Source organism: Thauera aromatica, from assembly GCF_023093595.1.
GTDB lineage: Bacteria > Pseudomonadota > Gammaproteobacteria > Burkholderiales > Rhodocyclaceae > Thauera > Thauera aromatica_A.
The window spans coordinates 1-55,666 of the sequence record NZ_JALLIK010000090.1; the positions used below are offsets into that span (position 1 = coordinate 1).

Here is a 55,666-nt window from a genome sequence, read left to right on the forward strand (position 1 = left end):
TTATGGTCGGTGCCGCGCATCGGAACAATTGGAGTGGTAATGCAGATCGTATTATAACGTCCGGGAAAGCCTCGCCGTTGCTCGGATCTGGCTAAATCAACAGCCTGCTAGTTGCTGGAGCATTCCATATCCTCGCTGATGCGGCACTTTTAGTTGTGCTCTGCTCGGAACATCTCCATGGCCGTTGCCAACGCCGAGGACTGGCCTTGATTCAAAGCGCATCGAGACAAGTCCAAGTAAATGTCGAACGAAGCCCTTCCCTGGTCATACTTGATCTCAACGCGTGCTCCGTAGAAAAAGCCAAGCACATCGTCCACAACCGTCTCATGGAGTCGTTGCCGATCCGTTGCTTGCTTCAGTTCCACCGCATCCAGGCGGAACAAGTGCTCCATGTCGCCAGAGTGAGAGACGCGGTTGATGGCTGCCAAAATGAAGCTGTCCAGCACACCCTGAAGGTATGCACGATCAGAAGATTTCATGACTTATCCCAAATAGAAGGTGGGCTATCCGCCTAAGCTTGCTTCATTTCAACTTTAAGCATTCCACAAAACATTTGCAATGGTTCTGTATGAGGCATATATCTGCCTACGCATCGTTCCCATTAGCACAATTCCCTAATTCGGTAAAGCGCGCCGCGCCGCCTCTCGAATGGATACCGGACCGGCCCGTGGCAGAATCGTCGGTTGTGGGCCGCAATGAGGCACAGATTGAAGCAAGCGGCCAGTTCAGGCGTGACTACAAGCGCGCAGCCAAGGGACAACATCGCGCAACGCCCGACGCCGAGACCTTGCAACTCGTCCGGCTTGGCTCGCATGGCGAGCTTGGCTTGCAGCATTTACAGCTCAGGCGTGCGGCCGGGCCTCGATGGCGAGCTTGGCGATGTAGCCCGAGCGGGTTTCGCCCGCCGCATGGGCGTGCGCATCGAGCCGGGCCAGCACGCGGCGCGGCAGGGTGATGTTCACCCGCTCGGCCTTGTCGTCGAGGATGGCGGGGTCGACTTCGGCCACGGCCCAGATCCATCCATCGAATTCGGGGTTGGCGCGGTGCGCCGCGATGGAGGTCGGCGCCGGAATGTCGCCGCCGTCGTCCATCACCGCCTCGATCCACGCCGCAATGGCTTCCTTGGCGTTGTCGATGGCTTCGTCGATGCCGCTGTCGGCCGCCGAAAAGCAGCCCGGCAGGTCGGGCACCACCACGCCCCAGGCGTGCGTCTCGTCGCCCGGCTCGATTGCAATCGGGTATTTCATCGTCGTCTCCTTTACTTGACCCCGGTCAGCTCCTCATGCCCGCGCGCGACCACGATTCCGGCTACAAGCTGCTGTTTTCCGACCCGCTGATGGTGCGCGACCTGGTGCGCGGCTTCGTCGATGATCCGTGGCTGCAGCGGCTCGACTTTTCCACGCTGGAGCCGGTCAAGGGCCACTACGTGAGCGAGGACATGCGCCAGCGCGCCGACGACGTGGTGTGGCGGGTGAAGAGCGGCGAGGGCTGGGTGTATCTGTACCTGCTGATCGAGTTCCAGCACGCCATTGACCGCTTCATGGCGCTGCGCATGTTGGTGTATGTGGGGCTGCTGTATCAGGACCTGATCCGCCAGAAGCAGTTCGCCCCGGGCGGACAGCTGCCGCCGGTGCTGCCGATCGTGCTCTACAACGGCGAGCGGCGCTGGCGCGCACCGACCACGCTGGCGGCGTTGCTGCCGCCGCTGCCGGCATTCCTGAAGCCGTTGCAGCCGCAGATGCGCTACGTGCTGATCGACGAGGGCGCCTACCCGGACGAAACCCTGCGCGGCCTGCCGCAAAACCTCGCCGCCGCGATCTTCCAGGCCGAACGCCTGCAGACGCCCGCGGCGATCCAGGACTTCGTCGCCCGCCTGGAGGTCGAAACCCGCGCCCCGGCCTTCGCCCGCGTGCGCCGCATCGTCGCCATCTGGCTGCGTGCGGTCCTCAGGCATAATCGCACCTACGCCATCGATCTGCCCGAACTGGACGATCTGCAGGAGCTGAACACCATGCTGTCGCAACGCATCGAAAAATGGGCCAAGGACTACCTCGCTGCGGGTGAGCAGAAGGGGCGGGTGGAAGGGCTGCAGCAAGGCGTCCTCCGCGGAGAGGCCCGCGTGCTGGCGCGCCAGCTGACCCGCCGTTTCGGCGAGTTGCCCGGCTGGGTGGAAGCACGCCTCAACGCGGCAACCGAGGCGCAGCTCGAAGCCTGGTCCGACGCCGTGCTCGACGCCCGCAGCCTGGACGAGGTGTTCGCCGAGCCGCAGGGGCGACCCGCCGGGTCGCCCCCACCGGCCAGCCATTGAAGGGGATCGGGATCGGGGTCAAATGCCGCCTTGCTGAGAAGGCGGCGCTTTGTCGCGACTGTGGGGCTGGGGCGTTCTCGAAAACCGTTCTCGCTTGAACCTACGCAGAACGGCGAGTTTCGAGAAGGTCAGGCCGCTTGAAGTACCCGCATTTCGACGTGCAAACCAGCCGCGGCAGCCATGTTCACCAAGGCATCGAGGCCGAACAGGTTGATCTTCCCGCGCATCAGGTCGGAGATGCGCGGCTGCGTGACACCGAACAGCTTGGCCGCCTGCGACTGGCTCATTTCGGTGCGGGTGATGTGATCCTTGAGCGCCATCATCAGTTCGGACCGCAGCTTCATGTTCTCCGCCTCGGCCGGCGCGTCCTCGATGGCGTCCCAAACGCTGGCGTATCGTTGCTCGCTCATTGTCCTAGCTCCTTCACCAAGTCGCGGTAACGCTTCGCGGCGAGATCCACGTCGGCCTTGCTGGTCTTCTCCGTCTTCTTCTGGAAGCAGTGAAGCACATACACGGCGTCGGTGAACTTCGCCACATAGATGATCCGGAACGCGCCGCTCGCGTCCCGAATCCGAATCTCCCGAACGCCCTGGCCTACGGTGCTCATCGGCTTCCAGTCGTCGGGCTCGCGACCCCTCTGCACCTGGTCGATCTGGAGGCCGGCCTCGCGTCGCACGGCCAGTGGAAAGGCGCGCAGGTCATCGAGGGAGCTTCCCATGAACTCGACAGGCTTGGGATCAGTCATGTTGCAACCATACAAAATTTTGTATGCTCTGACAAGCGGGCGGGCCAGGCAACCGGCTTAGCGTACGATTTTTCCGTTTTCTGAGGCGCTCCCACGCAGCGCGCTGCGACTTCCTCTTGGGTCAGGTCCGCCTGCTTGCGGGCCTGCAGCAGTTCGTTGTGTGCAGCGTACTCTTCTTCCAATCCATCCCACGCGGCCTTGAATCCTGGCCGTTGCATGGCACGGGCAAGTTCCGCCTTGGTGTCCAGGCGAACCGGCTTGAATTGCTCGCTATGCATGTTCCTGATTAGCAATGAATCTCAGTCACGCGAATCAAGCGCTGGGGTTGCGGGGTGCAGGTGGCGGCGGCTCCCACGGATTAATGATGGTCACTCCCGTTGGCTTGAAATCGGCCGCGTTGCGCGTGACTACCGCCATGCCGTGCACCAGTGCCGTCGCCGCAATGAGCGCGTCACGCTCGCCGCGCTTGTCTGGTACGTGCAGCCGGGCGCAGCGCTGCGCCACAGCGGTATCGATAGACAATGTGCGCCCGGAGAACTCGGGTAATACGTGCTGCTCCAGCCACGAGCGCAGCATGGCCCCCTGGGTAGCGTCCTTGCGTTCAATTGACAGAACACCGAGCTCCAGCTCCATGATGGCGATGGCCGATACGAAGAGGTCGGCGGCATCGACGCTTTCCGTCCATGCCGCCACATTCCCATCGGCCTTGCCAAGCCGTACCTTGCGCAGTTCCGACAGCACATTGGTATCGAGCACGTACATCATGAGAGATCAGCCGGCCGGGCTCCAATGGTTACGCGCGGCGGCTCGAACTCGATGTCCGCAACGCCCGGCATCGCCAGCGCATCGGCAATGTTGCGCCGCTGCTTCGTCAGCCGCTGATAGTCCTCGAAGCTCAGCAGCACGTGTGCAGGCTTGCCGCGATCCGTGATGAACACCGGGCCGCTCTTGGTGGCCTTCTTTGCTCGCGTCACGTCCTGGTTCAGCTCCCGACTGGATAGGGTTGTGATGGTCATAGGGCACCTCCTACGTCAATTTAATGTAGTCACGTTACTACATAATCAATTGAAAGGCCAGCGACTGGCCAAGCTGGATCAGCTACGGCTCATCCTCGGCCGACTTAACGCAGCCACCGAAGCGCCGCCCGGAGCCCGGTCTGCCGCCGCGCCGCCCCGTCCGGCCGTGGAAAGCTTAGAATGGCCGCCCGCCACGCGTTGGGAATAACGGGTGGTTTGTGTATGGGGCCGCGCTGCAGGGCGGGTGGAGACGAGGACGATGGTCGACGAGCAGGACAAGTACAACCGGGTGGACAACCCGATCGAAGTCGAACAGCTGCTGGGGGCGCTGAGCGACGCCGACGGCGCCTGGATTCGCCTCGAGCGCGATGACGCCGAGCCGCAGCCGGTGCTGGTGGCCGAGCAGCGTCCGGGCGAGGTGCTGGTGCTCGATATCGGCGCGGTGCGCGAGATCGCCGGCGAGCTGCGCCGCGGACAGGCGTTTCGCGTGCTGGGGCGGGCCGGCGAACGCCTGCTGCGCACCGAACCGATCGTGGCCGAGGCGGTGCGCGAGGAAGGGGGACGGGTGTATTGCGACTGCCCCTATCCGGTGACGCTGGGGGTGCTGCAGCGGCGCGAGGCGTTTCGCGCGCGCCTGCGTCCGGGCATGGAGGTCGGCGTGGTCGTGCGCAGCGCCGATGCCGCCGGCAGTATTCATGGCGACCTGCGCGACCTGTCGCTGGGCGGTTGCCAGGCGGCGCTGCCGCTGTCGTCCGGCACCCGCCTGCGCGATGCGCCGCTGCCGCTGGAGGTGGAGTTGTGCTTTCCCAACGGCGTGCGCTTCATCATCGCCGCACAGGCGACCCGCTTCAACACCGATATCCGCCGCCACGCGATGTTCGTCGGCTTCCGCTTCGAGGCCCCGAGCGCCGAGCAGGAGCGCCTGCTGTGGCAGTTCGTGCGCGAGATCGAGCGCGAAGTGGCGCGCCTGGACGGCACCTTGGCCGGCACTGTGCAGCCGTCGCCGCTGCTTACTCCGTCGCCCGGGGCCGAGCAGCCGGTGGGCTGGCGCGCGGCGCTGGTGCACCCGACGCCGATGGCGCGGCGGCTGGCGCGTGTCGCCGGCTACCTCGATGCCCAGGCGCTGGAGCTGCAGCACGGCGGCGACGTGGACCCGGCGCAGCTGTCGCGCCATGCCGATCTGCTGCTGACGCTGCTCGACGAAGACCGCGAAGCGGTGCTGTTCGCCACCCGCTGCATGCACCGCGAGCCGATGCCGGTGCGCCACGGGCTGGCGGTGGCGGCGCACCTGGTGGACCTGATGGGCGGTCCGCGGGTGACGCCCGCGCTGCGCAAGGCGGTGGCGGCGGCGGCGATGGTCCATGACCTGGGCAAGGTGCTGCTGCCGGCCGAGCTGATGGCTGCGACTACGCTCGATGCGCCGGCGCGCGCACGCCTGGCCGAGCATGTCGGCTTGCTGGTCGAGCGTCTGGCGCGCTGCCGCTGGTTGGCACCGAGCGTGGTGATGGCAGTGGTCGGCCAGATCAACGAACGCCTGGACGGCAGCGGCTACCCCGACGGCACCCACGCCGATGCGCTCGGCGAGCTCGCGCGCGCGGCAGCGGTGGTGGATGCGGTCGAGGCTATGCGCCGCGCCCGCGCCGACCGCCCGCCGCTGTCGCTGGCGGAAATCTATCGCACCCTGCTGCGCTCCGATTCGCCTTTCGATCCCAACTGGGTGCGGCGCCACCTGCGCCATTTTGGTGCGTTGCCGGTGGGGGCGCTGGTGCGTTACGAGGGCGACCGTCTGGCCTGGGTGCAGCGCCTCGACGAGAACCGCCGCCCGGTCCAGGTGGAGCTGACCGATCGCATCGCCGCCCCCGAGACCCTGACCGGAGAGATCCTGCGCGGACCGGCGCTGGCGCGCTTGGGCGCGGTGGTCGAGGAGTGCCCGGTCGACGCCTGAAGCGGCGTCTCAAGTCCGCGTCCCGGTCGCCGATAAACCAAACAGCAGCGTGTGCCGGCGGTTTCTCCGCCGAGTGCACGCCGCCGCGCCCTGTCACACTGACCGTTGGCGTGGCAGTTGAAGAATCGACGATCGATTGACGGGAGGCAGGACATGGCCAGCATCAGCGCCCTGGGCATCGGCTCGGGGCTGGACCTGAACGGGTTGCTCGACCAGCTCAATTCGGCCGAGCGTGGCAAGCTCGCGCCGATCACGCAGCAAAAAAAGGCGGTGCAGGCACGGATTTCGGCCTACGGGCGCATGCAGAGCGCGCTGGCGAGCTTTCGCGATGCCGCGACCAAGCTCGCCGATCCGGCGCATTTCCGCCAGGTGTCGAGTACGGTGTCGGGGAGTGCGGTCACAGCGACGGCCTCGGTCGACGCGGTGGCCGGGGTCTACGACGTCGAGGTGACTCACCTGGCGCGTGCGCAGAGCCTGGCGACGGCGGGTTTTGCCACCAGCGACACCGACCTCGGCGCCGGTACGCTGACGATCGACGTGGGTGAGGGCGGCAGCGCGCAAACGCTGGACATCGCGCTGACCGCGAACAGTAGCTCGTTGGCCGACATCCGCGATGCGATCAACGCCAAAAATGCCGGAGTGACGGCTTCGCTGGTCAACGATGGCAGTGCCGAGCCCTGGCGGCTGGTGCTGAGCACCACGGCGACCGGAACGGCTGCGGCGGTGAATGTGGTGACCTTCGCCCATGACGGCGACGACGTCGCGCTGGAAACGAAGTTCGCCTTCGACGCAGCGACTTACGATCCGCTCAACCCGCCTGCCGGTGCGGCTAGTGAAACGGTGGTGGCGCGCAATGCGTCGTTCAAGGTCAATGGCGTGGGCATCACCAGCGGCAGCAACCGCGTGGAAAACGCGATTCAGGGCGTCACCCTGAGTCTGGCCGAAGAGGGAACGTCCACGGTGACCGTCAGCCGCAATGAAAAGGGCGTCAAGGACGGGGTGGATAATTTCGTCAAGGCCTACAACAGCCTGCATTCGGCCTTGCGCGACCTGAGCAGCTACGATGCCGAAAGCGGTTCTGCCGGCATTCTGCTCGGCGACAGCACACTGCGCTCGGTGCAGTCGCAGCTGCGCCGCGAGATCACCGCGATGGGCGGGGCGGGCGACGTGCGCATGCTGTCGGATCTGGGCATCCGCGTCCAGCTCGATGGCTCGTTGAAGGCCGAAGGCACCACGCTCGCCGACAAGATCGCCGCCGACCCCGCTTCGGTGTCGGCCTTTTTTGCCGGCACCGAAGCCGACGCGTCCACCGGGCTGGCCGCGCGCCTGGAAGCGCGGATCAAGCCGATGCTCGACAGCGGCGGCCTGTTCGACAACGCCACCAAGGCGCAGAAGGCCCAGGCGAAGTCCCTCGACCAGCGCTATACGCGCATGGAAGCGAGCATCGAGACCACGATCGCACGCTACCGCGAGCAGTTCAGCCAGCTCGACAGCATGGTGGCGAGCATGAACCAGACCAGCGGCTATCTGACCCAGCAGTTCGAAAACCTCAGCGCGCTGTTCGACCATTCGAAGAAGTGAGTCGGCGGCCTCGCGCCTGACAGAGAGACGGCCGGCAATGGTGCGGTAGCTTCGTACGTTGCCGGGCGCATGACAAGAAGACAGGAGTGTCATCGTGAATGTTCGCCATGGAGCCCGCGCCTACGCGCGGATGGGCATCGAAAGCGGAGTGATGTCGGCCAGCCCGCACAAGCTGATCATGATGTTGTTCGACGGCGGCATCGGCTTCATCCGTGCCGCCCGCCTGCACATGCAGGGGGGGAAGGTGGCGGCCAAGGGCGAAGCGATCTCGAAGGCGATCGACGTCGTCGGCGGGCTGTCGAGCGCGCTCGACCATGAGCGCGGCGGCGAACTCGCCGGGCGGCTGGAAGCGCTGTACGACTACATTTCCGACCTGCTGCTGAAGGCGAACCTGGAAAACAGCGTGGACCGGCTCGACGAGGCCGAACGCCTGCTCGCCGACATCGCTTCGGCGTGGCGCGAGATCGGCGAACCCGTGGCGGAACACGCCAATGGTTAGCCTGTTCGAGGGCGGCGCACTGACGCGCGACCCCCAGCTGGCCCTGCTTGCCGGTTACGAGGCGTTGCTGCGGCGATGCGCGCAGATGCTGGCGGCAGCCCGCTCCGACGACTGGCCGGCGCTGCTCGAGCATGAATCCGCCTACGTCGATGCCGTCGAGCATCTGGGGCGCGTCGAGGCCGGGCTGACGCTCGATGCCACGGAGCAGGAGCGCAAGGCCGAACTGCTCGAGCGCATCCTCGAGCACGACTTCGAGGTCCGCGAGCGCCTGCTCGCCCGCCGTGACGAACTCGGGCGCCTGATCGCGGGGGTCGAGCGCGGCCATGCCGCCCGGCGAGCCTATCGTCGCCAGCTTCCGCCGGTGCTGCCCGACGACGGTGCGGAGTTCATCCCCGGGACGCCGTGAGCGGTATCAACCCGCTGCTCGACACCCTGCTCCATCACGTGCTGGGGAGGCGGGTCGATACGGCGCTTCCTGCCCCGCTCAATCAGGCCGTCGGCCCGCCCGGACCGATCGAGGCGCTGCGCGCGATCCATGGCGATGCCGGCGTCGATGGGCGCAAGGCCGACACTCTGGCGCCCCCCGGGAAGCGTGCCGAAGGCGCCGAAGCCGGCGCCGCCGCGCAGCGCGAAGGCGCCCGTAGCCCGGGTGCGCTGCCGGCTGCGGCGAACGCTTCGGCGCGGGTGCATTTGAGTCCGTCTGCGCGCGCGATCGCCGAGTTGCTGTCCCGCTTTCCCGCCGCGCCTTCGGCGCTGCGCCCCGCGGCTCCGCTGCTGGGTGCCGGCGAAGCCGACCCTGCCGTGCTCGCCGGCCGTTTCGAGCAGGGCGTGCGCGACAGCGGCCTGTTCTACGAAAGTCACCTCGCACGCTGGTACCAAGGGCGCCTGCCGGTCGCGCAGCTGCTGCGCGAACCCCAGATGGGGGGGCGCCCGCCGCCGGCCCCATCGGCGCCCGCGCCCGGCGCCGCTCCGACAGCTCCGACAGCTCCGACAGCTCCGACAGCTCCGGCAACTCCGGCAACTCCGGCAACTCCGGCAACTCCGGCAGCTCCGGCAGCTCCGGCAGCTCCGGCAGCTCCGGTTTCGCCGCTCCCGCCGCCGTCCGCCCCCTCGCCGCCGGCCCCGGATGCGCCATCCATGCCGTTCCCGCCGCCTTCCGCTGGCAGCCGTGGGGAGGCTGCGACTGCCAGCGTCGAGCTGGGACGTGTGCCCTCGGCCGAAGCGCAACCGGGTGAGACGGTTTTGACTTCCTCTAACAAAATTGATAAAAGTCGTAACGTTTTGCAAGTTTATCAGCGGCTATCGCCCCTGCCGCTTGCCTCGTCCGGAGAGGCCGTGCCCGAAGCGGCGAAGGTCGTGCCCGAAGCCGAGCCCGCGTCGTCGCGGGTGGTCGTGGAAGAGGGCTTGCAGGCGCTGGTGCGGCATCAGCTCGAGTTGCTGGCGACGCCGGTGCTGCGCTGGGAAGGCGAGGCCTGGAGCGGATTGTTCGTCGTCCTCGCGTTGGCGCTGCCGCAGCTCGAAGGGCGCGCCGGGGCGCACGAGGGTGCAGGCGGGCAGGAGGGCGGCGAGGAAGACGAGCAGGAATGGCGCGCCGAACTCGGCCTCGATGTCGCCGGGTTGGGAGCGTTGAGCGTCTCGTTGGCCTTGCGCGAGCGTGCGCTGGCGTTACGTCTGAGCGCAGCCGATGGCGGCGCGCGCGCGCGCCTCGAAGAAGGGCTCGAGGCATTGCGCAGCCGCCTCGAAGCGTTCGGTTTCGACACGCTCGAACTTGCCGTCGATTCCGTGGCCGAAGAAACGGGTGAGGGCCGGGGAGCGGACAGTGATGGGCGCTGAGCAGGGGGGGCGCCGGCAGGCGGTGGCGCTGGCCTATCGTGATGGTGACAGTGCACCGCGGGTGGTGGCGCGCGGTTACGGCGAAATGGCCGAGCGCATCATCGCTGAGGCGCGTCGTTGCGGGGTCCATGTGCATGGTGCGCCCGAGCTGGTCGCGCTGCTGATGCAGATCGATGTGGACGAGACGATTCCGCCGGCCTTCTATCAGGTGGTGGCGGAGCTTCTGGTCTGGGTACGGGAGTTGGCTGCGGTGGATGCGGATGGAGACCCGCAGCCGTCGCAGGCGGCACGGAAAGGATGACCCAGGGCCGGCTTGCGGGCGGCTCCGGCCCCTAGGGGCTCTGCCTAAAATGCAGGAATACAAGCGGAAGCTGTAGTGATAAAGATGAAGAACGAACCGTTTGGAGAGGAAGTCGAGGAGCTCAATCTCCTGTACCTGATGCTTGCCCAGCGCATGCTGACTCAGGATCGGACGAGCGCGAAGTTCCGCTTGAAGATCAACGATGCGGTGGCCGATGTGCTGCTGTCGCTCAAGCCGCGCCAGGTGCGCCAGCTCGCGGTCTGCAATCAGCTCCTGTGCCGGCTGGTGTTCGACGACGCGGAGCGTTTCAAGGCGCTGGTCGAAAACCGCCGGCTGGAGGGGTTGACCGGGCTGCATGCGGCGATCGTGCTTGCTTCGGAAGGCGAGGACGAGGCGCAATGAGCGAAAAGAGCCTGGTTGCCGAGCTGGCCGAGATCAACCTCGCCGTCGAGCTGATTGAGTTGGGCGCGCGGCTGCACGTGCTGGAAGCGGAGACCGCGATCAGCCGCACGCGGCTGATCCGTTTCTACAAGGAAATCCGCGGCGTGTCTCCGCCCAAGGGGATGCTGCCGTTTTCCACCGACTGGTTCGTTACTTGGCAGCCCAACATCCATTCGTCGCTGTTTTACAACACCTACCTGCGCCTGTACGAAGATCCCGGCTGCGAGCGCATGGATGCGTTCGTCAAAGCGTTCCGCCTGTATCGGGAGCTCGTCGACCGCGATGGCGAGCAGGCCGTCCTGGGGCTGACGCGCGCATGGACGCTGGTGCGCTTTTTCGAAAGCGGGATGCTGCAGCGGTCGCGGTGCACGCGCTGCGGCGGAAAGTTCGTCGCCCACGCCCATGCACCGGTGCACGACTACGTCTGCGGCCTGTGCCAGCCGCCGTCGCGCGCCGGCAAGGGCGCGTCTTCGCATGCCGCGGCCAGGCGCTCGGAGCTGCGTACCGCTGGCGCGTGTAGCGGTCCGGCGAGCGGCTGAGCGGCGGTGGGACGCTTTCCTCGCACCACCGGACCGGGTCCGCTGCGCAGGGACGGCGGCAACCGCCGGTCGGCGATAGCGTGGGCGGGCTAAAGTTCCGCCGCCCGCAGCCGATTAAATCGGGAATTCCTTTTCAGATCTTCGTCTCCGGGGCTCCGCAGTGCTGATACCTCTCGGCTATATCGTCGTCATCGCCTCGGTTTTCGGCGGGTTCGTGCTCTCGGGCGGCAGCCTCGGGCCGCTGTTCCAGCCCACGGAAGTGTTGATGATCGTCGGCGCGGGAGTGGGCGCGTTCATCGCCTCGAACAACGGCAAGGCGATCCGCGCCACGTTTCGCAGCTTTTCCACGCTGCGCCGCAGCGCGGGTTACAACAAGGCCATGTACATGGAGCTGATGGCACTCCTGTACCAGCTGCTGAGCAAGATCCGCCGCGAGGGCATGCTCGGCATCGAGCGCGACATCGACAACCCTGCGGAGAGTGCGCTCTTTTCGCAGTATCCGAAGGTGATCGAAGACCCGATGATCCTCGGCTTCCTGACCGACTACCTGCGCCTGATGGTGAGCGGCGGAATGAACCCGCACGAGCTCGACGAGCTGATGCTGCACGAGATCGAGGGCTTCGAGCACGAGGCCCATGTGCCGGCCAGCGCGCTCGCCCGGGTCGGCGACGCGATGCCGGCGTTCGGCATCGTCGCCGCCGTGATGGGGGTGGTGAAAGCCTTGAGCACGGCCGACGCGCCCCCCGACCAGATGGGGCAGATGATCGCCCACGCCTTGGTCGGCACCTTCCTCGGCATCCTCGTCGGCTACGGTTTCATCAGTCCGGTGGCCCACCGCATCGAGCGCCAGGTCGCCGAGGCGGTGAAGATGCTGCAGTGCATCCGGGTGACGCTGCTCGCCAGCCTCAACGGCTATGCGCCGCCGATCGCGGTCGAGTTCGGGCGCAAGACGCTCGATTCGAGCGAGCGCCCCGATTTCGCCGAACTCGAAGCCCACGTGCGGGGCCCGCGGGCCGAGACGGGGAACGCATGAGCGCCCGTGGAGCGGGCGACCAGCGGCCGGTGATCATCGTCCGCCGCAAGAAGGTGGTGCATGGCCACCATGGCGGCAGCTGGAAGATCGCCCTGGCCGACTTCATGACGGCGCTGATGGCCCTGTTCCTGGTGATGTGGATCATCTCCAACGCCGGCCAGAAGGAACGCGATGCGGTGGCGGAGTATTTCCGCACACCCCTGCTGGTGTCGCTGACCGGCGGCGAACGCCAGGGCACGAGCGCGAACGTGATCCCGGGCGGTGGCCCCGATCCCGCGCACGCCGAGGGCGAGCGCCAGCGCATCGACCCGCTGAGCCAGACCCGGCCCACCGAGATCCAGCGGCGCGCGCTGCAGAACCTGCAGCAGCGCATCATCAACGCTGTCGAGGCCAGCCCGCAGCTGCGCGAGCTGCGCATCCAGATGCGCTTCGACGTCACCCGCGAAGGCTTGCGCGTACAGCTTGTCGATACCGACGCGCGGCCGATGTTCGATCTGGCGAGCGAACGCGTCGCCCCCTACATGCGCGATCTGCTGCACCTGCTTGCGCCCCTGCTCAACGAGCTGCCCAACGACCTCAGCATCGGCGGCCATACCGACGGCCTGCAGTACGTCGATGGCGTGCGCGGCGTCGGCAACTGGGAGCTGTCGGCCGGACGTGCGAACGCGACCCGGCGCGAGCTTGTCGCCGGCGGGCTGGACGCCGACAAGCTGCTGCGCGTATCCGGCTTCGCCGACCGCGTGCCGCTGCCGACGACCACGGCGGTCGATCCGGCGAACCGGCGCATCGAGGTGGTGGTGCTGTTCGACGAAGTGGCCGAACGCATCCGCCATCCGGTGGACGCGGTCGATGGCTTCGGCCGCCCGCTCGAAGCGCCGGCCGACGGGGCAGGGGCCGGCGGGGATGCCGGCGCGAGCGGAAAGGCGCCCGGCGCGCCCGCGCACTGAACGGGCGGCGCCGGGGTGATGAGGCATACGGCATTGGACTACGCGACGGGGGGCGGCCATGGACATCAGTGAATTTCTCGATTCCTTCTTCGAAGAGGCGGTCGAACTGCTCGCCGACATGGAGGGGCATCTGCTCGAGCTCGACTGCGATGCGCCCGATGCCGAGCAGCTCAACGCAATCTTCCGTGCGGCGCATTCGATCAAAGGCGGCGCCGGTGCGTTCGGCTTCCAGCGCCTGCAGGAAACCACGCACATTTTCGAGAACCTGCTCGACCATGCCCGGCGCGGAGAACTGACGCTGCGCAAGGACATCGTCGACCTCTTTCTGGAAACCAAGGACATGCTTCAAGATCAGCTGGAAGCCTACCGCAGCGGCGGAGAGCCCGACCAGGCCGCCTTCGAGCGCATCTGCCGCGTCTTGCAGCAGCTGGCGCTGGAGGAAATCGGCAAGGGCGCCGGTGCGTCGGGCAGCACACCGGTGCAGGCGGTCGAGGCGCCGCCGCCCCCTCCGCCGCCACCTGTGGTGGCCGAACCCGTCGCGACCGAACCGGCTGCGGCGGGCGGAGCCGGTGGCCACGGCGAACGCCGCCTGCAGGTGAGCCTGCTCGGCGTGCCCGCCAAGGATCGGGCGCTGCTGCTCGAGGAGCTGGCCCACCTCGGCACGCTGTGCGCGCAGCAGGGGGGCGATGAGCGCTACGACATCGAGCTGCTGACTGCGGTCGATGCGGACGACATCGAGGCGGTGCTGTATTTCATCATCGAGGCCGAACAGCTCCAGATCACGCCGCTGGCCGCCGCGCCGGCGGCTTCTGGCGCACCGCCGGCGCCCGCAGTGACGGCCGCGCCGGCGGCAGCGGTCGTGTCGGCTCCCGCGCCCGCCCCGCCGGCTGCGCCTGCGGCGGCGAAGCCGGCGGCCGAGAAGGCTGCCCCGGCCAAGGTCGCTGCTGCGGCGAAGGGGGGCGGCGAGTCGTCGTCGATCCGGGTGCCGGTGGAGAAAGTCGACCAGATCATCAACCTGGTGGGCGAGCTGATCATCACCCAGTCGATGCTCGAGCAGACCGCGAGCGGACTGGACGACGTCACCCACACCGCGCTGCTCAACGACATGGGAGTGCTGCAGCGCAACGCGCGCGACCTGCAGGAAGCGGTGATGTCGATCCGCATGGTGCCGATGGATTACGTGTTCAGCCGCTATCCGCGCCTGGTGCGCGATCTCGCGGGCAAGCTCGACAAGGACATCGAACTGGTTACCGAGGGCGAGTCGACCGAGCTCGACCGCAGCCTGACCGAGCGCATCATCGATCCGCTCACCCACCTGGTGCGCAACAGCCTGGACCACGGCATCGAGCCGCCGGCGGTGCGCGAGGCCGCGGGCAAGCCGCGCCGCGGCCGGCTGACGCTGTCGGCGCAGCATCAGGGGGGCAACATCCTGATCGAGGTCAGCGACGATGGCGCCGGGCTCAACCGCGACAAGCTGCTGGCGAAGGCGCGCGAGAAGGGGCTCGCGGTGTCGGACTCGATGACCGACGACGAGGTCTGGCAGCTCATTTTCGCTCCCGGCTTCTCCACCGCGGAACAGGTCAGCGACGTCTCCGGGCGCGGCGTGGGCATGGACGTGGTCAAGCGCAACATCCAGAGCATGGGCGGGCGGGTCGAGATTTTCTCGCGCCTGGGCGAAGGCACCACCACCCGTATCGTGCTGCCGCTGACGCTGGCGATCCTCGAGGGGATGTCGATCCGGGTCGGCGAGGAAGTCTTCGTGCTGCCGCTGTCGGCGGTGCTGGAGTCGCTCCAGCCGAAGGCCGAAGACCTGCATTCGATGGGCGGGGACGATGTGGTGCTGAAGGTGCGCGGCGAGTATCTGTCGGTGATCCCGGTGCATGAGGCGCTGGCGGTGGCGGGGGCGTGCACCGACCCGGTCGCCTGCATTGCGGTGATCGTGCAGGCCGAGGGACGGCGCCACGCCCTGCTCGTCGACGAGCTGATCGGCCAGCAGCAGGTCGTGGTGAAGAATCTCGAGACCAATTACCGCAAGGTGCCGGGCGTCTCCGCGGCGACGATCCTCGGCGATGGCCGGGTGGCGCTGATCCTGGACATCGGCGGACTGCACCGCCTGAGCCGGGAAGCGAAGGTGAGCACGGGGGCCGCAGGCGGGGCGAAAGCAGGACGGAAAACTTCGATCAAGGAGGTGGAGACGCTATGAGTCATTACAACGCCGATTCCGCGGCCGGCGGCGCCGAGGCGCAACACCGCGAGTTCCTCGTGTTTTCGCTCGGCGACGAGGAGTACGCCGTCGATATCCTCAAGGTGCAGGAAATCCGCGGCTACGAGAGCGTGACCCGGATCGCCAACGCGCCCGATTTCATCAAGGGGGTCACCAACCTGCGCGGGGTCATCGTGCCGATCGTCGATCTGCGCATCAAGTTCAGGCTCGAGCACACCGGATACGGGCCCGAGACCGTGGTGATCGTGGTCAATGTCGGTGGACGGGTGATCGGGATGGTCGTCGACGGCGTCACCGACGTGATGACGCTGACGCCGGAGCAGATCCGGCCGGCGCCCGAATTCGGCGTCACCCTGTCGTCGGATTTCCTCAGCGGGCTGGGCAGCGTCGATGACCGCATGCTGGTGATCGTCGATATCGAGAAGCTGCTGACGAGCGGCGAGATGGCGCTGGTGGAGGAGGCGCGGGCCTGAGCCTGCGGCAGTACGGCTGCACAACACAAGAAAAGTGCCGGCCCTAGGGCCGGTCACGACAGGACACGAGACCGAGGAGGGAACGCTCGATGCGCAATAACCAGCCCGTTACCCAGAAAGAATACGAGTTGAAGGACGAGCAGATCCTCAACACGCGCACCGACTTGAACGGTGTCATCACCTATGCGAACCGGGCGTTCGTCGAAGCAAGCGGCTTCAGCCACGAGGAACTGATCGGCGCCCCGCACAACATCGTGCGCCACCCCGACATGCCGCCGGAAGCCTTCGCCAACATGTGGCAGACGCTGCAGGCCGGCGAGAGCTGGCACGGCCTGGTCAAGAACCGGCGCAAGAACGGCGACTACTACTGGGTCGATGCGCACGTCACTCCGGTCATGGAAGGGGGCAGCGTGGTCGGCTACGCCTCGGTGCGGCTGAAGGCCGAGCGTGCCGCGATCGAGCGCGCCGAAGCGGCCTACCAGCGCATCCGCGAGGGTAAGGGCGGGGTTGTGCTGGCGCGCGGCCAGATCAAGCGCGGCGGCCTGCTGGGCTGGCTCGGCGGGCTGAACGTGCGCACCATGCGCGCGCGGATGATCGCGATGATGACGATCGCCGCAGGCCTGCTGATCCTGACCGGCGGCCTCGGCCTGTATGCGATGGACAGCGCCGGCCAGCGCGTGCTCGAACTGCGCCGCGACGGTCTGGAAGACATCGCCCGCCTGCAGCAGATCGACCAGCTGATCACCCAGGGCTATCAGTCGGTGACTTCGTCGAACCCGATGACGGTGCTCGAGGGGCGCGAAGAGCGGGCCGGGACGGTCGGCCGCCTGAGCTCGACCATGCTCGAGCTGTGGGAAGCCTATCGCGCCCGCGAGATCAACCATACCGGAATCGCCGGCGAATTCGACCAGAGCTTCAACGGCTATGTGGATGGCCTGCAGGGCATGGCGGATCTGCTCTCCGGCGGGGAACCGTTCGAGGTCTACCAGGCGGTGATGCAGCGCTCGCCCGAACTCCAGGCCACGGGCATCAAGCTGTCGGCGATGGTGTCCTCGCTGGTGGGCGAAAAGCAGGTGCTCGCCGCGGCGCTGGCGACCGAGGCCGAGGACATGCAGGCGAAGATGGCGATGGTGCTGTCGGTCGGCGCCGGCCTGGGCCTGCTGCTGCTGACCCTGGTCGGGGTGATGGTGATCCGCGGCCTGCTGCGCGCGGTGGCCGAACTGCGTGCGTTCGCCCTGCAGATCGCGGCGGGCAACATCGGCATCGATGCGCCCGAGCGGCGCGACGACGAACTCGGCAAGCTGATGCTCTCCTTCGATGTGATGCGGCGCAGCCTCGGCAACATCGTCACCGAGGTCAATGCCGGCATCGCCGTGGTGACGCCGGCCAGCCGGGAGATCGCGGCGAGCAACAACGACCTGTCCTCGCATACCGACCAGCAGGCCGCGGCGCTGCAGGAGACCGCCTCGAGCATGGAGGAAATGACCGCCACCGTGCGTCAGAACACCGAGAACGCCCGCCAGGCGAGCGGACTGACCTCTGATAACGCCAAGCGTGCGCGCACCGCGGGCGAGCACATGCGCGGCGTGGTGGATTCGATGGGGCGGATCACGGCGAGCTCGCGCAAGATGTCGGACATCATCAACGTCATCGATTCGATCGCCTTCCAGACCAACATCCTCGCGCTCAACGCCTCGGTCGAGGCCGCGCGCGCCGGCGAACAGGGGCGCGGTTTCGCCGTCGTCGCCGGCGAGGTGCGCAACCTGGCCGGACGCTCGGCGAATGCGGCGAAGGAGATCCGCGCCCTGATCGACACGTCGTCGGCCGAAATCGAGGGCGGTGCCGAACTCATCCACCAGGCCGAAGCGTCGATCGGCGAAGTCGTGAATGCGACCAGCCGGGTCAACGACATCATGGGCGAGATCACCGCAGCCTCCGAAGAACAGACCAGCGGCATCGGGCAGATCAACCAGGCGATCGTCGAGATGGACAAAGTGACGCAGGAAAACGCCTCGCGCGTGCAAAGCACGGCGCGCGCGGCGGCCTCACTCGAGCACCAGGCCGAACAGCTGACGATCGCGATCGCCGCCTTCCGCCTGCGCGGCGCCGGCGCGGAGCGCGCGGGGCTGCACCATGCCGCGGTCCCGGCGACGCGCGCCGGCGGCACGGCGAAAGCCCGTCCCGCCTTGGCGGGAGGGGAGGCCGAGTCCGGCAATCGGCGCCGTGTGCGTGCCGCTGCCGCCGCGGCCGCGCCCGCGGCGGCACTGGCGGCACCGCTCGGAATGGCCGCCTCTGCCGTTGACGACTGGGAGGAGTTTTGAGCGTCGGCCCCGATTCCAGGAACCGGGCGGACGCTTCGGCGTCCGGCCTTTCCTGCGCGCGCGACCTCGAGTTGACCGGGAGCGACTTCGAGCGCATCCGCACGCTGATCTACGAGCGCGCCGGCATCGTGCTGTCCGAGCACAAGAAAGAAATGGTCTACAGCCGCTTGGCGAAGCGCTTGCGCCACCACGGGCTGCAGCGTTTCAGTGACTACATCGCGCGCCTCGAGCGCCAGCCCCAGGCGCGCGAGTGGGAAGCCTTCACCAACGCGTTGACCACCAACCTGACCGCCTTCTTCCGCGAGGCCCATCATTTTCCCTTGCTCGCCGACCACGTCCGGGAGCGTCGCGGGCCGGTGCGGGTGTGGTGCGCGGCGGCCTCCAGCGGCGAGGAACCGTATTCGATCGCGATGACCCTGGTCGAGGCGCTCGGGGCGCGGGCGAGCGAGGCGCAGGTGATCGCGACCGACATCAACACCGATACGCTCGACAGTGCGCGCGAAGGCATCTACCCGCTGGAGCGGCTCGAGCGCATCGACCCGGAGCGCCTGCGGCGCTTCTTCCAGAAAGGTCGGGGCGCGCGCCAGGGATTTGCCCGGGTGCGTCCCGAAATCGCGGCGATGATCCGTTTCGAGCCGCTCAACCTACTTGCCGAGAAATGGCCGATCGATGGCCCCTTCGATGCGATATTTTGCCGTAACGTCATGATTTATTTCGATACTACGACCCAGGCCCGGATCCTCGAGCGCTTCGCGCCGCTGCTCAAGGCCGACGGCCTGCTGTTCGCCGGGCACTCCGAGAATTTTTCCTACATCACCCAGTCGTTCCGCCTGCGCGGGCAGACGGTGTATGTCCGCGCCGCCGGCGCGCACGCAGCACCCGCCGGCCGCCGCCCCGAAGGTCCGTTCGGGCGTGTCGCCGAAGAAGGATGGGTGTCATGAGCAAGCCGCGTATCAAGGTGCTGTGCGTCGATGATTCGGCGCTGATCCGCAACGTGCTCAGCCGCATCGTCAATGAGCACGACGACATGGAAGTGGTGGCGGTCGCGCCCGACCCGCTGGTGGCGCGCGACCTGATCAAGAAGCACAACCCCGACGTGCTCACCCTCGACGTCGAGATGCCGCGCATGGACGGCCTCGACTTCCTCGAGCGCCTGATGCGGCTGCGGCCGATGCCGGTGCTGATGGTGTCGTCGCTGACCCAGGCCGGCTCCGAAATCACCCTGCGCGCGCTCGAGCTGGGCGCGCTCGATTTCATCGCCAAGCCGAGCACCGATCTGCGCGAAGGGATGCTCGAATACGGCGAGCTGATCGCCGACAAGATCCGCGCTGCCGCCCGCTCGCGGCCGCGCGGGGCGGCGAGCGGCGCGCGGCCGGCGCCGGTGCGCCTGAAGGCGCCGCTGATCTCGAGCGAGAAGCTGATCATCATCGGCGCCTCGACCGGCGGCACCGAGGCCATCCGCGCGGTGCTCGAGCGGCTGCCGCCCAACAGCCCCGCGGTGATGATCGCCCAGCACATGCCGGGGGGGTTCACGCGCTCGTTCGCCGAGCGCCTCGACCGCTTGTGCGAGATCACCGTCAGCGAGGCGAGCGACGGCGAGCGGGTGCTTCCCGGTCACGCCTACATCGCCCCCGGCACCGCCCACCTCGAACTCGCCCGCAGCGGCGCGAACTACATCGCCCGCCTCAGCGACGCCCCGCCGGTCAATCGCCACCGGCCGTCGGTCGATGTCCTGTTCCATTCGGCGGCGGTACACGCCGGGCGCAACGCGGTCGGCGTGCTGCTGACCGGGATGGGCAAGGACGGCGCCGCCGGCCTGCTGGAAATGCGCCACGCCGGCGCGGCCACCGTGGCGCAGGACGAGGCCAGCTCGGTCGTGTTCGGGATGCCACGCGAGGCGATCGCGATCGGCGGGGCCTGCGAAGTGCTCGGTCTCGATGCGATCGCCCCTCGCCTGCTCGAACTCGTCACCCAGGCGGGGCACGTGCAGCGGGTGTGAGCGCCGCTTGTTGTTCACTCATTGGAAGGAAAGGGAAGGTAGATGGCTGACAAGAACATGAGGATTCTGGTGGTGGATGACTTCCCCACCATGCGCCGGATCGTGCGCAGCCTGCTCAAGGAGCTGGGCTACAACAACGTCGATGAGGCCGAAGATGGCCAGGATGCGCTCACCAAGCTGCGCGCCGGCGGTTTCCAGTTCGTCGTTTCGGACTGGAACATGCCCAACCTCGACGGTCTCGAGATGCTGCGTCAGATCCGCGCCGACGGCGCCCTGAAGGCCCTCCCGGTGCTGATGGTCACCGCCGAGGCGCGCAAGGAGAACATCATCGCCGCGGCCCAGGCCGGGGCCAACGGCTACGTCGTGAAGCCTTTCACCGCGGCGACGCTGGAAGAAAAGCTGAACAAGATCTTCGAAAAACTGGGTATGTAACGATTACGGCGGATTCCGTCGGAAGGAGCGATCATGAGCGCAGAGGCGCATTCGACCTCGCCGGGCGGCCACGTCGCCGGGGGCGAGGACCTGATCCTGCGGATCGGCCAGCTCACCCGCATGCTGCGCGACAGCATGCGCGAGCTGGGACTGGACAAGGAAATCGCGCGTGCGGCAGAGGCCATTCCCGACGCCCGCGACCGCCTGAGCTACGTTGCGACGATGACCGAGCAGGCCGCCGAGCGCGCGCTCAACGCCATCGATCGCGCGCAGCCGATCCAGGACGCACTGAGCACGCGGGCGAAGGCGCTCGACGACCGGTGGTCGGAATGGTTCCGGAACCCGGTCGAGCTCGAGCAGGCCCGCGAGCTGGTGCAGGATACCCGCGGCTATCTGGGGGAGGTGCCCGAGCTCACCCAGGCGACCCATCGTGAGTTGCTGGAAATCATGATGGCGCAGGATTTCCAGGATCTCACCGGGCAGGTGATCAAGCGCATGATGGACGTCATCCGCGAGATCGAGCAGCAGCTGCTGCAGGTGCTGATCGACAACGCCCCCGCGGCCCAGCAGGCGAACTTCGCCCGCGCCCCGAAGGAAGGCGTCAATCCCCTGCTCAACGGCCCGCAGATCAAGGTCGAAGGCAATCCGGACGTGGTCGCCAACCAGGACCAGGTCGACGACCTGCTCGAGCAGCTCGGGTTTTGAGTCTGCCCGGGCGGCGTCCGCGGGGCGGGCGCCCGGAGCTGCGGCGCATTCCCTCCGGTGCGCGCCCCCCGTCGCGCGTTTACCCAGGGTCGAACTGGCGGTGAATCCCTCCGCTGTTCGTCGCATCGGCGAGGGCGCAATGTTCGGACAATAGCCGGTTGCGATTTCATTGTCCGGGCGTGTCGATGGCAGACGACGGCAGCGATCAGGAAAAGACCGAACAAGCCACTCCACGGCGCCTGGACAAGGCGCGCGAGGAGGGCCAGGTCGCGCGCTCGCGCGAGCTGGCCACGTTTGCCCTGCTCGCCGGCGGAGTGGGTGGCCTGTGGGTGATGGGCGCGACGCTGTACGAACAGCTCGGGTCGATCATGGAGCGGGCCTTCCTGTTCGAGCGCAGCCACGCCTTCGAACCGCGGTGGATGGTGCTGGCGGGGTTCGAACTGCTGCGCCGGGCCTTGTTCGGGATGATGCCGCTGTTCGCCCTGCTCGCGCTGATCGCGCTGATCGCGCCGGCCCTGCTCGGCGGCTGGTTGGTGTCGGCCAAGGCGCTGGTGCCGCAGTTCTCCAAGCTCGATCCGATCAAGGGCCTCAAACGGGTCTTTTCCACCCAGGCACTGGCCGAGCTGTTCAAGGCGCTCGCCAAGTCGTTTCTCGTCGGCGGGGTCGGCGTGACCTTCCTCGCCTTGCACCTCGACGAATTCCGTGCCTTGGCCCAGATGCCGCTGGCGCGGGCGCTGGCGGGAGCGCTCGAACTCGCGGCGCAGGCTTGCGCCCTGATGGTGCTGACCCTGGTGGTGGTGGTGCTGATCGACGTTCCCTACCAGCTGTGGAGCCATGGTAAGAAGCTGCGCATGACCAAGGACGAAGTCCGCCGCGAGCACAAGGAGTCCGACGGCGACCCGCAGGTCAAGGGGCGGATCCGCATGGTGCAGCAGCAGATGGCGCGGCGGCGCATGATGAGCCAGGTGCCCGGGGCCGACGTGGTGGTGACCAACCCGACCCATTTCGCCGTTGCGTTGCGCTACGACGCCGCACGCATGGCCGCGCCGCGGGTGGTGGCCAAGGGCGCCGACGCGGTGGCGGCGCGCATCCGCACGATCGCCGTCGAGCATGGGGTGCCCCTGCTGGAAGCGCCGGTGCTGGCGCGCGCCCTGCACCGCCACGTCGATCTCGACGCCGAGGTGCCGGCGGCGCTGTATACCGCGGTCGCGGAGCTGCTGGCCTGGGCTTTCGGTCTGCGCCGCGCGCAGCGCGAAGGCGGGATGCCGCCTGCGCCGCCGCTGCTGGTGGTGCCGCCCGAACTGGAAGTGGCCGCGGCGCGAGCGGCCGGAGGTGAAGGGTGAACGGGTTCGGCCAGCGCCTGGCGGCAATGGACTGGCGGGCGCTGATGCGCCTGAACCTGTTCGCCGGTCCGGTACTGATCATCTTGATCCTGTCGATGATGGTCCTGCCGCTGCCGCCGTTCGTGCTCGACCTGCTGTTCACCTTCAACATCGCGCTGTCGCTGATGGTGCTGATGGTGAGCATGTTCGCGCTGAAGCCGCTCGATTTCGCCGCCTTCCCCTCGGTGCTGCTGTTTACCACCTTGCTGCGCCTGTCGCTGAACGTGGCCTCCACCCGGGTCGTGCTCCTCGAAGGGCACAAGGGGGGCGACGCCGCGGGCAAGGTGATCGAGGCCTTCGGCCATTTTCTCGTCGGCGGCAACTTCGCCGTCGGCCTGGTGGTGTTCCTGATCCTGGTGATCATCAACTTCATGGTCATCACCAAGGGTGCGGGGCGGATTGCTGAAGTCAGCGCGCGCTTCACCCTCGATGCGATGCCCGGCAAGCAGATGGCGATCGACGCCGACCTCAACGCCGGCCTGATCGGCGAGGACGAGGCCCGCCGCCGCCGCGCCGAGATCGCGCAGGAGGCGGATTTCTACGGCTCGATGGACGGCGCCAGCAAGTTCGTGCGCGGCGACGCGGTGGCGGGCCTGCTGATCACCGTGGTCAACATTGTCGGCGGGCTGCTGATCGGCGTCCTCCAGCACGACCTCGATTTCGCCACCGCCGCGCACACCTATGTGCTGCTGGCGATCGGCGACGGCTTGGTGGCACAGATCCCGGCGCTGGTGATCTCGACCGCGGCGGGCGTGACCGTATCGCGCGCCAACACCGAGCAGGATGTCGGCCAGCAGATGATCAGCCAGCTGTTCGTCAATCCGCAGGTGCTGCTGCTGTCGGGCGGGGTGCTGGCGCTCCTCGGCCTGATTCCGGGGATGCCGAACCTGGTGTTCCTGCTGTTCGCCGCACTGCTGGCGGGGCTGGGCTGGGCCCTGCTGCACCGGCGCGCGCTCGCGCAGTCGGCACCGGCCGCGGAGGAGACTGCCGCGCCGGTGGCGAGCGAGGCGCCGGAGGCGAGCTGGGAGGACGTCCAGCTGGTCGACACCCTCGGCCTCGAAGTCGGCCACCGCCTGATTCCGCTGGTCGATCATCGCCAGCAGGGCGAACTGCTCGGGCGGATCAAGAGCGTACGCAAGAAGTTCGCCCAGGAACTGGGCTTCCTGCCGCCGGTGGTGCATATCCGCGACAATCTCGAACTCGGTCCGCACACCTACACGATCAGCCTCAAAGGGGCCGAGATCGGCCGTGCCGAAGTGTTCCCCGGCAAGTGGCTGGCGATCGACCCCGGCCAGGTGTCGGGAACGGTGGAAGGCACGGCCACCACCGACCCGGCCTTCGGCCTGCCGGCGGTGTGGATCGACGGCGGGCAGCGCGAGCATGCGCAGGTGTTCGGCTATACCGTGGTCGATGTGAGCACGGTGGTCGCCACCCACCTCAACCATCTGATGCATCTCCATGCCGCGGAGATGCTCGGCCGTGATGAGATGCGCAAGCTGCTCGACCGCCTCGGCGACGACTACAAGCCGCTGGTCGAAGAAGTGGTGCCCAAGCTGGTGCCGCTGACCGCGCTGCAGCGTATCTGCCAGAATCTGCTCGACGAGGAAGTCAGCATCCGCGATCTGGTCAGCATCCTCGACACCCTGGCGGCCGAAGCCGTGCAGCCGCAGGACGTGGAGTCGCTCACCGCGCAGGTGCGGATCGCGCTCGGACGTGCGATCGTGCAGCCCTGGTTCCCGGGGCGGGGCGAGATGCGCGTGATCGGCCTCGACGCGCGCCTGGAGCAGGTGCTGACCCAGGCGCTCGGCGGCAACGGTGCGCTCGAGCCCGGCCTGGCGGAGATCCTGCTCGAACAGACGCGCGAGGCACTGGCCCGCCAGGAAGTTGCCGGCGACCCGCCGGTGATGGTCGTCGCCCATGCGCTGCGCCCGCTGCTGGCGGGCTTCCTGCGCCGACGCCTGCGGCAGCTGGTAGTGTTGTCGCAGGCCGAAATTCCCGATGACCGCATCTTGCGGGTGACTACCGTAGTCGGAGCACGAGGATGAGTGTGAAACGTTTTGTCGGCGCCAACAGCCGTGAGGCGATGCGCCAGGTGCGCGCCGCCCTCGGTGATGACGCCCTGATCCTGTCGAACCGGCAGATCGAGCAAGGGGTGGAGATCATCGCCATCGCCGACCACGCCGCCGCCGCCCTCGGCGCGCGTGCGGTCAACGTTCCGCCGCCGCCGGCAGCGCCTGCGGCTGCCGGCGCGGAAGGGATGCGCGCGGCAGCCGCGCCGAGTGCGCGCGACTCCGCGGCGCCGTCCGTGCCGCCCTTTGCCCGCCCTCCGGCGTCTGCCGCCCCCGCCGCCGCCGAGCACGGACTGCAGACGATGAGCGCGATGAGCGAACGCCTGCTGCGCGAAATGCAGGAGATGCGCAGCCTGCTCGCCAGCACCCGCGGCGACCGCCCGCTGCGTGCCCGCGCATCGACCCTGCCGCTGGTCGAGCTGCTGCGGGGCGCCGGTTTCAGCGCCGCTCTGGCCGAAGAACTCGCCCACGGCGAGCCCGAGGAACTCGAAGCCGGCGCCGACGATGCCCGCCTCGAATGGATCGCGCGCAGTCTGCTCGCGCGCCTGCGCCGGCTCGAAGACGAAACCGCGTTCCCCGGCTCGAGCCGGGTCGTCGCCCTGGTCGGGCCGACCGGTGTCGGCAAGACCACCACCACGGCCAAGCTCGCCGCGCGCCTGGTGATGCGCCACGGCCCGGCCGGCGTGGCCCTGGTCAGCACCGACAGCTTCCGGATCGGGGCCCACGAGCAGCTGCGCATCTACTCCCGGCTGCTCGACGTGCCGATCCACGCACTCGACGCGGGGGCACCGGTCACCGAAGTGCTGACCGGACTGGTCGACCAGCGCCTGGTGCTGATCGATACCGTCGGCACCAGCCAGCGCGACCAGCGCGTCATCGAACAGAGCGCCCGCCTGCAGCAGGCCGGCATCGCGGTGCGCCTGGTGCTGCTGCTCAACGCCGCGGCCCAGCCGGAAACGCTGGAGGAAGTGATCGTGCGCTACCGCGAGGCGGCGCGCGCCGCGGGCGGCACGCTCGACGACTGCATCCTGACCAAACTCGACGAAGCGGGGCGGATCGGGCCGGTGCTCGATGCGCTGATGCGCCACGACCTGCGCCTGCTGTTCGTGTCCAGCGGGCAGCAGGTGCCCGAAGACCTGGCCCTGGCCGACGGCGCCGCGCTTGTGCGCCAGGCGCTGGTCCCCTGCACGGCGAGCGCGGCGCCGGCGGTGCCGGCCTACGAGCCGCCGGCACGCTGGGCGCTCGGCATCCTCGGCCAGGGGCGGCGGGTGAGCGCCATTCTCGGCGCGCTGCGCGAGCGCATCGGGGGGTTCCGCGAACTCGAAGCGGCCTGTGATCTTGCCGGTCTGCCGACGACGGTGCGCGAAGCGCGCCTGCGTCCGCTGTGCGAACAGGCCCTCGAACGGAGCGCGCCGGCCGGCATGCGCTGGATGGCGCGTACGCCGTTGGCCGGCTGCGACTGGGCAATGCCCGATATCGGTGTGGACGGCGAAGGCCACTGGATGGCCGCCGCGCTGCTCCAGCACCACGCCCCGGCGGGCCAGCTCGAGCGCCTGCGCTGGGCGCGGGAGTGCTTCGGAACGAGCGTCCATCTGCTGCCGGCGCTCCCCGACGGGGCCGCCTGGGCCTGGCTCGAGGACGGCGGGCACGAGTGGTCGAGCGCGGTCCGCGGCAGCCAGCGCGTCACCTACGGCGGCGAGCGCCATCCGCTCGCGCAGCTGCGTGCGCTCGCCTCCCCGGGGGGAGAATACCGTGTGCGGATGCGCTCGCGGCCGGTGCGGATGAGCCTCTCCCGGCTCGCCGTCGACGCCGTTCCGGGGGGGAGCCGGGGGGCGGTTGCCCGTCCCGCCTGCGCCTGGTTCGCCGAGCTGCGCGATGCCGACAGCGGCACCGCGCTCGGGCAGCGCTGCTGGATCACGCCCGACGTCGCTGAGGCGGTGGCGCTGCCCCTGCTCGCCGGCCAGCTCGACGGCGAAAGCCTGCCGCGGCTGACCCGTCACGCCTGGCAGCGCCTGCCGCAGCTGTGGCAGGTCGACACCGGGCGCGAGCTGCGCCTGCTGCTCGCCGCCGGGCTGGCGGCGGCGGCGGCCAGCCTGGAAGCGGCCGAAGGGCAATGGGCGATGGACCTGCGCGCCGAACTGCTGGGGCTGGCCGGAGGGCGGCGGCGGCGCACCGCGACCAACCTGCTCGAGGCCCTGCTTTATCTCGCCGCGGCCCGCGACAGCCTGCGCCAGGTCGCGATCGGTGCGCTCGAGGGCGAAGGCGGAGGCGGAGCGTAGCGATGCTGAGCGAAGCCTTGTCTTCACCTGCGCCAACGCCGTCTGCGAGCCCCGACCAGGCCGCCGGGCTGCGGCGCTGGATGGCCGCACTGGCGCCGGCAGGCGCGGGCAGCGGTGCGGAGGCGGATGAGTCTCCACGCTTGCCGCCGGTGGCGGAGCGGACCTCGGCGGCGCCCGCGGGCGAACCCGCACCAGGGTTTCCGCAGGCGTCGGTGGCCGCGCCCGGCTCGCCCACCCCGGCGGTCGCCGCTGCGCTGGAGACGGCGCCCTGTACGCTGATGGTGGTGGGGCTCGGCAGCGACCGTAGCGGGCGCGTGGGCGAAGTGCTGGAGGCGTGGGCGCGGGCGGGCAGCCGCTGGGTCGGCGATCCGGCGCGCTGGCGCATCGTCGCGGTCGATGCCGCCAGCCCCCACCTGGCGCCCTTGTGCGCGCAGCAGTCGCGCTGGGCGTTGTGGGTGGACGCGGATGTGGACGCTTTCCGCCGCGCCTACCGGGTGCTGCTGCAACTGGCCGCCGCGGACGGGCCGCGGCGGCTGCTGGCGCTGCATCCGCCGGGCTGGCCGCGGCGTGGCCTGCTCGCCAACCTGGAGCAGGTCGCGGCGTCCTTCCTCGGCGTCGAGCTGGTGGTGCTGGCCCGATGAAAAGACGGCTCGCGGGCGGCGTGTCGATGCTGTGCGCCGCGGGGGCCGCGCTCGGGGCGGCGGCTGCCGGCAGCTGGGTGGCGAATGCGCCGGGCGTGCCGGTTCCGGTTTCCGAGCGCACCGTGCGCTCGGCGGAGCTGCTGCCGCCACCCGGCGCGGCCGTCGAGGGGCGGCGTGTCGCCTCCGTGCATTGGCAGTATGCGCTGCCGCCGTCGGTCCGGGCGCGCGCCTGGCTGTGCCTCGCCGAGCGCTGCGTTGCGCTGCCCGGCGCACGCGGCACGAGCACGGCCTTTGCCGGTGCGGCGGCCGACAGTGGGTTCCATTTCCGCTTTGCGGCGGCTCCGGGTGCGCCCCAGGGGGTACGTGCGAGCCGCATGCAGGTGATTGTCAACTACCAGTGACGCGGCGGCCGCTCGCGAGGCCGGCCGCCCGACTCGATCCAGAATTCGATCCATGTATACCGCTCAGGGCAAGATCAATCAGGACGCACTGCTGGAGGAATACCTGCCGCTGGTGCGGCGCCAGGCGCTCGCGCTGCAGGTGCGCCTGCCGCCCAGCGTGGAGCTGAACGACCTGATCCAGGCCGGAGTGGTCGGGCTGATCGAGGCCCTCGGGCGCTACGACCCGACCCAGGGGGCGGGTTTCGCCACCTTCGCCAGCCAGCGCATCCGCGGCGCGATGGTCGACGAGCTGCGCAGCCGCGACTGGCTGCCGCGCAGCGTGCGGCGCAGCGCCCGCGCCCTCGACGAGGCGGTGCGGGCGCTCGAGCAGCGCCTCGGGCGCCCGGCGGGGGAGCTGGAAGTGGCGGCGGAGCTGGGGATTGAGCTGGAGACCTACCACCAGCTGCTGAGCGACACCAACAGCGGCCAGCTGCTGCCGCTCGACGAGCTGCTGCAGGCCGGGATGGAGCCGGTCGACGAGCGCAGCGAACTCGATGCGCCTTATTCCGCGCTGCTCGAGCGCGAGCAGCGCGAGCGCCTGATCGAGGCGATCGAGGCCCTGCCCGAGCGCGAGAAGCTGCTGATGGCGCTGTACTACCAGGAAGAGCTGAACCTGAAGGAGATCGGCGCCGTGCTCGGAGTTACCGAGTCGCGGGTGTGCCAGCTCCACAGCCAGGCGCTGGCCCGGCTGCGCGCGCGCCTGCGGTGAACGCGGGGCGCGCAAGGATCGCGCGGCAGCGGAGCCGCAGCGCGATCCTTGCGGCCGCCGGCGCCGCCTCGTTCGACTCTTCCCGCGCCCTTCCGGCTTACTCCAGGCCCTGGCTGGCGAGATATTCCTCGTAGGTCCCGCGGTAGTCGATGATCCGGTGGTCGAGCTTGATCTCGAGGATGCGCGTGGCCAGCGAGCTGACGAATTCGCGGTCGTGGGAGATGAAGATCAGCGTGCCGTTGAACTTGTCGAGGCCGGTGTTGAGCGACTCGATCGATTCCATGTCGAGGTGGTTGGTCGGCTCGTCCATCAGCAGCACGTTCGGGCGCGACAGCATCAGCTTGCCGAACAGCATCCGGCCCTGCTCGCCGCCGGAGATCACCTTCACCGACTTCTTGACCTCGTCGCCCGAGAACAGCAGGCGGCCGAGGGTGCCGCGCAGCAGGGTCTCGTTGTCCTCGCCGGTGGCGGCGGCGGTGATCCGCGAGTAGGGCGCGATCCAGTCGGTGAGGCTGACGTCCGCGGCGAAATCGGCCGAGTGGTCCTGGGCGTAGTAGCCCGGTTTGGCCTTCTCCGCCCATTTCACCGTGCCCTTCTGCGGCTGCAGCTCGCCCACCAGCAATTTGAGCAGCGTGGTCTTGCCGACCCCGTTCTCGCCGATGATGGCGACCTTCTCGCCGGCCTCGATGGCGATCGAGAAGCGGTTGATCAGCGGCTTTTCCATGCCCTCGTAGGCAAAGCTGAGGTTGTCGACTTCGCAGGCGAGGCGGTGCAGCTTGTCCTTCTCGTCGTAGTCGAAACGGATCCACGGGTACTGGCGCGACGAGGGCTTGACGTCCTCGGGCTTGAGCTTGTCGATCAGCTTGAGGCGGCTGGTGGCCTGCTTGGCCTTGGACTTGTTGGCCGAGAAGCGGCGGACGAAGGCCTGCAGTTCCTGGATCTTGTCCTTGGCGCGGGCGTTGGCGGCGGACTGGCGCTCGCGCGCCATCGTCGACGCTTCCATGTAGTCGTCGTAGTTACCGGGGTAGATGGTGATCGTGCCGTAGTCCAGGTCGGCCATGTGGGTGCACACCTGGTTCAGGAAGTGGCGGTCGTGCGAGATGATGACCATCGTGCAGTCGCGGTTGTTGAGCACGTCCTCGAGCCAGCGGATGGTGTTGATGTCGAGGTTGTTGGTCGGCTCGTCGAGCAGCAGGATCTCGGGGTTGGCGAACAGCGCCTGGCACAGCAGCACGCGCAGCTTCCAGCCCGGGGCGACCTCGCTCATCGGGCCGTTGTGCAGCTCGGTGCCGATGCCCACGCCGAGCAGCAGCTCGCCGGCGCGCGCTTCCGCCGTGTAGCCGTCGTACTCGCCGACCTTGCCTTCGAGCTCGGCGGCGTGCATGTAGTCGTCCTCGGTGGCCTCGGGGTTGGCGTAGATCGCGTCGCGCTCCTGGATCGCCGCCCATAGTTCCTCGTGGCCCATCATGACGACGTCGAGCACGCGCATGTCTTCATACGCGAACTGGTCCTGGCGCAGGTAGGCCATGCGCTCGTGCGGGTCCTTGGAGACGTTGCCGGCGGAAGGCTCGAGCGCACCGCACAGGATCTTCATGAAGGTCGACTTGCCGGCGCCGTTGGCGCCGATCAGGCCGTAACGGTTGCCGTCGCCGAACTTGACGGAGACGTTCTCGAACAGGGGCTTGGCCCCGAACTGCATGGTGATGTTGGCGGCGACGAGCACGGAGGATCCTGATTTTCTATCAAAACAAAGCCTTGCATTATAGCCAGGGCGGCCGGCTTTGTGCGGGGCGGATGCGTGCGATGGTCGTGGGCGGGGCGGGAAGAGAAAAAGTGGGGCGGGGGCTCAGCGCCGATCGACGATGATCCGGTCGCGCCCGCTGCGCTTGGCTTCGTACAAAGCCTGGTCGGCGCGCTTGAGGTAGTCCGCTGCGTACTCGGCCGCACTCGGGATGCCGATCGCGACGCCGGCGCTGATCGTGAAACCGATCCCCTGGCTGCCCGCCGGGACGCGCAGGGTGGCGATCTCGGCGTGGACGGCCTCGATCCGGGCGAGGGTGGCGTCGGCATCGGAGAAGGGCAGGAAGAGCACGAACTCCTCGCCGCCGAGACGGGCCAGGCGGTCGGTGTCGCGGCGGAAGTGGGTGCGCAGGCAGTCGGCCAGCAGGCGCAGGCACTCGTCGCCTGCCGGATGGCCCCAGGTGTCGTTGATGTGCTTGAAATGGTCGATGTCGATCATCACCACCGCGAAGCCGGTCCGGCTGCGCTGGCACCAGGCGAAGCCGGTGTCGAATTCGCGGTCGAAATACTTGCGGTTGCCCAGGCCGGTGAGGCCGTCGCTGAGGCTGTACTGTTCGAGTCGGGCGTTGGCTTCGGCGAGCTGGCGGTTGAGGGTGCCGAGCTTGCGGTTCCACAGCAGGAGTGCGACCAGTGCCAGCACGCCGATGCTCGCCCATTGCCAGAGCAGGCGGTAGTCCACTTTCTGTTCGACGGCGATGGCACGCCATTTCGATTCGATCCGGTGACGATCCTGGGTGCCGAGGGTGGCGATCAGCTTGCGGGCGATGGCGTGCAGTTCGGGGAGGTCGTTGCGGGTGGCGACCGACAGCGTGGCATCGCCGGGAATGCGCCCGAGGACCTTGATGTCGGCCAGCCCCAGTTCGTGCAGATGGTAGCCGGCCGAGTTCAGGTTGCTCAACAAGCCGTACAGGGCGCCGCGCTGGAGCCGGTGCAGGCCGTCGATCTCGCTGTCGACTTCGACGATATGGATCAGCGGGTAGCGTTCGCGCAGCCAGCGCAGGAGGGAATGGCCCCGCACCACGCCGACGTTGCGCCCGGCGAGCTGGTCCATGTCGTCGAGAAAGGGCGTTTCGATGCGCCCGAGCAGGATGTGGGGAACGGTGTAATAGGGATCGGTGAAGTTCAGGTAGGCGAGCCGCTCGGGGGTTTGCACGGCGAGCGTCAGCAGGTCGCAGCGGCGCTCGCGGATCGCCCCGAGCGCGTCGTTCCAGCTGGGAAGGGGGACGGTCTCGAAGCGCACCCCGGAGCGGGAGGCGAATAGGCCGAGGAAGTCTGCGGCCATGCCGCTGTGGTGGCCCCGGGCGTCGACGCCTTCGAACGGCATCCAGTTCGGTGAGGTGCACACCTTGAGCGTGTTCTGGCGCTCCTGCAAGAAGCTGCGCTCGCGGTCGTCGAAGGCGACGGGGGTGCCGTCCCCGCCGCCAGCGGCGGCCGGCAGCGCCGCGCCCAGCCAGCGATTGGCGATCGTGCGGTGCTCGGTCGGCGACAGGCTGGCGAGCGCGGCGTCGATGATCGCCGCCAGCGGCTCGAGCGCGGGGCGCACGCCGAAGCGCAAGTCCTCGCCGGCATGGCCTTCGAGCTCGAGTTCGCCGGCTACGTGGAGGGAGCTCAGGCCGAGGGTGCGGATCCAGTGCTGGCCGTTGTGCAGGGGGGACAGGACGGCATCGACGCTGCCTTCCGCGAGCGCGGTGAACATCGCCTGCTGGGACGAGAAGCCGAGCACGCTGTCGCCGAGGTGCGCGCGCAGAGCCTGCTCGTAGAACACGCCCGCAGTCACCGCGACCCGCATCCCGTGCAACTGCCCGGCCGAGGTCAGGCGGCGGGTGTGCTCGGTGCGCGTGAACACGACGTTCGGGATCCGGTGGTAGGGTGCGGTGAAGCGGGTGAAGCGGCGGCGTTCGGGCGTCTCCGAGATGTTGGCGATGAGGTCGATCTCGCCGCGCTGGAAGAGTTCGAGGAGGACCGGCCAGGTATCGACGACGGTGATCGTCTGCAGGCCGGTGAGATCCTGGACGCGGAGCAGCACATCCACCGCCAGCCCCTGCGTCCGGCCGTCGTCGGCGAAGCTGAAAGGCGGATAGTCGCGCGTGATCCCGACCCGCAGCGGCCCCAGGCCGCGCACATAGAGAGCCTGCTGCTCGCTGAGGCGGAAATCGCCGCCGGTTTCCGCCGGGCGACCGCCGAGTTCCTGCCAGCGGTGCTCGAGTTCGGCTAGGCGGCCGGGGACGATGGCGGCAACCGCGGCCGCCAGCCGGGCGTGCAGATCCGCGGCTCGAGGGGGAACGCCGATGCGGAAATCCTCGATCTCCAGTCCGCCCATCGGGATGCGTGCGGCGACGCCGATGTGGTTGAAACCGGCCTTGCGGGCGAGAAAACCGAGCGCCAGCTCGGGGCCGACGATGGCGTCGACCCAGCCGAAGGCGATCGCGCGCACCAGGTTGGGCAGGCCGTCGTATTCGACGAGCTCGATGCCGTGGTCGACGAGCGCGCTCTTGAAGTAGATGTCGCGCACGATGCCGACGCGAAACGGCTTGAGCCCGGCCAGATCGGTGATCGGCGGCAGTGGCCGGCGGGTGTCGTGCATGACGACGGTGTGGCGCAGGTGATAGGGCGCGGTGAAGCGGACCTGTGAGCTGCGCTCCTCGCGGTAGGAGATGCCGTCGATGGCGTCGATCTCGCCACGCAGGAACGCAGGGTAGAGCTCGGGCCAGCTGCCGGCGCGGTATTCGAAGCGCAGGCCCGCCTGGCGGGCGATTTCGTCGAGGACGTCGATCGAAAAGCCGACGACCCGGCCGTTCTCGACCCAGCTATAAGGCTCGTGGTCGGCGACGACGCCGATCGTCACCGTGGGCAGCGGTCCCGGGCGGGGTTCTGCGGCGATGGAAAGGCGGCCCGCCATGCACAGCATGAACAGGCACAGCGCCAGAAGGCGCAGGGCGGTCGGGGCGGAAGCGGGCATACGTTACGCGCGGGCGCGTGGAGGTCGACGATGAGGGCCGTGCCGGCGCGGCCCCGCAGGCGTTCCAGGTGGTGGAGGGGCGCAGGGGAATGCTTCGCCGCCTGTGCGCGGAACACGCGGCCCGGTTGTACGCCATTGCCATCAGGGTTTACTCTGATGGCGCCATTCTACACATTTGAAAGGCGGGAAGCGGCCGCGGTGCGCTTTCAGCCTGCCGGTGCCTGGGTCGTGGCGAAGCTGGCACGGGCGAACAGGCGCTCGGCGAACGGCTGCAGGCCGGGGTGGCGGCCGCGCCAGTCGAAGTCGGGGAAGCGCAGGTCGAGGTAGCCGAGGGCGGCGGCGACGGCGATGTCGCCGAGCTGCATCGTGTCACCGTTGAACCACGGGCGCTCGCCGAGGCGGCGCTCGAGTTCGCTCAGGCCGCGCTCGACCTTCCCGAACTGGTGGGCGATTTCGCGTTCGCTGCGCTCGCCGTCGGGGCGGCGGGATTCGAGCAGGGCGGCGACCGCGGCGTCGGCGACGCCGTCGGCGAGGGCTTCGGTCTGACGTACGCGCACGGCTTCGAGCGCGTCGGCGGGCAACAGCGCCGGTGCGGCGCCGAGGGTTTCGAGATAGCTGGCGATCACCGGGGAGTCGAAGAAGGCTTCGTCCGTGTCGGTGATCAGCACCGGCACCTTGCCCAGCGGATTGAGGCTGGGGATGCGGGTGTTGGCCTCCCAGGGGGAGTCGATGACGAGTTCGAAGGGGAGCGCCTTTTCCGCCAGGATGATGCGGATCTTGCGGGCGTAGGGACTGGTGAGCGAGGCGAGCAGCTTCATGGGGCGGGAGTCTCCGTGACGTGAGCGGGAGCCGGCGGGGGGGAAGGGGGAAGGGGGTCAGGCGTCGGTGCGGGGCACGGTGCGCGCGATGAGGTCGCGGATCACGTGCAGCTTGCCGTGGAAAAAGTGGTCGGCGCCGGGGACGACGGTGACCGGCCGCTCCTGCGGGCGGGCCCAGTCGAGCACGTTGGCGAGCGGTACGGTGTCGTCGTTTTCGCCGTGGATCAGTACTGCGGGCAGGGCGGCGGGCAGCGCCGGAGTCTCGTAGTGGCGTGCGCCGTCGGCGGCGGCGCCGGTGGCCATGCCCACCAGCACGAGCTGGCGGGGCGGGGCGATGTCGGCGGCGAGGCGGGCGGCGACCCGGGCCTGGACGAAGCCGCCGAAGGAGAACCCCCCCAGCGCCAGCGGCAGGCTGCCCCAGCGTGATTGCGCCCAGCTGATCACCGACAGCATGTCTTCGGTTTCGCCTTCGCCGTGATCGTGTTCGCCGGAGCTTTTACCGACGCCACGGAAGTTCGGGCGGATCACCGCGTAGCCGAGGTCGCGGAAGGCGCGCGCCAGAGTGTGCGCGACCTTGTTGGTGTTGGCGCCGCCGTAGAGCGGGTGGGGATGGCACACCAGGGCGATGCCTCCGACCGTTGTCGGGGCGTCGATCAGCACTTCGATGTCGCCGGCCGGGCCGCGCAGCAGGGCGGATTCGGTGGGGCGCGGACGGCTCATGCCGCCTCCTCGGGCAGGCGCAGGCGATCGACGATGTGGCCGCCGACGAGGTGGCGGTCGATGATCTCGTCGATGTCTTCCTGGTCGACGTAGGTGTACCAGACGTTGTCCGGGTACACCACCAGCACCGGGCCGTCGTCGCAGCGGCCGAGGCAGCCGGCCTTGTTGATGCGCACGCTGCCCTTGCCTTTCAGGCCGAGCGTGGCAGTGCGCTCCTTGGCATAGGTCTGCAACGCGCTGGCCTGGTGGTTGTTGCAGCAGGTCTCGCCGGCAGGGCGCTGGTTGCAGCAGAAGAAGACGTGGTGTTTGAAGTAGCTCATGCCGTTCCCCGGGGAGTTGGGCAGCGTGCGGGCGCTGCAGGTTTCCGATTATAGGCGGCGCTTGTGCCGGGAGGCGTTACCGCCGAGGTGTTCACCCCGCCACAGGCCCAGCGCCGACAGGTAAGCGAGGGCGAAAAAAGGCCACAGGCTGTCCACCAGGCGGGTCAGGCCGTGGAAATTGAGGAAGTTGCTGAAGCCGGCCAGCTGGCGTTCGTAGGGCAGGTAGGGGTTTTCGGGAATCAGGTTCACCAGGGCGGTGGCCACCAGCAGGCTGGTGCCGGCCAGCGCATGCTGGGCCAGGCGCGACAGCAGCAGACAGGGCAGCAGCAGGGCGAGCCCGATCACGAGGCCATGGCGCGCCCCGGGTGTGAGCCAGGCGAAGGGGGTGCCGGGGTCGAAGAATGACCAGGTCGCGAGCGTTTTCGCGCCCACGCCCAGCGCCAGCACCAGCAGCACCGGCAGCGGGTTCGGGCCGCGCGTCAGGCAGCGGGTGAAGAGTCCCACGGCCAGCAGCGAACTGGCGGTGAGCGCCGTATCGAACGCGATGAAACGTTCGGCGCTGAACGGCAGGGGAGCGGGTATGCCGAGCAGGCTGCGCAGATCGCCGCTGGTAAACAACAGATTGCTGGCGGTGAATTGGCCCAGCAGCCACAGGCCGAGCAGGACCATGCCGGTTTCGCCGGTGCACCCGCCGATCAGCGTGTGCGTCCGCCAGCGCTGCAGGCGGCCATGGGGGGCGAACACGGCCCCGCCCCAGCGGACGCCGGCCAGTGCGCCGATCAGGGCGCCGGCGATGTTGCCGCCGAGGTCGAGGTTGCTGGCGATGCGCGTGGGCAGGAAGTTCTGGGTGGTTTCCAGCCCCAGGCTGAGCAGGGCGGCGATCAGGGTGGCCGACGCCGCCCTGGAGGCCGCGTGCCACCTGGCCGGCAGGGCGGCGGCGAGGAGGAAGCCGAGCGGCAGATAGCCGAGGATATTGAAGAGAAAATCCTCGACGATGAAGTACTTCGGCCAGGGTGCCCACAGGTAGTCGAACAGCGGCAGCCCGCTGTCGCGCCAGCCCGCGAGCGGATGCAGGCAGGCATACACCAGCAGCAGCGCATAGGCGGGGGCGAGGGTACGGGCGAGAGAGGCGGATGCGGGGGCGGTCATGGCAAGGCACCGGTGGTGCGGAGCAGCCTCCGGTGGTCGATCGATGCGGAGGAAAGAGCTCCGGCCGGTTGCCTATTGTGCCAGCTCACCCGCGCGCAGCGACTATTCCGCGGCGTCAGCGCTCCCGAGGGGGCGGTGCGCCTGCCGCCTCAGCAACCGCCGCGTGGCTACGCCGCCCGGATTTGGCTACACCGCGCCAGAAAGCACTTAGGCCAACCCCGGAGGATTGGCCTAAGTGCTTGGATTCGGTGGTGGGGGCACTAGGACTCGAACCTAGGACCAATTGATTAAGAGTCAACTGCTCTACCAACTGAGCTATACCCCCGGTGCCTTGCGGCGGATCGGGGCGGTGCCCGATCAGGAAGGCGCGAATGATACCCGCACGGATCTTGCGGCGCAACCGTTTTGTCCGCTGCCGCGTTCAGCCCAGGAGGCGTCCTGCGCGGCGGCGGGTGCCTGTGTGTGCGCCCAGGCCGTGCGCGCCATGGGCATGGCAGATCGCGCAGGCGAGGGCGTCGGCGGCGTCGGGGCCCGGGCTGGCGTCGAGCGCGAGCAGGCGCTGCACCATGTGCTGGACCTGCTCCTTGGCCGCCTTGCCGTAGCCGACCACCGACTGCTTGACCTGGAGCGCGGTGTATTCGGCCACCGCCAGATCGCACGACACCGCGCCGCAGATCACTGCGCCGCGCGCCTGGCCCAGCAGCAGGGTGGATTGCGGATTGACGTTGACGAACACCTTTTCCACCGCGACCACGTCGGGCTGCCAGGTGGCGATCACTTCGCGCACGCCGTCGAGCAGCGTCTTCAGGCGGCCGGGAAGTTCGCCGTCGGCGGTCCGGATGCAGCCGCTGGCGACGTAGCGCAGCTGGCTGCCGAACTGGTCGATGAGGCCGAAGCCGGTGATCCGCAATCCGGGGTCGAGGCCGAGGATGCGGGTGGCGACAGTCGCGGTGGCGGTGCTGCCCACCTTCGCTTCAGACCTGCACCGCGGTGCCGCTGACGCACACCATCAGCATGCCGTTGTCGGCGCCGAGGACTTCGTAGTCGACGTCGATGCCGATGATGGCATTGGCACCGAGGCGGCCGGCTTCGGCCTGCATTTCCTCGATGGCGATGCGGCGGGCGTCGGCGAGGGTGCGTTCGTAGGCGCCGGCGCGGCCGCCGACGACGTTGCGGATGGAGGCGAACAGGTCCTTGAAGAGGTTGGCGCCGATGATCGCTTCGCCATTGACCACGCCGAGGTACTGGCGGACGGGCTTGCCGTCGAGGGTGGAGGTGGTGGACATCAGCATGGCGTTCTCCGGGAAGACAAAATCCGATTCTAGCCCTTGCGCGCCAGCCACACGCCCGACACCGCGATCGCCATGCCGGCGAGGGCGATGCCGTGCAGGGTCTCGCCGAACATCGCCCAGGCGATCAGCGCGGTGGTGGGCGGGGTGAGGTAGAACAGGCTGGCGACGTTGACCGCGCTGCCGCTGCGGATCAGCAGGTTGAGCAGGCTGATCGCGCCCAGCGACAGCACCAGCACCAGCCAGGCGAGGGCGAAGATGAAGTCGCTGCTCCAGTCGATGTGCAGGGTTTCGGTGCGGCTGGCGACGAGGGCGGTGACGAGCAGGCTGGGCAGGAACTGCACCACCGAACCGGTGCGCAGGTCGAAGCGCGGGCAGAAGCGCTTCTGGTACAGGGTGCCGGCGGTGATGCCGAACAGCGCGGCGAAGGCCGGTTCGAGCATGCGCATCAGCTGCTCCGGCGCCATGCCGTCTACCGAGGTCTTGCTGCCGACGACCAGGGCGACGCCGACAAAGCCGAGCGCCAGCCCGGTCCACTGCCGCGCCGACACCCGCTCGCCGAGCAACAGGCCGGCGCCGGCGGCGGTGAGCAGGGGCTGCATGCCGACCACCAGCGCCGACACTCCGGCGGGCAGGCCGCGGTGGATCGACATGAACACGCCGCCAAGGTACACCGCATGCACGAGCAGGCCGGTGATGCCGATGTGCATCGCCTCGCGCGGGCTCGCCGGCCACGGCGCGCGCATCGCCAGCGCCAGCATCGTCATCAGCGCGATCACCAGGGCGTAGCGGGTGGCGAGGAAGGTCAGCGGCTCGGCATAGGGCAGACCGTACTTGGCGCCGATGAAGCCGGTGCTCCACAGCAGCACGAACAGGAGCGGCATGAAGCGTTGGGTCAGGGGCGAGGTCGTGATGGGCATCGGAGAGGCGCTGCCGGTAGGGGGCGCGCGGGCGCCGGGTGGGTTGCCGCGGGCGCAGCCGCGATGCGGGGGGGCACAAGCGAAAAGCGGCGCCGGGCGCCGCTTTTTCGTCGGGCGTGCAGGGCGCAGCTTAATCGACGATCTCGGCCGAGGTATACACCTCCTGCACGTCGTCGAGTCCTTCGAGGGCATCGAGCAGTTTCTGCATGCGCGCGGCCTCGTCGCCGGCGAGCTCGATGACGTTGTCCGGTTTCATCGTCACTTCGCCGAACTCGGCGCTGAATCCGGCCTTCTCCAGCGCTTCCTTGATCGCGGTGAATTCCCACGGCCCGGTGATCACCTCGATCGAGCCGTCGTCGTTGCTGACGACATCCTCGGCGCCGGCCTCGAGCGCGGCTTCCATCAGCGCGTCCTCGTCGGTGCCGGGAGCGAACAGCAGCTGGCCGCAGTGCTTGAACTGGTACGCCACGCAGCCGTCGGTGCCCATGTTGCCGCCGTACTTGGAGAAGGCGTGACGCACGTCGGCGACGGTGCGGGTCTTGTTGTCGGTGAGGCAGTCGACCATCACCGCCGAGCCGCCGATGCCGTAGCCTTCGTAGCGGATCTCCTCGTAGCTCACGCCTTCGAGCTCACCGGTGCCCTTCTTGATCGCGTTGTCGATCTTGTCCTTGGGCATGTTGACGCCCTTGGCCTTGTCCACCGCCAGGCGCAGGCGCGGGTTGAAGCCCGGGTCGCCGCCGCCCATCTTGGCGGCGACGGTGATTTCCTTTGCCAGCTTGGAGAACGCCGCACCGCGCTTTTCGTCCTGACGACCCTTGCGGTGCTGGATGTTGGCCCACTTCGAATGACCCGCCATATGAACCTCGATGTTGCCTGCGCGAATGAAGAGGCCGGCATTATAGCGCCCCGCTTCGGGCTTGCCGGGCTCGTGTCGTGCGGGCGGCAGGCGCGGGGCTGCTACACTTTGCAGACGACATCGTTCGATCCAGGGAGCCCGGGCATGACCGAACCGTTGCTGATTGCGAAAGCCGCCGGCCAGGCGCAGTTCAAGGACCTCCACCTGCTGCCGCGGCTGGCCAACCGCCACGGCCTGATCACCGGCGCCACCGGCACCGGCAAGACGGTGACCCTGCAAAAGCTCGCCGAGTCCTTCGCCGCGATCGGCGTGCCGGTGTTCATGGCTGACGTCAAGGGCGACCTCTCCGGCATCGCCGCCGCCGGCACCGCCTCGCCCAAGCTGCTCCAGCGCCTGGCGGCGATCGGCATCGGCGACTACGTGCCGCGCGCCAACACCACCGTGTTCTGGGACGTGTTCGGCACCCAGGGCCATCCGGTGCGCGCTACCATCTCCGACATGGGGCCGCTGCTGCTCGCGCGCCTGCTCAACCTCAACGACATCCAGAGCGGCGTGCTCACCCTGGTGTTCAGGATCGCCGACGACAACGGCCTGCTGCTGCTCGACCTCAAGGACCTGCGCGCGATGGTGCAGCACGTCGGCGAGAATGCAAAAAGCTTCACCACCGGGTACGGCAACATCTCGGCGGCCTCGATCGGCGCGATCCAGCGCAACCTGCTGGCACTGGAAGAGCAGGGCGGGGACGTCTTCTTCGGCGAGCCGATGCTCGACATCAGCGACCTGATGCAGACCGATGCCGAGGGCCGTGGCGTGATCAACGTGCTCGCGGCGGACAAGCTCTACCACGCGCCCAAGCTCTACTCCACCTTTCTGCTGTGGCTGCTCGCCGAGCTGTTCGAGCAGCTGCCCGAAGTCGGCGACCCGGATCAGCCGAAGCTGGTGTTCTTCTTCGACGAGGCCCACCTGCTGTTCGACGACGCGCCCAAGGCGCTGGTCGACAAGATCGAGCAGGTCGTGCGCCTGATCCGCTCCAAGGGCGTGGGCGTGTATTTCGTCACCCAGAATCCGCTCGACATTCCCGAGGCCGTCCTCGGCCAGCTCGGCAACCGCGTCCAGCACGCGCTGCGCGCGTTCACGCCGCGCGACCAGAAGGCGGTGAAGACTGCCGCCGAGACGATGCGCCCGAACCCGGCGTTCGACGCCGCGCAGGCGATCACCGAGCTCGGCGTGGGCGAGGCGCTGGTTTCCTTCCTCGACGACAAGGGCCGGCCGCAGGTCACCGAGCGTGCGTTCGTGATCGCGCCGGACTCGCGCCTCGGTCCGCTCTCCGAGGCCGAGCGCCGTGCGGTGATCGCCGGTTCGGTGATCCGCGGCCACTACGAACAGGCGGTGGACCGCGAGTCCGCCTACGAGCGGCTGCGCGCCCAGGCCGAGGCTTCCGCCGCGGCCGCGCAGCAGACGGCAAGCCGCGAGGGCGGCGGCGGGCTCAACGACATCCTGTTCGGCTCCACCGGGCCGCGTGGCGGGCAGCGCGACGGTCTGGTGCAGATCGCGGCGAAGACGGTGACGCGCACGATCGGCAGCAGCATCGGCCGCCAGATCGTGCGCGGCCTGCTCGGTTCCCTGTTCGGCGGCGGCAGCCGGCGCTGAGCGCGGCGCCGGCCCGCTGCGGAAACCCGGTCCGGAGGCGGCGGTTCAGGCCGCCAGGCCGAGGCGGCGGCAGATCTCGGTCGTGGGGCCGGCCATGTTCATGCTGTAGAAATGAAGGCCGGGCGCGCCTTCGGCGAGCAGCTTCTCGCACAGCCGGGTCACCACGTCGAGGCCGAAGGCGCGCACCGACTCGGCATCGTCGCCGTAGCTCTCGCAAGTCTTGCGCATCCAGCGCGGCAACTCGGCGCCGCAGGCATCGGAGAAGCGGGCGAGCTTGCTGAAGCTGCCGATCGGCATGATGCCGGGCACGATCGGGATGTCGATGCCGATCTTGCGCGCCGCATCGACGAAGTACAGGTAGGCGTCGAGATTGTAGAAATACTGCGTGATCGCGGCGTTGGCGCCGGCCTCGACCTTGCGCTTGAAGGCGGCGAGGTCGTCTTTCGGGCTTTTCGCCTGCGGATGCCACTCGGGATAGGCGGCGACTTCGATGTGGAAGCGGTCGCCGGTTTCGGCGCGGATGAACTCGACCAGCTCGTTGGCATAGCGGAATTCGCCCGGGTCCTGCACGCCCGAGGGCAGATCGCCGCGCAGCGCGACGATGCGGCGCACGCCGGCGCCGGCGTAGTCCTGCAGGATGGCGCGGATGCTGTCGCGGGTGGAGCCGATGCACGACAGATGGGGCGCGGCTTCGAAGCCGGCGGCGGCGATGTCCCTGACGGTGGCGAAGCTGCGCTCGCGGGTGGAGCCGCCGGCACCGTAGGTGACCGAAAAGAAGGCGGGCTTCAGTGCCGCCAGGCGGGCACAGGTGGTGCGCAGCTTGTCGGCGCCTTCGGCGGTGGTGGGGGGGAAGAACTCGATCGAGATTTCGGTGCTCATGGGGTGTCCGGATCGGTGTCGCCAGCCGGTGTGCGGATGGCATGGAAGAAAAATTCGCGGTTGCCGTCGCCACCGCTGATCGGCGAATCGAACCAGTCGAGGATGATCAGCCCGGCGGCGTGGGCGGCGGCGCGCAGCTTCGCCTCGACTTCGGCGTACAGTGCCGCATCGCGCACGAGGCCGCCCTTGCCCAGGCCTTGCGGACCGACTTCGAACTGCGGCTTGACCAGCGCCAGCATGTGGCCGGCGGGCGACAGCAGGGCCGGCCATTGCGCCAGCAGCAGCGTCAGCGAGATGAAGCTGGCGTCGCACACGAGGAGGTCGAAACCCCGCGGCGGAAAGTGCTCGCCGAGCTCGGTGGCGGTGAGCTGGCGGGCGTTGAGACCTTCGAGCGTGACGCAGCGCGGTTCCTTGCACAGGCGCGGATGGAGCTGGTCGTGACCGACCTCCACGCCGACCACCTTCGCCGCCCCGGCCTGCAGCAGGCAGTCGGTGAAGCCGCCGGTGGATTGGCCGATGTCGAGGCAGACGGCGCCATGCACGTCCAGCCCGCTGCGCGCGAGCGCGCCTTCGAGCTTGAGCGCGCCGCGCGACACGAAGCGGTCGCTGTCGGCGGGAGTCACGGTCAGCCGAGCATCGGGCGGCAGCGCCAGCGCCGGCTTGGTGACCGGCTGGCCGTCATGGCTGACGCGGCCGGCCTCGACCAGCGCGCGCGCCGCAGTGCGCGAGGGCGCCAGCCCCTGGGTCACCAGCAACTGGTCGACGCGCAGCAGACCGTGGCGGTCGGCGGCGGTGCGCCCATGTGCGGCCGGGCGCGGCTTGCCCTGGCGGGCATGGAAGGCGTTCATGCTCATGGCGAGCTCCCGTCTGCATCGCAGGCCGTATCGTGCCCTGGCCGCTGCTCAATAGCGATAATGCTTCGCCTTGTACGGCCCTTCGACCGGGACGCCGATGTAGGCCGCCTGCGCGGGGGTCAGTACGCTGAGTTCGGCGTTGAGCTTCTTCAGCTGCAGGCGGGCGACTTTTTCGTCGAGGTGTTTGGGCAGGGTGTAGACCCCGACCGGGTAGTCGGCGGTGCGCGTAAACAGCTCGATCTGCGCGATCGTCTGGTTGGCGAACGACGAGCTCATGACGTAGGACGGATGGCCGGTCGCGCAGCCGAGGTTCACCAGCCGGCCCTTGGCGAGCAGGATGATGCGGCGCCCGGAGGGGAAGATCACGTGGTCGACCTGCGGCTTGATCTCTTCCCACCGGTACTGCTCGATCGAGGCGACGTCGATCTCGTTGTCGAAGTGGCCGATGTTGCAGACGATGGCTTGGTCCTTCATCCTCACCATGTGCTCGTGGGTGATGACGTGGTAGTTGCCGGTGCAGGTGACGAAGATGTCGGCGTGTTCGGCGGCGTAGTCCATGGTGACGACACGGTAGCCTTCCATCGCCGCCTGCAGGGCGCAGATCGGGTCGATCTCGGTGACCCAGACCTGGGCGGAGAGCGCGCGCAGCGCCTGCGCCGAGCCCTTGCCGACGTCGCCGTAGCCGCAGACGACGGCGACCTTGCCCGCAATCATCACGTCGGTGGCACGCTTGATGCCGTCGACCAGCGACTCGCGGCAGCCGTAGAGGTTGTCGAACTTGCTCTTGGTGACCGAGTCGTTGACGTTGATCGCGGGGAACTTCAGCTCGCCCTTCGCGTGCATCTGGTACAGGCGGTGCACGCCGGTGGTGGTTTCTTCGGTGACGCCCTTGATCTGCGCCAGGCGGCTCGAGTACCAGCTCGGGTCGACCGCGAGCTTGGCGCGGATTGCGGCGAAGAGGATTGTTTCCTCTTCGGAGCCGGGCTTCGCCAGCACGGCGATGTCCCGCTCCGCGCGCGCGCCGAGGTGGAGCAGGAGCGTCGCGTCGCCGCCGTCGTCGAGAATCATGTTCGAATACACCGGCGAGCCGTCGGCCGTCGCCGGCCACTCGAAGATGCGGTGGGTGTAGTCCCAGTAGTCGGCGAGCGACTCGCCCTTGACCGCGAACACCGGGATGCCTTCGGCAGCAATTGCGGCGGCGGCGTGGTCCTGGGTCGAGAAGATGTTGCACGAGGCCCAGCGCACGTCGGCGCCGAGCGCGGTCAGGGTCTCGATCAGCACCGCGGTCTGGATCGTCATGTGCAGCGAGCCGGTGATGCGTGCGCCGCGCAGGGGCCGGGCGGCGGCGTATTCGTCGCGGATCGCCATCAGGCCGGGCATCTCGGTTTCGGCGATGCGGATTTCCTTGCGCCCCCAGTCGGCGAGGGTGAGGTCGGCGACGACGAAATCGGTGAATCCGGAAGCGGTTGCGGGTGTGTCGGCCACAGCGTTCATGTGAAGCTCCTTGCCAGGGCCGGGCGGGGACGGGGCGGAGAGCGGGCGCAGTGCGCGCGCCGCTTCGTGCTCACCCGGCATCCCGAACCCGGCGGGGGTTGAGAATGATCAGCAGGGTGAGCGCCGTTGTGCCGCTACCCGCCGGGGGGCGGCGGGGTCCGAGCCTGGGGACCGGACCTGCGGTGGCAGGCCGGCGCCTCGCAGCGCTCCTCGGAGAGGGCGGATTATAGCGAATCCGCGCCCGTAGTTGGCAGCGCTTCGAGCCTGTTCCGGCGGGGGGGAGCGGGGCGGGCGATATAATGGGCGCTTTTCGACGAAGGTGGGTGTTGCCGTGTACGAACGCTTATTCGTAGCCTTGCAGCATGTCCTGCCCAAAAAGCTGCTGACCCGGTGTGCCGGCAGGCTTGCAGGTATGCACGGCGGGCGGGCGACCGCCGCCTTCATCGGCTGGTTCGTGCGCCGCTATGGGGTCGACCTGAACGAAGCGGCCGATCCCGACCCCGGCAGCTACGCTTGCTTCAATGACTTCTTCAGCCGTTCGCTGCGCCCGGGCGCCCGCCCGCTCGCCGACGCCGACTTCCTGTGTCCGGTGGATGGCGCGATCAGCCAGTTCGGCCCGATCGAACGCGACCAGATCTTCCAGGCCAAGGGCCACGCCTATTCCACCGCCGCTCTCGTCGGTGGCGACCGCCGGCTGGCGGCACGCTTCGAGGACGGCGAGTTCGCCACCCTCTACCTCAGCCCGAAGGACTACCACCGCATTCACATGCCGTGCGCGGGCGAACTGCTGCAGATGACTTACGTGCCGGGCGAGCTGTTCTCGGTCAATCCGGCGACCGCACGCGGCGTGCCCGGGCTGTTCGCGCGCAACGAGCGCGTGGTGTGCGTGTTCGAAGGTGAGTTCGGCCCCTTTGCCATGGTGCTGGTGGGTGCGGCCATCGTCGGCAGCATGGCCACGGCGTGGCACGGCGTGGTCAATCCGCCGCGGCGCCCGGACATCGAGAAGCGCAGCTATGCCGACGGTGAGGTGGTGCTGGCGCGGGGCGAGGAAATGGGGCGTTTCCTGCTCGGCTCGACTGTCGTCCTGCTGTTTCCGAAAGGGGTGCTGCGCTTCAGTTCCGAGTGGGGGCCGGCGCGGGCCGTGCGCATGGGCGAGGCGATGGCGCAGCTGCGCCGCGCGGGCTAAGTCCGCGCGACGCCGCCGGAGCCGCAGGCGGCGGGCATGCCGATCCGATTGGCCGGCGGCGGGAAAGGGCCGTTACAATGCGCTTACATTTTCACGCCGCGCTGCCGGCGCATTGCGCCTCCGCTGTATCCGCCCCGGGGTGTCGAGCCGTTCTGGCACCTGCGGAATTCCCGCTACGCTTCTTTTCCGGCCCCACACCATGAAACCCACGGCAAATTCCCCCAGGATCAGGATTTGGGTGCAGCTGCTGCTGACCATCGGCATCGCGCTGTTCGTCGTATGGACCGCGGTGATCGTCTGGCAGAACCACGTTTACCGGCAGGCCGCGCTGAGTCAGGCCGAGGAATTCTCCCGCAGCATGCACGAGGCGACGATGGCCGGCCTGACCGGCATGATGGTAACCGGCACCATCGGCCAGCGTGACGTCCTGCTCGACCAGATGAACCAGCTCGGCTCGATCCGCGACGTGCGCGTGGTGCGCGGCACCGCGGTGATCGAGACCTTCGGCGAAGGCACGGCCCACGATGCCCGGCCCGATCGCAGCGAACAGTGGGTGCTCGACAATGGCCGTGCCCTGAGCGTGGTCGAGTCGGATGGCAAGGGCGAATACCTGCGCGTGGTCCGCCCGGCACTGGCGCAGCAGGATTACCTCGGGAAGAACTGTCTGAGCTGCCACCAGGTCGCCGAAAACAGCGTTCTCGGTGCGGTGAGCATGAAGGTCTCGCTCGACAAGGTGAATGCCGACCTCGCCGCCCAGCGCTGGAAGTCGATCCTGATGGCTGGTCGTCACCAGCATCCCGGTGCTGCTGCTGATCTATCCGTTCATCTGCAAGGTGGTCACGGTGCCGCTGCGCTCCGGCGTACAGGTGGCGCGTGGCATCGCCGCCGGCGACCTGTCGCAGGACATCGCCGTCACCTCCAACAACGAGATCGGCGGCCTGCAGCAGGCGCTCAAGGAAATGAGCGCGAGCCTGCGCCGCATCGTCGGCGAAGTGCGCGGCGGTACTGATGCGATCTTCGCCGCGTCGCGCGACATCGCCAACGGCAGCGCCGATCTCTCCGAGCGCACCGAGCGCCAGGCCGACACCATCCGTCAGATCGCCGGCTCGATGCAGGCACTGACGACTGCGGTCAACCACAACGCCGGCGGTGCACGCCAGGCCAGCGAGCTGGCCGTTTCCGCCTCGGAGGTCGCGCAGCGCGGCGGGGACGTGGTGGCGCAGGTGGTGCACACCATGGACGCGATCGAAGCCTCGTCGCAGAAAGTCGCGGACATCATCCAGGTCATCGACAACATCGCCTTCCAGACCAACATCCTGGCGCTGAACGCCGCGGTCGAGGCGGCACGCGCGGGTGAACAGGGCCGCGGCTTCGCCGTGGTGGCCTCGGAGGTGCGCGGCCTGGCGCAGCGTTCGGCGGGCGCCGCGCGCGAAATCAAGGCCTTGATCGATGACTCGGTGAAGCGGGTCGCCGCCGGCGGGGCGCTGGCGCACCAGGCCGGGTCGACGATGGGCGAAGTCGTGCAGTCGATCCAGCAGGTGACCGAGATCGTCGGCGGCATCGCCGCGGCCAGCGCCGACCAGACTCTGGGCATCGAGCGCGTGACCGCCTCGATCGCCGAGATCAGCGGCGTCACCCAGCAGAATGCGGTGCAGGTCGAACAGGCCGCCGCCGCTGCCCAGGCGCTGGAAGAGCAGGCCGCCCAGCTGGAGGCGGTGGTCGATGTGTTCAGGCTCGACGGCCACGGTCACGCTTCCCCGCGGTCCGCGCTGGAGCGGCTGGACGCTCCGCTGCGGCTGCAGCGCGCCTGAGCCGGGCGCTTCCCGGCAGCCTCGCCGCGCCCGGTTCGAGCCGGCGCCCGTCCGGGCGCCGGCGCTTAATTCTTCCCCGGCTTGGCGGAAAACAACGCCGCGCGCTGCTGCGGGCGGTTGCCGCCGGCTTCGCCGCGGCGCGGCGCGGAAATGCGGTTGCCGTCGACGTCCGGGCGGCGGTTGCCGTGTTCGGCGCGGTTGCCGTTCACTTCGGCGCGCGCCGCCGGCTGGCGGTTGCCGTCGATTTCACGGCCTTCGGCCTGGCGCGGGGCGCGGTTGCCATTCGCCTCGCCGCGCGGCGCCTGCGGACGGCCGCCGGGTTTGCCCGGCGTACCGGCGCGGGTGCCGGCCGGGCGCTCGCCACTGCGCGCCGCAGCCTGACGCGCCGGCGCCTGGCTGCGGCTACGCTCCGGACGGTTGCCGCCGCGGCGCGGCAGCGGGTCGCGCTGGTGGTCGGCGTCGTGGGCCGCCTCGGCGCCGGCGCTGGGCACGAAGTCTTCGGCAGTGACGCGCTCGATGCGGCGCTTGATCAGGCGCTCGATCGAGCTCAGCAGCTTGATCTCCTCGCTGTCGACGAGCGAGATCGCGTTGCCTGCGGCACCGGCACGGCCGGTGCGGCCGATGCGGTGCACGTAGTCTTCGGGCACGTTCGGCAGCTCGAAGTTCACCACCTGCGGCAGCTGGTCGATGTCCAACCCGCGCGCGGCGATGTCGGTGGCGACCAGCACCGGCAGCGAGCCGTCCTTGAACTGGGCGAGCGCACGCGTGCGCGCGGCCTGGCTCTTGTTGCCGTGGATCGCGGCGGCGCCGATGTCGTGCTTGCTGAGGTATTCGGCGAGCTTGTTGGCGCCGTGCTTGGTGCGGGTGAATACCAGCGCCTGGAACCACTGCTTTTCCTTGATCAGGTGGGCGAGCAGTTCGCGCTTGTGCTTCTGCCCGACCTGGTAGACCGCCTGGTCGACGCGTTCGGCGGTGGTGTTGCGCGGCGCCACTTCCACCGTGCCGGGATTGTGCAGGAGGCCGCCGGCGAGCTGGCGGATCTCGTCGGAGAAGGTCGCCGAGAACAACAGGTTCTGGCGCTTTTTCGGCAGCAGGGTGAGGATTTTGCGGATGTCGCGGATGAAGCCCATGTCGAGCATGCGGTCGGCTTCGTCGAGGACCAGGATCTCGACGCCGGAGAGGTCGAGCGTCTTCTGGCCGACGTGGTCGAGCAGCCGCCCCGGGGTGGCGACGAGGATGTCGACGCGCTTTTTCAGCGCCGCGATCTGCGGGTTGATGTTGACCCCGCCGAACATCACCAGCGAAGCGAGCGGCAGGTGCTTGCCGTAGGTCTTCACCGACTCCTCGACCTGGGCGGCGAGTTCGCGGGTCGGGGTCAGGATCAGGCAGCGCGGGCGGCCGGGCGGATGGGGGTGGGCATGGGTCGCGGCCAGCATGTGCAGCAGCGGCAGGGTGAAGCCGGCGGTCTTGCCGGTGCCGGTCTGGGCGGCGGCGAGCAGGTCACCGCCGGCGAGCACCTGGGGAATGGCCTGGGCCTGGATCGGCGTCGGCGTGGAATAGCCGACTTCGCCGATGGCGCGCAGCAGGGGTTCGGTCAGCCCGAGGCTGGCGAAAGTCACTTCGGAATTCATCGATGTTTCCAGCGGCAGTCCGTCGCGCGGATCGACGCGACACCAATCCGGACTGGCAGGGAGGGATCCGGGCCGATTTCTGGCCGCAGGGATCGTTGCAGGGGCGCCGCGATCGATTGGTGCATTCGCGGCGAGCCGGCACTATAAGGGCTTCGGCGCGGATAAGCGAGCCATTTCGGCTGTGCCCGGCGGACGAAAGCGGCTCCAGCAGGCTCGGGTATTTGCATAATGCATAAAATGGGCGATAGTCGGGGCGTTGCCGGGCGGTTCCCCGATCGACCTCCATCCTTTTGATCGAGATGAATCATTTTCAGCTTCGGAAGAGCGTCCCCTCCCTGCGCGCCCGGCTCGCGTACCGGCTGGCGTGGGCAGCGGCAGGCGGGCTGGCGTCGATCGTGGCCTTGTCCGCCCTGTTCATCTATGGCAGTGGCCAGGCGTTTGTCCTGATGTGGGCGGCAGTCGGGCTGGGGCAGCCGCTCGAAACCCTGCTCGCGGCGCTGGCCGGGCTGGGCGGGCTGCTCGCAGCAGGCACGTTGCTGCGCGTGCTGTCGAGCCCCGCACCGCGGATCGAGGGGATCTGCCTGCCGCGTGCGGCGGCGCCGGCGTTCTTCCGGCTGCTCGACAACCTGACCGAGCGCTCCGGGGTGCCGGCGGTGCACTGCGTCCGCATTACCGCCGAGATCAACGCCGCGGTGGTGCAGCGGCCGCGTCTGGGGGGCGTGGGGGGGCTGCGGACCGAACTGCTGGTGGGGTTGCCGCTGGTGCATAGCCTGTCGCCGGCCCAGCTCGCCGCCGTGCTCGCCCATGAGTTCGGCCATCTCGCCGCGCAGCGCTGCGGCTGGTGTGCGCACGGAGCCCACCTGCGGGCGTGGTGGGTGCGCGCGCTCGACGAGGCGTCGGCCTGCCTGCCGCTGCCGAAGGGGGCGATCGACCGCCTGTCCGCGGGGTACTGCGCCGACATGCTGCGCCTGTCGCGCCTGGAGGAATTCGAGGCCGACGCGCTCGCCGCACGCCTGGTGGGGGCGCAGGCGGTCGGCGATGCGCTGGCCGAGCTCAGCCGGCGGGCGGAATTCCTCGAGCACGACTACTGGCCGCGGGTGCTGGCCCGGCATGAGGCCGATGCCGCTTCGCCGGTGCGGCCGTTTCGCGAAATGGGTACCGGCATGGATGCGGGGTTTTCCGCTTCGGCGATGGCTGCCGCGGCGTGGACGGCGGAGGCGGAGGCGGGCGGAGCGCCGTTCCACCCGCCTTTGCGCCGTCGGCTGCGCGCCTTGCGGGTGTCGGCGGCGTGGCGGCCGCAGGAGGCGACATCCGCGGCGCGCCATTTCTTCCCCGAGCTGCTGCCGGCCCTGGCCTGGGTCTTCGATCGGGCGTGGTGGGAGTTCGCCCGCGTCAGGCGCCACCCGATGGTGCTGCCGGACTGACTTCGCCGCGCCGCGCGCGCGCCTGCTCGAGCTGCTCGCAAAGCCGTTGTGCGCCGTCGAGGATGCGCGGCGTGTGGCGCTGGATGCGCTCGGGTGGGATGAAGAACAGGTTGTCGCGGCGCGTCGCTTCGAGCTGCGGCCAGCGTTTCCACTGGTCGAGCCATTCCGGGCGCCCCTCGCCCATGCCGCTGGCGACGATGGCTTCGGGGTCGGCCGCGAGCACCGCTTCGACGCCGATCGTGGGGGCCAGCTGCGACAGCTGGCCGAAGACGTTGCGCCCGCCGCACAGGCGGATCACGTCGGCGATCAGGTGCTCGTCGTTGACGGTCATCAGCGGCCGGTCCCAGATCTGGTAGAAGGTGCGCACCGCCGGGCGCTCGCGGTAGCGCGCGGCGAGCGCGTTGCGGCGTTCGCGGAACGCGGTGGCGGCGGCTTGCGCCGGCGCTTCGCTGCCCGCCAGCCGGCCGAACTGCTCGAGGCTGTGGGCGACCGCATCGAGGCTGCGCGGCTCGTTCAGGTAGACCGGAATGCCCAGCGCCCGGAGGTGCTCGAGCGGCGCGCTGCGGTTGCCGCTCGGCCAGCCGATCACCAGGTCGGGGCGCAAGGCCGCGATCGCTTCGAGGTCGATCTGGGTGTAGCCGCCGACCTGCGGCAGCTTTTTCGCCGCCTCCGGGTAGTCGCTGTAGGCGACCACCCCCACCACCTTGTCGCCGGCCCCCGCGGCGAACAGGATCTCGGTGACGTGGGGGGCGAGGCTGACGATGCGCTGCGCCGGCTCTTTCAGCACCAGCCGGTGGCCGCGGTCGTCGGTGATGTCGACCTGCGCGGCAGCGGGGAGGCCAAGGCTGCAGAGCAGGGCAAGGGTGGCGCCGTGGTGCAGGCGGGGAAAGGTGTCAGCAACCATGTTCTCGGGTCCGGGGCGATGGGGGACTGCCGGCGGGCGCGCTCCCGGAGCGGTGGAGCGCTTCGCCGCAGGCCTGCAGCGCGGCTTCCAGACGCTGCCAGCCGTGCTCGTCCGGCGGCAGGCCGAAGCGCACGGCCGGGGGGGTGTCGAACAGGCGGCTCAGGATGCCGTGGCGTGCCAGGTGCGCATGGAGCGCGGCGGCGTGCGGGGTCGGCACCCACTTGAACAGAGCCGGGCCGTGGACGGGGGCAAAGCCGGTGGCGGTGAGGAGGGCCTGCAGGCGTTCGCCGGCGGCCCGCAGCCGGGTGCGGGTGCGGGCCTGCCAACTGTGATCGGACAGCGCCTGGCGGGCGACGAGGCGGGCAGGGCCGCTCAGGGTCCAGGGGCCGAGCGTGTCCGCCAGCACCCGGCGCAGGTGGGCCGGGGCCAGGACGAAGCCTACGCGCGCACCGGCGAGGCCGAAGAACTTGCCCAGCGAGCGCAGCACCACCAGCCCGTCGACTCCGGCGGCCGGGGCCAGACTGGCCTCCGGGACGGTGTCGATGAAGGCCTCGTCCACCACCAGCCAGCCGCCCCGGCGGGCGAGCCGCGCATGCCAGTCGAGCAGGTGCGCGCGCTCGAACAGGGCCCCGGTGGGGTTGTTCGGCTGGACCAGGACGACGATGTCGCTACGGTCGACGGCCGCGGCGATGTTCTCGGCGCTGACCAGGGCGGGGGCGCAGCCGCGCCAGGCGTGGGCATGCTCGGCGTAGCTCGGTGCGAGCAGGGCGACCCGCGGCGGCGCGGCGGCGCCGTGCCGGGCGCGCGCGGCCCTGCCCGCGGCCCAGGCCGGGAGCAGGGCCGCGGGCAGGGCCTGGATCGCCGGCTGCGAGCCGGCCACCGGCAGCAGCGCCGCGCTGCCGTAATAGCGTGCGGCGGCGTCCTCCAGCCCGTCGTCGTCTTCCGGCAGGCGCTGCCACGCTGCGGCCGGGACCGGCGGTGCCGGATAGGCCTGCGGATTGACCCCGGTCGACAGGTCGAGCCAGGCGGCGAGCGGGATGCCGTGCTCGCGGGCGGCGCGCCGCAGCCGGCCGCCATGCTCAAGCATGGGGCGCTCCCGCGAGCGTCGACAGCCCGGCCTGGATCAGTGCCGCGAGGGCCGCCAGCCCCAGCCACCACCGTGCGCCCCGGCGCACCAGCGCGACCGCCTCGGCGATGCTCGCCGCATCGGCCGGGCGGCCCTCGCCGAGCACCGGGCGATCCTCGGCCCGGCCGTGATAGACCGCCGCGCCGCCCAGGCGCACGCCCAGCGCGCCGGCGCCGGCGGCCATTACCGGCCCCGCGTTCGGGCTGTCCCAGGCGTGCGCCTGCGTCCGCCAGCAGGCCAGGGCGCGCCGGGTGCGGCCGAGCAGCGCATAGGTGAGTGCGGTCAGGCGTGCCGGCAAGGCGTTGAAGAGATCGTCGAGGCGTGCCGCCGCCCAGCCGAAGTGCAGGTAGCGCGGGCTGCGGTAGCCCCACATCGCGTCGAGCGTGTTCGCCAGGCGGAACGCCAGCGCCCCCGCGCCGCCGGCGACGACGAACCAGAACAGGGCGCCGAACACCGCGTCGTTGCCGTTTTCGAGCACCGATTCGGTGGCCGCCCGTGCCACCCCTTCGGCGTCGAGCGCAGCGGTTTCCCGGCTGACGATCCATCCCACCCGCTCGCGCGCCAGGCTCAGCTCGCCGGCCGCCAGGGGGGTGGCGATGGCCAGTGCGTGTTCGGCCAGGCTGCGCCCGCCGAGGGCGAAATAGAGCAGTGCCACATCCACCGGCCAGTGCGCCAGCGGGTGCAGCCCGCGCAGCCACAGCGCCAGCGCGACCCAGGGCAGCACCGCCAGCGCCCAGGCCGCGAGGCCGGCGCGGCGGTTGGCGCCGAGAATCCGCCGACACCCCGCTTCGACGTGCGCCGCCCAGCGCCCGAAGCCGACCAGCGGATGAAAGCGGCGCAGCTCGCCGAACAGCCGGTCGGCGAGCAGCCCGGCGCCCAGTTTGAGCGCGATCGAAGTGGTGGAAAGCAGCATCGGAGCGGAATCGGAGGGCAGGAACAGGCGCCTGTCCGGGACAGGCGCGACGAGGCCGGTTTTTGCGGTGCTTCGGGGACGCCGGCGGAGAGCCGTGCCGGGCGCCTTCCGGAGCCGGCGCGGTGGAAGTCCCGCCCGGTTGCGAATCGGCGATAATCGGACCCTTCGTCAACGCAGGCCGATTCTACGCGATGTCCTCCCCGATCACGCTGATGGTGCAGGGCACCACCTCGGACGCCGGCAAGAGCACCCTGGTCGCCGGACTCGCCCGCGTGCTGCGTCGGCGTGGCCTGCGGGTGGCGCCGTTCAAGCCGCAGAACATGGCGCTCAATTCCGCGGTCACCGCCGATGGCGGCGAGATCGGCCGTGCCCAGGCGCTGCAGGCGCTCGCCGCCGGCGTCGCTCCGCACAGCGACTTCAACCCGGTGCTGCTCAAGCCGGCGACCGACATCGGTGCCCAGGTCATCGTCCACGGCCGCGTCGTCGCGAGCCTGTCGGCAGGCGACTACCATGCCTACAAACCGACGGCGATGGCGGCGGTGATGCAGAGCTGGGACCGCCTGTGCTCGGCCTACCAGGCTGTGCTCGTCGAAGGCGCCGGCAGTCCGGCGGAGATCAACCTGCGCGATCGCGACATCGCCAACATGGGCTTTGCCGAGGCCGCCGACGTGCCGGTGGTACTGGTCGCCGACATTGACCGCGGCGGCGTCTTCGCCCACCTCGTCGGCACCCTCGAACTGCTCTCGCCGTCCGAACAGGCGCGGGTCAAGGGCTTCGTCATCAATCGTTTCCGCGGCGACCTCGGCCTGCTGCAACCGGGGCTGGACTGGCTGGAGGCGCGTACCGGACGCAAGGTGTTCGGCGTGCTGCCTTATCTGCACGGGCTGTTCCTCGATGCCGAGGATGCGCTCGCCGACGGCGCTGCCGACGTCCAGGCCGGGGAAGGTGCGCTGCGCGTGATCGCACCGGCCTGGCCGCGGATCTCCAACCACACCGATGTCGACGCCCTGCGCCTGCATCCGCAGGTCGATTTCCGCTGGGTCGGCCCCGGCCAGGCGATTCCGCCCGCCGACCTGATCGTGCTGCCCGGCTCCAAGGCGGTGCACGCCGATCTCGCCTGGTTGCGTGCGCAAGGCTGGGAGGCGGCGATCGCGCGTCATCTGCGCTATGGCGGCAAGCTGATCGGGATCTGCGGCGGCTTCCAGATGCTCGGCCGCAGCCTCGCCGACCCGCTCGGCCTGGAAGGGCCGCCGGCCACGGTCACCGGTCTCGGCCTGCTCGACATGGAAACTGTGCTCGAACGCGACAAGCGGCTGGAGAATGTGCGCGGCCGCCTGTCCGTGGCCTTGAGCGCTGCGGCCGGTGGTGGCGAAGGCGGAGCGGGGGGTGAAGTCGAAGGCTACGAAATCCACCTGGGTGTGTCGCGCGGTCCGGCGCTGGCGCGGCCTGCCACCCTGCTGCGCACTGCCGGCGGCGAAGAGCGTGCCGACGGCGCGCTGTCGGCGGACGGCCAGATCCTGGGCAGCTACGTCCACGGCCTGTTCGATGCGCCCGGCGCGCTTGCGGTGCTGCTTGCCTGGGCCGGGCTGCGCACCGATGGCGGGGGCGGCGGTTTCGCTCCGGTCGATCTGGCTGCGCGTCGCGAGGCCGATCTGGAACGCCTTGCCGATGCGCTCGAGGCGAATCTCGATCTGGCCGCGCTGTTCGCTCCGCGGCGGCTTCCCGCGCGCCCGGGGGCGCCCGCATGAGCCGGCCCCGTAGCCCCCGCCACGGCGCCGAAACCTCGCTCCTCGGGCAGGCGGTCGCCTACCGCGACACCTATGCGCCCGAGCTGCTGTTCCCGATCGAGCGCCAGCTCAAGCGCGATGAGCTCGGTCTGCGCGCCGGGGCGCTGCCGTTCGTCGGCGAAGACCTGTGGAACGCTTACGAACTGTCCTGGCTCGATGCGCGCGGCAAGCCGGTGGTGGCGCTGGGCGAATTCCGTGTGCCGGCGGCTTCGCCGCGGCTGGTGGAGTCGAAGTCGCTGAAGCTCTATCTGAACTCCTTCAACCAGCAGCGCTTCGCCGCGGTGGAGGCGTTGCGCGTGCGGATCGCGCGCGAC

General features: G+C 69.0%; 55 protein-coding genes and 1 tRNA gene (1 of these 56 cut by a window edge). 31 read left to right on the plus strand and 25 right to left on the minus strand.

What is annotated here, in order from left to right; genetic code table 11:
• Positions 1-149 precede the first annotated feature (149 nt).
• Complete coding sequence (locus MXC99_RS05515) at positions 150-479, minus strand: hypothetical protein (RefSeq protein ID WP_247724512.1); 330 nt, start codon at positions 477-479, stop codon at positions 150-152.
• A gap of 363 nt (positions 480-842) precedes the next feature.
• Complete coding sequence (locus tag MXC99_RS05520; RefSeq protein WP_247724513.1) at positions 843-1,247, minus strand: type II toxin-antitoxin system HicB family antitoxin; 405 nt, start codon at positions 1,245-1,247, stop codon at positions 843-845.
• Between the two features lie 35 nt (positions 1,248-1,282).
• Here MXC99_RS05520 and MXC99_RS05525 point away from each other — a divergent pair, with 35 nt between their 5' ends.
• Positions 1,283-2,308 (plus strand): Rpn family recombination-promoting nuclease/putative transposase, encoded by a 1,026-nt coding sequence (locus MXC99_RS05525; RefSeq protein WP_247724514.1) that lies wholly within the window; start codon positions 1,283-1,285, stop codon positions 2,306-2,308.
• Positions 2,309-2,436: 128 nt separating this feature from the next.
• Here MXC99_RS05525 and MXC99_RS05530 read toward each other — a convergent pair whose 3' ends face one another.
• From MXC99_RS05530 to MXC99_RS05550, 5 genes are read right to left on the minus strand one after another with little or no spacing between them, the layout of a single operon-like run.
• Entirely contained in the window at positions 2,437-2,718 is a 282-nt protein-coding gene (locus tag MXC99_RS05530) for a helix-turn-helix domain-containing protein (protein ID WP_247724515.1), read from the minus strand.
• Positions 2,715-3,053: a type II toxin-antitoxin system RelE/ParE family toxin gene (locus tag MXC99_RS05535; protein WP_247724516.1), complete on the minus strand. Its 339-nt coding sequence runs from the start codon at positions 3,051-3,053 to the stop codon at positions 2,715-2,717. The genes MXC99_RS05530 and MXC99_RS05535 overlap by 4 nt, the downstream gene beginning before the upstream one ends.
• Positions 3,050-3,331 carry a hypothetical protein gene (locus tag MXC99_RS05540; RefSeq protein ID WP_247724517.1) on the minus strand — a complete coding sequence of 94 codons (282 nt, stop codon included), beginning with the start codon at positions 3,329-3,331 and terminating at the stop codon, positions 3,050-3,052. Before MXC99_RS05540 ends, MXC99_RS05535 begins: the two co-directional genes overlap by 4 nt.
• Positions 3,332-3,365: 34 nt before the next feature.
• The gene (locus tag MXC99_RS05545; RefSeq protein ID WP_247724518.1) at positions 3,366-3,818 is read right to left on the minus strand and encodes a type II toxin-antitoxin system VapC family toxin; all 453 of its coding nucleotides are present in this window, start codon (positions 3,816-3,818) and stop codon (positions 3,366-3,368) included.
• Positions 3,815-4,069, minus strand: a complete 255-nt coding sequence (locus MXC99_RS05550) for a type II toxin-antitoxin system Phd/YefM family antitoxin (RefSeq protein ID WP_151024704.1) — start codon at positions 4,067-4,069, stop codon at positions 3,815-3,817. Before MXC99_RS05550 ends, MXC99_RS05545 begins: the two co-directional genes overlap by 4 nt.
• A 259-nt stretch (positions 4,070-4,328) precedes the next feature.
• On the opposite strand from MXC99_RS05550, the gene MXC99_RS05555 reads away from it, so the two are divergent.
• From MXC99_RS05555 to MXC99_RS05670, 23 genes are all read left to right on the plus strand, one after another.
• Entirely contained in the window at positions 4,329-6,014 is a 1,686-nt protein-coding gene (locus MXC99_RS05555) for an HD domain-containing phosphohydrolase (RefSeq protein ID WP_247724519.1), read from the plus strand.
• Positions 6,015-6,167: 153 nt separating this feature from the next.
• Positions 6,168-7,595, plus strand: a complete 1,428-nt coding sequence (gene fliD / locus MXC99_RS05560; RefSeq protein WP_247724520.1) for a flagellar filament capping protein FliD — start codon at positions 6,168-6,170, stop codon at positions 7,593-7,595.
• 94 nt (positions 7,596-7,689) lie between these two features.
• Positions 7,690-8,094, plus strand: a complete 405-nt coding sequence (fliS, locus tag MXC99_RS05565; RefSeq protein WP_247724521.1) for a flagellar export chaperone FliS — start codon at positions 7,690-7,692, stop codon at positions 8,092-8,094.
• Entirely contained in the window at positions 8,087-8,500 is a 414-nt protein-coding gene (locus MXC99_RS05570; protein WP_247724522.1) for a flagellar protein FliT, read from the plus strand. Before fliS ends, MXC99_RS05570 begins: the two co-directional genes overlap by 8 nt.
• Positions 8,497-9,927, plus strand: a complete 1,431-nt coding sequence (locus MXC99_RS05575) for a flagellar hook-length control protein FliK (protein ID WP_247724523.1) — start codon at positions 8,497-8,499, stop codon at positions 9,925-9,927. The genes MXC99_RS05570 and MXC99_RS05575 overlap by 4 nt, the downstream gene beginning before the upstream one ends.
• Entirely contained in the window at positions 9,917-10,228 is a 312-nt protein-coding gene (locus tag MXC99_RS05580) for an EscU/YscU/HrcU family type III secretion system export apparatus switch protein (protein ID WP_247724524.1), read from the plus strand. Before MXC99_RS05575 ends, MXC99_RS05580 begins: the two co-directional genes overlap by 11 nt.
• Positions 10,229-10,312: 84 nt before the next feature.
• Positions 10,313-10,630 carry a flagellar transcriptional regulator FlhD gene (flhD, locus tag MXC99_RS05585; RefSeq protein ID WP_247724525.1) on the plus strand — a complete coding sequence of 106 codons (318 nt, stop codon included), beginning with the start codon at positions 10,313-10,315 and terminating at the stop codon, positions 10,628-10,630.
• The gene (gene flhC / locus MXC99_RS05590) at positions 10,627-11,208 is read left to right on the plus strand and encodes a flagellar transcriptional regulator FlhC (protein ID WP_247724526.1); all 582 of its coding nucleotides are present in this window, start codon (positions 10,627-10,629) and stop codon (positions 11,206-11,208) included. The genes flhD and flhC overlap by 4 nt, the downstream gene beginning before the upstream one ends.
• A 160-nt stretch (positions 11,209-11,368) precedes the next feature.
• Positions 11,369-12,241 carry a flagellar motor stator protein MotA gene (motA, locus tag MXC99_RS05595; RefSeq protein ID WP_247724527.1) on the plus strand — a complete coding sequence of 291 codons (873 nt, stop codon included), beginning with the start codon at positions 11,369-11,371 and terminating at the stop codon, positions 12,239-12,241.
• Complete coding sequence (gene motB / locus MXC99_RS05600) at positions 12,238-13,188, plus strand: flagellar motor protein MotB (protein WP_247724528.1); 951 nt, start codon at positions 12,238-12,240, stop codon at positions 13,186-13,188. Before motA ends, motB begins: the two co-directional genes overlap by 4 nt.
• 58 nt (positions 13,189-13,246) lie before the next feature.
• Complete coding sequence (cheA, locus tag MXC99_RS05605) at positions 13,247-15,391, plus strand: chemotaxis protein CheA (RefSeq protein ID WP_247724529.1); 2,145 nt, start codon at positions 13,247-13,249, stop codon at positions 15,389-15,391.
• On the plus strand, positions 15,388-15,885 hold the full coding sequence (locus tag MXC99_RS05610; protein ID WP_107219775.1) for a chemotaxis protein CheW: 498 nt from the start codon (positions 15,388-15,390) through the stop codon (positions 15,883-15,885). The genes cheA and MXC99_RS05610 overlap by 4 nt, the downstream gene beginning before the upstream one ends.
• An 89-nt stretch (positions 15,886-15,974) precedes the next feature.
• Positions 15,975-18,206, plus strand: coding sequence for a methyl-accepting chemotaxis protein (locus MXC99_RS16920; RefSeq protein ID WP_282100048.1), 2,232 nt, complete (start codon positions 15,975-15,977; stop codon positions 18,204-18,206).
• 71 nt (positions 18,207-18,277) lie between these two features.
• On the plus strand, positions 18,278-19,147 hold the full coding sequence (locus MXC99_RS05625) for a CheR family methyltransferase (RefSeq protein WP_247724530.1): 870 nt from the start codon (positions 18,278-18,280) through the stop codon (positions 19,145-19,147).
• Positions 19,144-20,205 carry a protein-glutamate methylesterase/protein-glutamine glutaminase gene (locus MXC99_RS05630; protein ID WP_247724531.1) on the plus strand — a complete coding sequence of 354 codons (1,062 nt, stop codon included), beginning with the start codon at positions 19,144-19,146 and terminating at the stop codon, positions 20,203-20,205. Before MXC99_RS05625 ends, MXC99_RS05630 begins: the two co-directional genes overlap by 4 nt.
• A 42-nt stretch (positions 20,206-20,247) precedes the next feature.
• Positions 20,248-20,637, plus strand: coding sequence for a chemotaxis response regulator CheY (gene cheY / locus MXC99_RS05635; RefSeq protein ID WP_075146940.1), 390 nt, complete (start codon positions 20,248-20,250; stop codon positions 20,635-20,637).
• A 33-nt stretch (positions 20,638-20,670) separates the two neighbouring features.
• Positions 20,671-21,342, plus strand: coding sequence for a protein phosphatase CheZ (cheZ, locus tag MXC99_RS05640; protein ID WP_247724532.1), 672 nt, complete (start codon positions 20,671-20,673; stop codon positions 21,340-21,342).
• A gap of 185 nt (positions 21,343-21,527) precedes the next feature.
• Entirely contained in the window at positions 21,528-22,685 is a 1,158-nt protein-coding gene (gene flhB / locus MXC99_RS05645; RefSeq protein WP_247724533.1) for a flagellar biosynthesis protein FlhB, read from the plus strand.
• 26 nt (positions 22,686-22,711) lie between these two features.
• On the plus strand, positions 22,712-24,769 hold the full coding sequence (gene flhA / locus MXC99_RS05650; RefSeq protein WP_247724566.1) for a flagellar biosynthesis protein FlhA: 2,058 nt from the start codon (positions 22,712-22,714) through the stop codon (positions 24,767-24,769).
• Entirely contained in the window at positions 24,766-27,072 is a 2,307-nt protein-coding gene (flhF, locus tag MXC99_RS05655) for a flagellar biosynthesis protein FlhF (RefSeq protein ID WP_247724534.1), read from the plus strand. The genes flhA and flhF overlap by 4 nt, the downstream gene beginning before the upstream one ends.
• Positions 27,073-27,074: 2 nt before the next feature.
• Positions 27,075-27,713, plus strand: a complete 639-nt coding sequence (locus MXC99_RS05660) for a hypothetical protein (protein ID WP_247724535.1) — start codon at positions 27,075-27,077, stop codon at positions 27,711-27,713.
• Entirely contained in the window at positions 27,710-28,114 is a 405-nt protein-coding gene (locus tag MXC99_RS05665) for a flagellar protein FlhE (RefSeq protein WP_247724536.1), read from the plus strand. Before MXC99_RS05660 ends, MXC99_RS05665 begins: the two co-directional genes overlap by 4 nt.
• A 52-nt stretch (positions 28,115-28,166) precedes the next feature.
• Positions 28,167-28,862: an RNA polymerase sigma factor FliA gene (locus tag MXC99_RS05670; protein WP_282100134.1), complete on the plus strand. Its 696-nt coding sequence runs from the start codon at positions 28,167-28,169 to the stop codon at positions 28,860-28,862.
• A 97-nt stretch (positions 28,863-28,959) separates the two neighbouring features.
• On the opposite strand, the gene MXC99_RS05675 is transcribed toward MXC99_RS05670, so the two are convergent.
• From MXC99_RS05675 to MXC99_RS05725, 11 genes are all read right to left on the minus strand, one after another.
• On the minus strand, positions 28,960-30,585 hold the full coding sequence (locus MXC99_RS05675) for an ABC-F family ATPase (protein ID WP_282100135.1): 1,626 nt from the start codon (positions 30,583-30,585) through the stop codon (positions 28,960-28,962).
• Positions 30,586-30,708: 123 nt separating this feature from the next.
• Positions 30,709-33,621: a transporter substrate-binding domain-containing diguanylate cyclase gene (locus MXC99_RS05680; RefSeq protein WP_247724537.1), complete on the minus strand. Its 2,913-nt coding sequence runs from the start codon at positions 33,619-33,621 to the stop codon at positions 30,709-30,711.
• Between the two features lie 206 nt (positions 33,622-33,827).
• The gene (locus MXC99_RS05685; protein ID WP_247724538.1) at positions 33,828-34,439 is read right to left on the minus strand and encodes a glutathione S-transferase; all 612 of its coding nucleotides are present in this window, start codon (positions 34,437-34,439) and stop codon (positions 33,828-33,830) included.
• A 57-nt stretch (positions 34,440-34,496) separates the two neighbouring features.
• Positions 34,497-35,159: an alpha/beta hydrolase gene (locus tag MXC99_RS05690; protein WP_247724539.1), complete on the minus strand. Its 663-nt coding sequence runs from the start codon at positions 35,157-35,159 to the stop codon at positions 34,497-34,499.
• Entirely contained in the window at positions 35,156-35,479 is a 324-nt protein-coding gene (locus MXC99_RS05695) for a (2Fe-2S) ferredoxin domain-containing protein (protein ID WP_247724540.1), read from the minus strand. Before MXC99_RS05695 ends, MXC99_RS05690 begins: the two co-directional genes overlap by 4 nt.
• Before the next feature lie 48 nt (positions 35,480-35,527).
• Entirely contained in the window at positions 35,528-36,628 is a 1,101-nt protein-coding gene (locus tag MXC99_RS05700) for a VanZ family protein (RefSeq protein ID WP_247724541.1), read from the minus strand.
• A gap of 249 nt (positions 36,629-36,877) precedes the next feature.
• Positions 36,878-36,953 (minus strand) — tRNA-Lys (locus tag MXC99_RS05705).
• Positions 36,954-37,049: 96 nt separating this feature from the next.
• Positions 37,050-37,595 carry a crossover junction endodeoxyribonuclease RuvC gene (ruvC, locus tag MXC99_RS05710; RefSeq protein WP_247724542.1) on the minus strand — a complete coding sequence of 182 codons (546 nt, stop codon included), beginning with the start codon at positions 37,593-37,595 and terminating at the stop codon, positions 37,050-37,052.
• Positions 37,596-37,602: 7 nt separating this feature from the next.
• Positions 37,603-37,920, minus strand: coding sequence for a heavy metal-binding domain-containing protein (locus MXC99_RS05715; protein WP_107219811.1), 318 nt, complete (start codon positions 37,918-37,920; stop codon positions 37,603-37,605).
• Between the two features lie 29 nt (positions 37,921-37,949).
• On the minus strand, positions 37,950-38,837 hold the full coding sequence (locus MXC99_RS05720; RefSeq protein WP_247724543.1) for a DMT family transporter: 888 nt from the start codon (positions 38,835-38,837) through the stop codon (positions 37,950-37,952).
• Between the two features lie 130 nt (positions 38,838-38,967).
• On the minus strand, positions 38,968-39,693 hold the full coding sequence (locus tag MXC99_RS05725) for a YebC/PmpR family DNA-binding transcriptional regulator (protein ID WP_247724544.1): 726 nt from the start codon (positions 39,691-39,693) through the stop codon (positions 38,968-38,970).
• A 144-nt stretch (positions 39,694-39,837) separates the two neighbouring features.
• Here MXC99_RS05725 and MXC99_RS05730 point away from each other — a divergent pair, with 144 nt between their 5' ends.
• On the plus strand, positions 39,838-41,343 hold the full coding sequence (locus tag MXC99_RS05730; protein ID WP_247724545.1) for a helicase HerA-like domain-containing protein: 1,506 nt from the start codon (positions 39,838-39,840) through the stop codon (positions 41,341-41,343).
• A gap of 45 nt (positions 41,344-41,388) precedes the next feature.
• Here MXC99_RS05730 and metF read toward each other — a convergent pair whose 3' ends face one another.
• Genes metF through ahcY form a run of 3 tightly spaced genes read right to left on the minus strand, consistent with a single transcriptional unit; the run spans position 41,389 to position 44,570 of the window.
• The gene (gene metF, locus MXC99_RS05735; protein ID WP_247724546.1) at positions 41,389-42,222 is read right to left on the minus strand and encodes a methylenetetrahydrofolate reductase [NAD(P)H]; all 834 of its coding nucleotides are present in this window, start codon (positions 42,220-42,222) and stop codon (positions 41,389-41,391) included.
• A complete protein-coding gene (locus MXC99_RS05740) occupies positions 42,219-43,076 on the minus strand; it encodes a TlyA family RNA methyltransferase (RefSeq protein WP_247724547.1) in 858 nt (285 codons plus the stop codon). Before MXC99_RS05740 ends, metF begins: the two co-directional genes overlap by 4 nt.
• A gap of 48 nt (positions 43,077-43,124) precedes the next feature.
• Positions 43,125-44,570, minus strand: a complete 1,446-nt coding sequence (gene ahcY, locus MXC99_RS05745; RefSeq protein WP_247724548.1) for an adenosylhomocysteinase — start codon at positions 44,568-44,570, stop codon at positions 43,125-43,127.
• A gap of 331 nt (positions 44,571-44,901) precedes the next feature.
• Between ahcY and asd the strand changes: the two genes are divergently transcribed.
• From asd to MXC99_RS05760, 3 genes are all read left to right on the plus strand, one after another.
• Positions 44,902-45,756: an archaetidylserine decarboxylase gene (gene asd / locus MXC99_RS05750; RefSeq protein ID WP_247724549.1), complete on the plus strand. Its 855-nt coding sequence runs from the start codon at positions 44,902-44,904 to the stop codon at positions 45,754-45,756.
• A 238-nt stretch (positions 45,757-45,994) separates the two neighbouring features.
• Positions 45,995-46,765, plus strand: coding sequence for a hypothetical protein (locus tag MXC99_RS05755; RefSeq protein WP_247724550.1), 771 nt, complete (start codon positions 45,995-45,997; stop codon positions 46,763-46,765).
• Positions 46,650-47,567: a methyl-accepting chemotaxis protein gene (locus MXC99_RS05760; RefSeq protein ID WP_247724569.1), complete on the plus strand. Its 918-nt coding sequence runs from the start codon at positions 46,650-46,652 to the stop codon at positions 47,565-47,567. Before MXC99_RS05755 ends, MXC99_RS05760 begins: the two co-directional genes overlap by 116 nt.
• A 65-nt stretch (positions 47,568-47,632) precedes the next feature.
• Here the strand turns inward: MXC99_RS05760 and MXC99_RS05765 are convergent, their stop codons facing one another.
• Positions 47,633-49,198: a DEAD/DEAH box helicase gene (locus tag MXC99_RS05765; protein ID WP_247724551.1), complete on the minus strand. Its 1,566-nt coding sequence runs from the start codon at positions 49,196-49,198 to the stop codon at positions 47,633-47,635.
• A gap of 299 nt (positions 49,199-49,497) precedes the next feature.
• Between MXC99_RS05765 and MXC99_RS05770 the strand changes: the two genes are divergently transcribed.
• Positions 49,498-50,622 (plus strand): M48 family metallopeptidase, encoded by a 1,125-nt coding sequence (locus MXC99_RS05770; protein ID WP_247724552.1) that lies wholly within the window; start codon positions 49,498-49,500, stop codon positions 50,620-50,622.
• Here the strand turns inward: MXC99_RS05770 and MXC99_RS05775 are convergent.
• Genes MXC99_RS05775 through cbiB form a run of 3 tightly spaced genes read right to left on the minus strand, consistent with a single transcriptional unit; the run spans position 50,591 to position 53,565 of the window.
• Positions 50,591-51,526, minus strand: a complete 936-nt coding sequence (locus MXC99_RS05775; protein ID WP_247724553.1) for a cobalamin-binding protein — start codon at positions 51,524-51,526, stop codon at positions 50,591-50,593. The two genes, MXC99_RS05770 and MXC99_RS05775, sit on opposite strands and share 32 nt — an antisense overlap.
• Positions 51,516-52,613, minus strand: coding sequence for a threonine-phosphate decarboxylase CobD (gene cobD / locus MXC99_RS05780; protein WP_247724554.1), 1,098 nt, complete (start codon positions 52,611-52,613; stop codon positions 51,516-51,518). The genes MXC99_RS05775 and cobD overlap by 11 nt, the downstream gene beginning before the upstream one ends.
• Complete coding sequence (gene cbiB / locus MXC99_RS05785; RefSeq protein WP_247724555.1) at positions 52,606-53,565, minus strand: adenosylcobinamide-phosphate synthase CbiB; 960 nt, start codon at positions 53,563-53,565, stop codon at positions 52,606-52,608. The genes cobD and cbiB overlap by 8 nt, the downstream gene beginning before the upstream one ends.
• A 191-nt stretch (positions 53,566-53,756) precedes the next feature.
• On the opposite strand from cbiB, the gene MXC99_RS05790 reads away from it, so the two are divergent.
• The gene (locus MXC99_RS05790; RefSeq protein ID WP_247724556.1) at positions 53,757-55,313 is read left to right on the plus strand and encodes a cobyric acid synthase; all 1,557 of its coding nucleotides are present in this window, start codon (positions 53,757-53,759) and stop codon (positions 55,311-55,313) included.
• A protein-coding gene (gene queF / locus MXC99_RS05795) for an NADPH-dependent 7-cyano-7-deazaguanine reductase QueF (protein ID WP_247724557.1) crosses the window boundary here: on the plus strand, positions 55,310-55,666 show its start. Its footprint extends 489 nt past the window's final position; 357 of the gene's 846 nt are visible here — the first part of the coding sequence; it begins with the start codon at positions 55,310-55,312; its stop codon lies beyond the right edge, outside the window. Before MXC99_RS05790 ends, queF begins: the two co-directional genes overlap by 4 nt.

Coding starts and splice junctions, on each gene's coding strand:
- MXC99_RS05515 (WP_247724512.1), bottom strand. CDS start 479: ATGAAATCTTCTGATCGTGCATACCTTCAGGGTGTGCTGGACAGCTTC.
- MXC99_RS05520 (WP_247724513.1), bottom strand. CDS start 1,247: ATGAAATACCCGATTGCAATCGAGCCGGGCGACGAGACGCACGCCTGG.
- MXC99_RS05525 (WP_247724514.1), top strand. CDS start 1,283: ATGCCCGCGCGCGACCACGATTCCGGCTACAAGCTGCTGTTTTCCGAC.
- MXC99_RS05530 (WP_247724515.1), bottom strand. CDS start 2,718: ATGAGCGAGCAACGATACGCCAGCGTTTGGGACGCCATCGAGGACGCG.
- MXC99_RS05535 (WP_247724516.1), bottom strand. CDS start 3,053: ATGACTGATCCCAAGCCTGTCGAGTTCATGGGAAGCTCCCTCGATGAC.
- MXC99_RS05540 (WP_247724517.1), bottom strand. CDS start 3,331: ATGCATAGCGAGCAATTCAAGCCGGTTCGCCTGGACACCAAGGCGGAA.
- MXC99_RS05545 (WP_247724518.1), bottom strand. CDS start 3,818: ATGATGTACGTGCTCGATACCAATGTGCTGTCGGAACTGCGCAAGGTA.
- MXC99_RS05550 (WP_151024704.1), bottom strand. CDS start 4,069: ATGACCATCACAACCCTATCCAGTCGGGAGCTGAACCAGGACGTGACG.
- MXC99_RS05555 (WP_247724519.1), top strand. CDS start 4,329: ATGGTCGACGAGCAGGACAAGTACAACCGGGTGGACAACCCGATCGAA.
- fliD (WP_247724520.1), top strand. CDS start 6,168: ATGGCCAGCATCAGCGCCCTGGGCATCGGCTCGGGGCTGGACCTGAAC.
- MXC99_RS05570 (WP_247724522.1), top strand. CDS start 8,087: ATGGTTAGCCTGTTCGAGGGCGGCGCACTGACGCGCGACCCCCAGCTG.
- MXC99_RS05580 (WP_247724524.1), top strand. CDS start 9,917: ATGGGCGCTGAGCAGGGGGGGCGCCGGCAGGCGGTGGCGCTGGCCTAT.
- flhD (WP_247724525.1), top strand. CDS start 10,313: ATGAAGAACGAACCGTTTGGAGAGGAAGTCGAGGAGCTCAATCTCCTG.
- flhC (WP_247724526.1), top strand. CDS start 10,627: ATGAGCGAAAAGAGCCTGGTTGCCGAGCTGGCCGAGATCAACCTCGCC.
- motB (WP_247724528.1), top strand. CDS start 12,238: ATGAGCGCCCGTGGAGCGGGCGACCAGCGGCCGGTGATCATCGTCCGC.
- cheA (WP_247724529.1), top strand. CDS start 13,247: ATGGACATCAGTGAATTTCTCGATTCCTTCTTCGAAGAGGCGGTCGAA.
- MXC99_RS05610 (WP_107219775.1), top strand. CDS start 15,388: ATGAGTCATTACAACGCCGATTCCGCGGCCGGCGGCGCCGAGGCGCAA.
- MXC99_RS16920 (WP_282100048.1), top strand. CDS start 15,975: ATGCGCAATAACCAGCCCGTTACCCAGAAAGAATACGAGTTGAAGGAC.
- MXC99_RS05630 (WP_247724531.1), top strand. CDS start 19,144: ATGAGCAAGCCGCGTATCAAGGTGCTGTGCGTCGATGATTCGGCGCTG.
- cheY (WP_075146940.1), top strand. CDS start 20,248: ATGGCTGACAAGAACATGAGGATTCTGGTGGTGGATGACTTCCCCACC.
- cheZ (WP_247724532.1), top strand. CDS start 20,671: ATGAGCGCAGAGGCGCATTCGACCTCGCCGGGCGGCCACGTCGCCGGG.
- flhB (WP_247724533.1), top strand. CDS start 21,528: ATGGCAGACGACGGCAGCGATCAGGAAAAGACCGAACAAGCCACTCCA.
- flhA (WP_247724566.1), top strand. CDS start 22,712: ATGGACTGGCGGGCGCTGATGCGCCTGAACCTGTTCGCCGGTCCGGTA.
- flhF (WP_247724534.1), top strand. CDS start 24,766: ATGAGTGTGAAACGTTTTGTCGGCGCCAACAGCCGTGAGGCGATGCGC.
- MXC99_RS05660 (WP_247724535.1), top strand. CDS start 27,075: ATGCTGAGCGAAGCCTTGTCTTCACCTGCGCCAACGCCGTCTGCGAGC.
- MXC99_RS05665 (WP_247724536.1), top strand. CDS start 27,710: ATGAAAAGACGGCTCGCGGGCGGCGTGTCGATGCTGTGCGCCGCGGGG.
- MXC99_RS05670 (WP_282100134.1), top strand. CDS start 28,167: ATGTATACCGCTCAGGGCAAGATCAATCAGGACGCACTGCTGGAGGAA.
- MXC99_RS05680 (WP_247724537.1), bottom strand. CDS start 33,621: ATGCCCGCTTCCGCCCCGACCGCCCTGCGCCTTCTGGCGCTGTGCCTG.
- MXC99_RS05685 (WP_247724538.1), bottom strand. CDS start 34,439: ATGAAGCTGCTCGCCTCGCTCACCAGTCCCTACGCCCGCAAGATCCGC.
- MXC99_RS05690 (WP_247724539.1), bottom strand. CDS start 35,159: ATGAGCCGTCCGCGCCCCACCGAATCCGCCCTGCTGCGCGGCCCGGCC.
- MXC99_RS05695 (WP_247724540.1), bottom strand. CDS start 35,479: ATGAGCTACTTCAAACACCACGTCTTCTTCTGCTGCAACCAGCGCCCT.
- MXC99_RS05700 (WP_247724541.1), bottom strand. CDS start 36,628: ATGACCGCCCCCGCATCCGCCTCTCTCGCCCGTACCCTCGCCCCCGCC.
- MXC99_RS05715 (WP_107219811.1), bottom strand. CDS start 37,920: ATGCTGATGTCCACCACCTCCACCCTCGACGGCAAGCCCGTCCGCCAG.
- MXC99_RS05720 (WP_247724543.1), bottom strand. CDS start 38,837: ATGCCCATCACGACCTCGCCCCTGACCCAACGCTTCATGCCGCTCCTG.
- MXC99_RS05725 (WP_247724544.1), bottom strand. CDS start 39,693: ATGGCGGGTCATTCGAAGTGGGCCAACATCCAGCACCGCAAGGGTCGT.
- MXC99_RS05730 (WP_247724545.1), top strand. CDS start 39,838: ATGACCGAACCGTTGCTGATTGCGAAAGCCGCCGGCCAGGCGCAGTTC.
- metF (WP_247724546.1), bottom strand. CDS start 42,222: ATGAGCACCGAAATCTCGATCGAGTTCTTCCCCCCCACCACCGCCGAA.
- MXC99_RS05740 (WP_247724547.1), bottom strand. CDS start 43,076: ATGAGCATGAACGCCTTCCATGCCCGCCAGGGCAAGCCGCGCCCGGCC.
- ahcY (WP_247724548.1), bottom strand. CDS start 44,570: ATGAACGCTGTGGCCGACACACCCGCAACCGCTTCCGGATTCACCGAT.
- MXC99_RS05765 (WP_247724551.1), bottom strand. CDS start 49,198: ATGAATTCCGAAGTGACTTTCGCCAGCCTCGGGCTGACCGAACCCCTG.
- MXC99_RS05770 (WP_247724552.1), top strand. CDS start 49,498: ATGAATCATTTTCAGCTTCGGAAGAGCGTCCCCTCCCTGCGCGCCCGG.
- MXC99_RS05775 (WP_247724553.1), bottom strand. CDS start 51,526: ATGGTTGCTGACACCTTTCCCCGCCTGCACCACGGCGCCACCCTTGCC.
- cobD (WP_247724554.1), bottom strand. CDS start 52,613: ATGCTTGAGCATGGCGGCCGGCTGCGGCGCGCCGCCCGCGAGCACGGC.
- cbiB (WP_247724555.1), bottom strand. CDS start 53,565: ATGCTGCTTTCCACCACTTCGATCGCGCTCAAACTGGGCGCCGGGCTG.
- MXC99_RS05790 (WP_247724556.1), top strand. CDS start 53,757: ATGTCCTCCCCGATCACGCTGATGGTGCAGGGCACCACCTCGGACGCC.